Source organism: Paraburkholderia sp. BR13444, from assembly GCF_040948755.1.
GTDB lineage: Bacteria > Pseudomonadota > Gammaproteobacteria > Burkholderiales > Burkholderiaceae > Paraburkholderia > Paraburkholderia youngii.
On the sequence record NZ_JBFPKM010000015.1, the window covers coordinates 1 to 55816 of the forward strand.

The 55816-nt window shown below is 64.1% G+C and carries 55 protein-coding genes and 1 tRNA gene (1 of these 56 cut by a window edge); 34 read left to right on the forward strand and 22 right to left on the reverse strand.

Translation table 11 applies throughout. The features are described 5' to 3' along the window. A partial coding sequence (locus tag AB3X95_RS30565) for a hypothetical protein (RefSeq protein ID WP_368623304.1) occupies positions 1-337 on the forward strand: 337 nt, incomplete at its 5' end. A gap of 130 nt (positions 338-467) precedes the next feature. Here the strand turns inward: AB3X95_RS30565 and AB3X95_RS30570 are convergent. Next, positions 468-1244 (reverse strand): enoyl-CoA hydratase, encoded by a 777-nt coding sequence (locus tag AB3X95_RS30570; protein WP_176124331.1) that lies wholly within the window; start codon positions 1242-1244, stop codon positions 468-470. 135 nt (positions 1245-1379) lie between these two features. Here AB3X95_RS30570 and paaN point away from each other — a divergent pair, with 135 nt between their 5' ends. The 4 genes from paaN (at position 1380) to paaK (ending at position 5920) form a co-directional block, all read left to right on the forward strand. Beyond that, on the forward strand, positions 1380-3080 hold the full coding sequence (gene paaN / locus AB3X95_RS30575) for a phenylacetic acid degradation protein PaaN (RefSeq protein ID WP_368623305.1): 1701 nt from the start codon (positions 1380-1382) through the stop codon (positions 3078-3080). 168 nt (positions 3081-3248) lie between these two features. Next, positions 3249-4040, forward strand: a complete 792-nt coding sequence (paaG, locus tag AB3X95_RS30580; protein ID WP_368623306.1) for a 2-(1,2-epoxy-1,2-dihydrophenyl)acetyl-CoA isomerase PaaG — start codon at positions 3249-3251, stop codon at positions 4038-4040. 1 nt (position 4041) lies between these two features. Beyond that, the gene (paaI, locus tag AB3X95_RS30585) at positions 4042-4503 is read left to right on the forward strand and encodes a hydroxyphenylacetyl-CoA thioesterase PaaI (RefSeq protein ID WP_176124328.1); all 462 of its coding nucleotides are present in this window, start codon (positions 4042-4044) and stop codon (positions 4501-4503) included. Between the two features lie 112 nt (positions 4504-4615). Continuing rightward, the gene (gene paaK / locus AB3X95_RS30590; RefSeq protein WP_368623307.1) at positions 4616-5920 is read left to right on the forward strand and encodes a phenylacetate--CoA ligase PaaK; all 1305 of its coding nucleotides are present in this window, start codon (positions 4616-4618) and stop codon (positions 5918-5920) included. Positions 5921-6115: 195 nt separating this feature from the next. On the opposite strand, the gene AB3X95_RS30595 is transcribed toward paaK, so the two are convergent. Continuing rightward, entirely contained in the window at positions 6116-7234 is a 1119-nt protein-coding gene (locus tag AB3X95_RS30595) for a murein transglycosylase A (protein WP_368623308.1), read from the reverse strand. A 28-nt stretch (positions 7235-7262) separates the two neighbouring features. On the opposite strand from AB3X95_RS30595, the gene AB3X95_RS30600 reads away from it, so the two are divergent. After that, the gene (locus AB3X95_RS30600; RefSeq protein WP_176124326.1) at positions 7263-7424 is read left to right on the forward strand and encodes a hypothetical protein; all 162 of its coding nucleotides are present in this window, start codon (positions 7263-7265) and stop codon (positions 7422-7424) included. A 145-nt stretch (positions 7425-7569) separates the two neighbouring features. Here the strand turns inward: AB3X95_RS30600 and apaG are convergent, their stop codons facing one another. Then, positions 7570-7944: a Co2+/Mg2+ efflux protein ApaG gene (gene apaG / locus AB3X95_RS30605; protein WP_176110233.1), complete on the reverse strand. Its 375-nt coding sequence runs from the start codon at positions 7942-7944 to the stop codon at positions 7570-7572. A gap of 328 nt (positions 7945-8272) precedes the next feature. On the opposite strand from apaG, the gene rpe reads away from it, so the two are divergent. The 8 genes from rpe to AB3X95_RS30645 all read left to right on the forward strand — a co-directional run bounded on the left by rpe (position 8273) and on the right by AB3X95_RS30645 (position 15617). After that, the gene (gene rpe, locus AB3X95_RS30610; RefSeq protein WP_176124324.1) at positions 8273-8956 is read left to right on the forward strand and encodes a ribulose-phosphate 3-epimerase; all 684 of its coding nucleotides are present in this window, start codon (positions 8273-8275) and stop codon (positions 8954-8956) included. A 7-nt stretch (positions 8957-8963) separates the two neighbouring features. After that, positions 8964-9680, forward strand: a complete 717-nt coding sequence (locus AB3X95_RS30615; protein ID WP_176124323.1) for a phosphoglycolate phosphatase — start codon at positions 8964-8966, stop codon at positions 9678-9680. A 376-nt stretch (positions 9681-10056) separates the two neighbouring features. After that, on the forward strand, positions 10057-11550 hold the full coding sequence (trpE, locus tag AB3X95_RS30620) for an anthranilate synthase component I (protein WP_176124322.1): 1494 nt from the start codon (positions 10057-10059) through the stop codon (positions 11548-11550). A 13-nt stretch (positions 11551-11563) separates the two neighbouring features. Then, a complete protein-coding gene (locus AB3X95_RS30625; protein WP_176124321.1) occupies positions 11564-12181 on the forward strand; it encodes an aminodeoxychorismate/anthranilate synthase component II in 618 nt (205 codons plus the stop codon). A gap of 19 nt (positions 12182-12200) precedes the next feature. Beyond that, positions 12201-13232 (forward strand): anthranilate phosphoribosyltransferase, encoded by a 1032-nt coding sequence (trpD, locus tag AB3X95_RS30630; protein ID WP_368623309.1) that lies wholly within the window; start codon positions 12201-12203, stop codon positions 13230-13232. Between the two features lie 18 nt (positions 13233-13250). Continuing rightward, a complete protein-coding gene (gene trpC / locus AB3X95_RS30635) occupies positions 13251-14036 on the forward strand; it encodes an indole-3-glycerol phosphate synthase TrpC (RefSeq protein WP_176367424.1) in 786 nt (261 codons plus the stop codon). A gap of 32 nt (positions 14037-14068) precedes the next feature. Beyond that, on the forward strand, positions 14069-14695 hold the full coding sequence (locus AB3X95_RS30640; RefSeq protein WP_176367425.1) for a CYTH domain-containing protein: 627 nt from the start codon (positions 14069-14071) through the stop codon (positions 14693-14695). Between the two features lie 97 nt (positions 14696-14792). Continuing rightward, positions 14793-15617: a uracil-DNA glycosylase gene (locus AB3X95_RS30645; RefSeq protein WP_368623310.1), complete on the forward strand. Its 825-nt coding sequence runs from the start codon at positions 14793-14795 to the stop codon at positions 15615-15617. A 126-nt stretch (positions 15618-15743) separates the two neighbouring features. Here the strand turns inward: AB3X95_RS30645 and AB3X95_RS30650 are convergent, their stop codons facing one another. The 5 genes from AB3X95_RS30650 to AB3X95_RS30670 all read right to left on the reverse strand — a co-directional run bounded on the left by AB3X95_RS30650 (position 15744) and on the right by AB3X95_RS30670 (position 21048). Further along, a complete protein-coding gene (locus tag AB3X95_RS30650) occupies positions 15744-16340 on the reverse strand; it encodes an FMN-dependent NADH-azoreductase (protein WP_176124317.1) in 597 nt (198 codons plus the stop codon). Positions 16341-16531: 191 nt separating this feature from the next. Beyond that, entirely contained in the window at positions 16532-18322 is a 1791-nt protein-coding gene (locus AB3X95_RS30655) for a M61 family metallopeptidase (protein WP_368623311.1), read from the reverse strand. Between the two features lie 145 nt (positions 18323-18467). Beyond that, a complete protein-coding gene (locus tag AB3X95_RS30660) occupies positions 18468-19193 on the reverse strand; it encodes a DsbC family protein (protein WP_176124315.1) in 726 nt (241 codons plus the stop codon). A 235-nt stretch (positions 19194-19428) separates the two neighbouring features. Further along, complete coding sequence (locus tag AB3X95_RS30665; protein WP_176124314.1) at positions 19429-20601, reverse strand: UbiH/UbiF family hydroxylase; 1173 nt, start codon at positions 20599-20601, stop codon at positions 19429-19431. An 87-nt stretch (positions 20602-20688) separates the two neighbouring features. After that, a complete protein-coding gene (locus AB3X95_RS30670) occupies positions 20689-21048 on the reverse strand; it encodes a hypothetical protein (protein ID WP_176367474.1) in 360 nt (119 codons plus the stop codon). Positions 21049-21325: 277 nt separating this feature from the next. On the opposite strand from AB3X95_RS30670, the gene ychF reads away from it, so the two are divergent. From ychF to AB3X95_RS30705, 7 genes are all read left to right on the forward strand, one after another. Continuing rightward, positions 21326-22420: a redox-regulated ATPase YchF gene (gene ychF, locus AB3X95_RS30675; RefSeq protein WP_368598677.1), complete on the forward strand. Its 1095-nt coding sequence runs from the start codon at positions 21326-21328 to the stop codon at positions 22418-22420. 344 nt (positions 22421-22764) lie between these two features. Beyond that, positions 22765-24090 (forward strand): sn-glycerol-3-phosphate ABC transporter substrate-binding protein UgpB, encoded by a 1326-nt coding sequence (gene ugpB, locus AB3X95_RS30680; protein ID WP_368623312.1) that lies wholly within the window; start codon positions 22765-22767, stop codon positions 24088-24090. Between the two features lie 75 nt (positions 24091-24165). Continuing rightward, entirely contained in the window at positions 24166-25050 is an 885-nt protein-coding gene (gene ugpA, locus AB3X95_RS30685; RefSeq protein WP_018433769.1) for a sn-glycerol-3-phosphate ABC transporter permease UgpA, read from the forward strand. Continuing rightward, entirely contained in the window at positions 25047-25892 is an 846-nt protein-coding gene (gene ugpE / locus AB3X95_RS30690) for a sn-glycerol-3-phosphate ABC transporter permease UgpE (protein WP_176110202.1), read from the forward strand. Before ugpA ends, ugpE begins: the two co-directional genes overlap by 4 nt. A 50-nt stretch (positions 25893-25942) precedes the next feature. Then, positions 25943-27022, forward strand: coding sequence for a sn-glycerol-3-phosphate import ATP-binding protein UgpC (locus tag AB3X95_RS30695; RefSeq protein ID WP_176367430.1), 1080 nt, complete (start codon positions 25943-25945; stop codon positions 27020-27022). Between the two features lie 314 nt (positions 27023-27336). Next, positions 27337-29001: an energy-dependent translational throttle protein EttA gene (gene ettA, locus AB3X95_RS30700; protein ID WP_152853645.1), complete on the forward strand. Its 1665-nt coding sequence runs from the start codon at positions 27337-27339 to the stop codon at positions 28999-29001. Between the two features lie 163 nt (positions 29002-29164). Beyond that, positions 29165-30289 (forward strand): DUF748 domain-containing protein, encoded by a 1125-nt coding sequence (locus tag AB3X95_RS30705; RefSeq protein ID WP_368623313.1) that lies wholly within the window; start codon positions 29165-29167, stop codon positions 30287-30289. 14 nt (positions 30290-30303) lie between these two features. Here AB3X95_RS30705 and AB3X95_RS30710 read toward each other — a convergent pair whose 3' ends face one another. Genes AB3X95_RS30710 through AB3X95_RS30720 form a run of 3 tightly spaced genes read right to left on the reverse strand, consistent with a single transcriptional unit; the run spans position 30304 to position 33061 of the window. Next, positions 30304-30927, reverse strand: coding sequence for an HAD family hydrolase (locus tag AB3X95_RS30710; protein WP_176124308.1), 624 nt, complete (start codon positions 30925-30927; stop codon positions 30304-30306). A 34-nt stretch (positions 30928-30961) separates the two neighbouring features. Further along, positions 30962-32776, reverse strand: a complete 1815-nt coding sequence (locus tag AB3X95_RS30715) for an aminopeptidase P family protein (RefSeq protein WP_368623314.1) — start codon at positions 32774-32776, stop codon at positions 30962-30964. 18 nt (positions 32777-32794) lie between these two features. Further along, a complete protein-coding gene (locus tag AB3X95_RS30720; protein ID WP_176367435.1) occupies positions 32795-33061 on the reverse strand; it encodes a hypothetical protein in 267 nt (88 codons plus the stop codon). 228 nt (positions 33062-33289) lie between these two features. Between AB3X95_RS30720 and AB3X95_RS30725 the strand changes: the two genes are divergently transcribed. From AB3X95_RS30725 to AB3X95_RS30755, 7 genes are all read left to right on the forward strand, one after another. Then, positions 33290-34000 carry a response regulator transcription factor gene (locus tag AB3X95_RS30725; protein WP_176124305.1) on the forward strand — a complete coding sequence of 237 codons (711 nt, stop codon included), beginning with the start codon at positions 33290-33292 and terminating at the stop codon, positions 33998-34000. Positions 34001-34079: 79 nt separating this feature from the next. Next, on the forward strand, positions 34080-35366 hold the full coding sequence (hemA, locus tag AB3X95_RS30730) for a glutamyl-tRNA reductase (protein ID WP_176367436.1): 1287 nt from the start codon (positions 34080-34082) through the stop codon (positions 35364-35366). A 120-nt stretch (positions 35367-35486) separates the two neighbouring features. Beyond that, a complete protein-coding gene (gene prfA, locus AB3X95_RS30735) occupies positions 35487-36569 on the forward strand; it encodes a peptide chain release factor 1 (protein ID WP_176110186.1) in 1083 nt (360 codons plus the stop codon). Positions 36570-36579: 10 nt separating this feature from the next. Next, positions 36580-37467: a peptide chain release factor N(5)-glutamine methyltransferase gene (gene prmC / locus AB3X95_RS30740; protein ID WP_368623315.1), complete on the forward strand. Its 888-nt coding sequence runs from the start codon at positions 36580-36582 to the stop codon at positions 37465-37467. A gap of 112 nt (positions 37468-37579) precedes the next feature. After that, complete coding sequence (gene grxD / locus AB3X95_RS30745; protein WP_008918687.1) at positions 37580-37891, forward strand: Grx4 family monothiol glutaredoxin; 312 nt, start codon at positions 37580-37582, stop codon at positions 37889-37891. Between the two features lie 40 nt (positions 37892-37931). Further along, positions 37932-38534 carry a UbiX family flavin prenyltransferase gene (locus AB3X95_RS30750; protein WP_176110182.1) on the forward strand — a complete coding sequence of 201 codons (603 nt, stop codon included), beginning with the start codon at positions 37932-37934 and terminating at the stop codon, positions 38532-38534. Between the two features lie 134 nt (positions 38535-38668). Then, a complete protein-coding gene (locus AB3X95_RS30755; protein ID WP_176124301.1) occupies positions 38669-39460 on the forward strand; it encodes a class III extradiol ring-cleavage dioxygenase in 792 nt (263 codons plus the stop codon). Positions 39461-39583: 123 nt separating this feature from the next. On the opposite strand, the gene AB3X95_RS30760 is transcribed toward AB3X95_RS30755, so the two are convergent. Continuing rightward, entirely contained in the window at positions 39584-41179 is a 1596-nt protein-coding gene (locus AB3X95_RS30760; protein WP_176124300.1) for an APC family permease, read from the reverse strand. A gap of 429 nt (positions 41180-41608) precedes the next feature. Between AB3X95_RS30760 and AB3X95_RS30765 the strand changes: the two genes are divergently transcribed. Next, a complete protein-coding gene (locus tag AB3X95_RS30765; protein ID WP_013090665.1) occupies positions 41609-41812 on the forward strand; it encodes a cold-shock protein in 204 nt (67 codons plus the stop codon). A gap of 135 nt (positions 41813-41947) precedes the next feature. Here the strand turns inward: AB3X95_RS30765 and AB3X95_RS30770 are convergent, their stop codons facing one another. Further along, on the reverse strand, positions 41948-43198 hold the full coding sequence (locus AB3X95_RS30770) for an Hsp70 family protein (protein ID WP_368623316.1): 1251 nt from the start codon (positions 43196-43198) through the stop codon (positions 41948-41950). A 188-nt stretch (positions 43199-43386) separates the two neighbouring features. On the opposite strand from AB3X95_RS30770, the gene AB3X95_RS30775 reads away from it, so the two are divergent. Continuing rightward, positions 43387-44910, forward strand: a complete 1524-nt coding sequence (locus AB3X95_RS30775) for an MFS transporter (protein ID WP_176124298.1) — start codon at positions 43387-43389, stop codon at positions 44908-44910. Between the two features lie 42 nt (positions 44911-44952). Here AB3X95_RS30775 and AB3X95_RS30780 read toward each other — a convergent pair whose 3' ends face one another. Together AB3X95_RS30780 and AB3X95_RS30785 are read right to left on the reverse strand one after the other, a co-directional pair. Beyond that, positions 44953-45546, reverse strand: a complete 594-nt coding sequence (locus tag AB3X95_RS30780; protein ID WP_368623317.1) for a nitroreductase family protein — start codon at positions 45544-45546, stop codon at positions 44953-44955. Between the two features lie 191 nt (positions 45547-45737). Next, on the reverse strand, positions 45738-47021 hold the full coding sequence (locus tag AB3X95_RS30785) for an MFS transporter (RefSeq protein WP_176124296.1): 1284 nt from the start codon (positions 47019-47021) through the stop codon (positions 45738-45740). 153 nt (positions 47022-47174) lie between these two features. Here AB3X95_RS30785 and AB3X95_RS30790 point away from each other — a divergent pair, with 153 nt between their 5' ends. Both AB3X95_RS30790 and AB3X95_RS30795 read left to right on the forward strand, forming a co-directional pair. Next, positions 47175-47822, forward strand: coding sequence for a TetR/AcrR family transcriptional regulator (locus AB3X95_RS30790; RefSeq protein WP_176124295.1), 648 nt, complete (start codon positions 47175-47177; stop codon positions 47820-47822). Positions 47823-47880: 58 nt separating this feature from the next. Next, on the forward strand, positions 47881-48435 hold the full coding sequence (locus tag AB3X95_RS30795; RefSeq protein ID WP_176124294.1) for a DUF1415 domain-containing protein: 555 nt from the start codon (positions 47881-47883) through the stop codon (positions 48433-48435). A gap of 20 nt (positions 48436-48455) precedes the next feature. Here the strand turns inward: AB3X95_RS30795 and AB3X95_RS30800 are convergent, their stop codons facing one another. After that, entirely contained in the window at positions 48456-49298 is an 843-nt protein-coding gene (locus AB3X95_RS30800; RefSeq protein ID WP_368623318.1) for an SAM-dependent methyltransferase, read from the reverse strand. A 388-nt stretch (positions 49299-49686) separates the two neighbouring features. Here AB3X95_RS30800 and AB3X95_RS30805 point away from each other — a divergent pair, with 388 nt between their 5' ends. Beyond that, on the forward strand, positions 49687-50007 hold the full coding sequence (locus AB3X95_RS30805) for a hypothetical protein (RefSeq protein ID WP_013090673.1): 321 nt from the start codon (positions 49687-49689) through the stop codon (positions 50005-50007). 134 nt (positions 50008-50141) lie between these two features. Here AB3X95_RS30805 and AB3X95_RS30810 read toward each other — a convergent pair whose 3' ends face one another. After that, entirely contained in the window at positions 50142-50351 is a 210-nt protein-coding gene (locus tag AB3X95_RS30810; protein WP_176124292.1) for a DUF1059 domain-containing protein, read from the reverse strand. A gap of 209 nt (positions 50352-50560) precedes the next feature. Between AB3X95_RS30810 and AB3X95_RS30815 the strand changes: the two genes are divergently transcribed. After that, positions 50561-51832, forward strand: a complete 1272-nt coding sequence (locus tag AB3X95_RS30815) for a TIGR03862 family flavoprotein (RefSeq protein WP_368623319.1) — start codon at positions 50561-50563, stop codon at positions 51830-51832. A gap of 15 nt (positions 51833-51847) precedes the next feature. On the opposite strand, the gene AB3X95_RS30820 is transcribed toward AB3X95_RS30815, so the two are convergent. The 5 genes from AB3X95_RS30820 to AB3X95_RS30840 all read right to left on the reverse strand — a co-directional run. Further along, on the reverse strand, positions 51848-52972 hold the full coding sequence (locus AB3X95_RS30820) for a methyltransferase (RefSeq protein ID WP_368623320.1): 1125 nt from the start codon (positions 52970-52972) through the stop codon (positions 51848-51850). A 757-nt stretch (positions 52973-53729) separates the two neighbouring features. Further along, positions 53730-53805: transfer RNA gene (locus AB3X95_RS30825), tRNA-Thr, on the reverse strand. A 19-nt stretch (positions 53806-53824) separates the two neighbouring features. Continuing rightward, a complete protein-coding gene (locus tag AB3X95_RS30830; RefSeq protein WP_176124289.1) occupies positions 53825-54322 on the reverse strand; it encodes a ClpXP protease specificity-enhancing factor in 498 nt (165 codons plus the stop codon). A gap of 66 nt (positions 54323-54388) precedes the next feature. Next, on the reverse strand, positions 54389-55000 hold the full coding sequence (locus AB3X95_RS30835; RefSeq protein ID WP_006052302.1) for a glutathione S-transferase N-terminal domain-containing protein: 612 nt from the start codon (positions 54998-55000) through the stop codon (positions 54389-54391). 95 nt (positions 55001-55095) lie between these two features. Next, positions 55096-55816, reverse strand: partial view of a cytochrome c1 gene (locus tag AB3X95_RS30840; RefSeq protein WP_176367445.1) — the 3' portion only. Its footprint extends 35 nt past the window's final position; only the last 721 of its 756 coding nucleotides appear in the window; its start codon lies beyond the right edge, outside the window; it ends in the stop codon at positions 55096-55098.

The following is a 55816-nucleotide window of genomic DNA, read 5'->3' on the forward strand; positions in this document are numbered from 1 at the left end:
CTGTTTTCGGTTCCGCAGTTTCCTGCTTGCGAACCGGTCGCTCACTCAACGTACTGACGATGATCCATCCGTCTTCCGACAGATAAACCTTCCTCTAATACTGTGTGAGGCTTCTGATACTTTTGCCTTGCAGCAGATCCATACGGATCGGCCGCCGCATTCCGCATCAAGCGCCCACACTTATCGGCTGTTAGTTTTTAAAGATCGATCCGCCCCACCCGCAGCACCTGAACCACCACCCGGCACTGCTTCGTTTGCGTCGCTGCGTCTGCAGCAGAGAAACGAGATTATGGAGAACTTTCACCGGATCGTCAACAGGTTTTTATCACTTGCTTAACCTGCCCACGCCGCTGAAGCCCTCGCCAACAAAGGCTTCCCGCCTCTCCGCGCCCCGGCGTCCGGAGCACGAAAGAGCGGAATTCTAGTCGCCACCATCGCGACTTGCAAGCGATATTTTGACAAATGTATTAACGATGTTTGAAAACCGGTTTGCGCTTTTCTACGAACGCGGCCATGCCCTCCTTCTGGTCTTCGGTAGCGAAGAGCGAATGGAACAGGCGGCGCTCGAAATGCACGCCCTCCGCGAGCGTCGTTTCATAGGCTCGATTGACCGATTCCTTGACCATCAGCACCGCCGGCAGGGGGAATTCCGCAATGGTGGCAGCCGCGCCAACCGCTTCGTCAAGCAACGATGCAGCCGGGATCACGCGCGAAACGAGTCCGGCGCGCTCGGCTTCGGCGGCATCCATAAAACGGGCGGTCAAACAAAGGTCCATCGCCTTTGATTTTGACACCGCCCGCGGCAAGCGCTGCGTGCCGCCCGCGCCCGGCATGATCCCGAGCTTGATTTCCGGCTGACCGAACTTCGCCGTGTCGGCGGCGAAAATGATGTCGCACATCATCGCCAGTTCGCAGCCGCCGCCGAGCGCGAAGCCCGCCACCGCGGCAATGATCGGCTTACGGATCGAGCGAACCGTTTCCCAGTTGCGCGTGATGTAGTCACCCTTGTAGACATCCATATAGGTGTAAGACGCCATCATGCCGATATCCGCGCCGGCCGCGAACGCCTTCTCGCTGCCCGTTACGACGATTGCGCCAATCGACTCGTCGCCGTCGAATTCGCGCAACGCAGCGCCCAGTTCGTCCATCAGCGCGTCGTTCAGTGCATTTAGAGCCTTCGGACGATTGAGAGTAATCAGTCCGACCCGCCCCCGCGTCTCAACCAGAATGTTTTCGTAAGCCATGCCACCTCCATAAGGGTTAATCGCACGCGAAAAACGCTTCGCGCATCGTTCGTAGTGATGCTACCATTCCCCAACCAACCGGTCGGTCAATTATTTGACAGGTCTTCTCCCAACGTACAGCCGAGCCCCTTTGCCATGACACATCCGCTATTCACCAAGCACGAAGACACGCTGCACAAAGCGCTCGCCGCGCTCGAAACGCGCGGCTACTGGAGCCCGTTCGCCGAGATGCCCAGTCCGAAAGTGTACGGGGAAACAGCCAACGCGGACGGCGAAGCCGCGTTCAAGGCGCACCTAGACAAGACGTTCGACCTGGACCAACCGTCGACGGGAGAGACCGTCGGCGCGGAAGTTTCGCCGTTCGGCTTCCCGCTCGGCGTGCGTTACCCGAAAGCCGATCCGAACGCGCTTATCGCCGCATCCACGACGGCGCAACGCGAGTGGCGCGCGGCCGGCCCGCAAACATGGATCGGCGTGAGCCTGGAAATCCTCGCCCGTCTGAATCGAGCCAGCTTCGAACTCGGCTACAGCGTGATGCACACGACCGGCCAGGCGTTCATGATGGCCTTCCAGGCGGGCGGTCCGCACGCACAGGATCGCGCGCTCGAAGCGGTCGCGTATGCCTGGGATCAACTGCGCCGGATTCCCGCCGACGCGCATTGGGAAAAACCGCAAGGCAAAAACCCTCCGCTCGCGATGCACAAGCGCTACACCGTCGTGCCGCGCGGCATCGGCCTCGTTCTAGGCTGCTGCACATTCCCGACGTGGAACGGCTATCCGGGCCTGTTCGCCGATCTGGCCACCGGCAACACGGTAATCGTCAAGCCGCATCCGGGCGCAATCCTGCCGCTCGCGCTGACCGTGCGCATCGCGCGTGACGTGCTGCGCGAGGCGGGTTTCGATCCGAATGTCGTCACGCTGCTGGCCACCGAGCCGAACGACGGCGCCCTCGTCCAGCAACTGGCACAGCGCCCGGAGATCAAGCTGATCGACTTCACGGGCAGCACCCAGAACGGCACCTGGCTCGAGCGCAACGCGCACCAGGCGCAGGTCTACACCGAGAAAGCCGGGGTCAACCAGATCGTTATCGACTCGGTCGACGACATCAAGGCGGCCGCCCGCAACATCGCGTTCTCACTGGCGCTGTACTCGGGCCAGATGTGCACCGCGCCGCAAAATATCTATGTGCCGCGCGGCGGCATTCGCACCGCAGACGGCACGCTCAGCTTCGACGAGGTCGCCCAGTCGCTTGCCGGTGCGGTGCAAAAGCTCGTCGCCGATCCGGCCCGCGCAGTCGAACTGCTCGGCGCGATCCAGAACGAAGGTGTCGTGCAGCGCATCGACGAAGCCGCCAAACTTGGCCGCGTTCTCGTCGCGAGCCAAACGCTCGAGCATCCGGCGTTTGCGGGCGCTCGAGTGCGCACGCCGCTCGTACTGCAACTCGACGCCGCGACCGATCATGCCCAGTTCACGAAAGAATGGTTCGGGCCGATCTCGTTCGTCATCGCGACGGACTCGAGCGCGCAGTCGCTCGACCTCGCTGGCGAGATTGCCGCCGAGCACGGCGCGCTGACGCTGGCGGTCTACAGCACGGACGACGCGGTGCTCGAAGCCGCGCACGAAGCGTCGATTCGCGGCGGTGTGGCGCTTTCGATCAACCTGACCGGCGGTGTGTTCGTCAACCAGTCCGCGGCTTTTTCGGACTTTCACGGCACGGGCGCCAACCCGGCCGCCAATGCCGCGCTGGCCGACGCCGCTTTCGTCGCGAACCGCTTCCGTGTCGTTCAAAGCCGCGTTCATGTTGAACCGAAGACGGCGCCGACGGTAGCTGGCTGAACGGCATAAGACACGGCTTCAACGCTACGCACGACTTCGTCCTATGCCGTTCGGCGGATGGACCGGGTCGTGCGCTCCGACTAGCATCAGACATCGGGTCGGCATCACGCGCCGACGCTAGCCGAGCCACCGTGCCCATCGGCCAAAGAGAGTTTGAGGAGACACCCCATGTCATATGAAGCGATCCGGCTGGACATCGACTCATCGAGCCACGTCGCCACCATCACGCTGAACCGCCCGGACAAGCTCAACAGCTTCACGCGCGCGATGCATCAGGAACTCGGCGCGGCGCTCGACCAGGTCGAAAACTCCGGTGCCCGTGCGCTTGTGTTCACCGGCGCAGGCCGCGGCTTCTGCGCGGGCCAGGATCTCGCCGACCTCGATTTCACGCCCGACGCGATGACCGACCTCGGCGCCGTGATCGATGAATTCTTCAATCCGCTGATCCGCCGTCTGCAGGCGCTGCCGTTTCCGGTGATCGCGGCGGTCAACGGCACGGCCGCCGGCGCGGGCGCCAATCTGGCGTTCGCGTGCGACCTGGTGCTCGCGGCTCGCTCCGCGAGTTTTATCCAGGCATTCGTGAAGATCGGTCTCGTGCCGGATTCGGGCGGCACGTGGTTCTTGCCGCAGCGCGTTGGCATGGCCCGCGCGCTCGGCCTCGCAATCACCGGCGACAAGCTCAGCGCCGAAAAAGCTGAAAGCTGGGGCTTGATCTGGCAAGTGCTCGACGACGCCGAACTGGCGCCGGCAGCGGCAAAACTCGCCGCCCAGCTCGCCCAGCAACCGACGCGCGCGATCGCCGCGATCAAGCAGGCGATGCGTGCCGGCACGACACAAACGCTCGACCAGCAACTCGATCTCGAGCGCGATCTGCAGCGCGAACTAGGCGCCTCGCATGATTATGCGGAAGGCGTGCAGGCATTTATCGAAAAACGCGCGCCGCGCTTCGAGGGACGTTGAGATGCCCACACAAACCACCCGGCCCGACCAAATGACGGCGGACGAACTCGCCCGCGCGACGGCCGCCGCGATGTACGAAAACGACGCCTGCAGTCGCGCGCTCGGGCTCGAGATTCTCGAAGTGCGCCCCGGCTATGCGCGGCTGCGCATGGCGGTGCGCGACGACTTCCTGAACGGGCATCAGATCTGCCACGGCGGGCTGATCTTCACACTCGCCGATTCGACCTTCGCGTTCGCCTGCAACACCTACAACGTCAATACAGTCGCCGCCGGCTGCTCGATAGAGTATCTGCGGCCGGTCCACGGCGGCGACGTGCTGAGCGCCGAAGCGGTCGAACAAACATTGAGCGGGCGCACTGGAATCTACGATATTCGCGTGACGAATCGCGCCGGCGAGACTGTCGCAATGTTTCGCGGCAAGTCGGCGCAAATCAAGGGTAACCTGATTCCCACCGGCGACTAACGATTGGCGGCGGCCAGCCAGAACCGCCCACGCGGGCAATTGTCCGCGTGGCGCTCTGGCGCCAATGCGTCACATATCAGACCCAGATACTGAGGCAGCAAGGAGACATTCGATGAGCACCGCTCTTCCGCTCGATCCGATCGAGACCGCCAGCCGCGACGAGCTCGCCGCGCTCCAACTTGAACGGCTCAAATGGTCGCTCACCCATGCGTATGAAAATTCGTCGGTGTATCGGCGCAAGTTCGACGAGGTCGGCGTTCATCCGGGCGACGTTAGGTCGCTCGCGGACATCGCTCGGTTTCCGTTCACGACGAAAAAGGATTTGCGCGACAACTACCCGTTCGGAATGTTCGCCGTGCCCCAAGAGCAGATTTCGCGAATCCATGCGTCGTCTGGAACGACCGGCAAGCCGACTGTCGTCGGCTATACGGCGCGCGACATCGACACGTGGGCGAATCTCGTCGCCCGTTCGGTACGCGCCGCCGGCGCGAAGCGCGGCGACAAGGTGCACGTGAGCTACGGCTACGGCCTCTTCACGGGCGGCCTCGGCGCGCATTACGGCGCCGAGCGCGCGGGGCTCACCGTGATTCCGTTCGGCGGTGGCCAGACCGAAAAGCAGGTGCAGCTGATCCAGGATTTCCGGCCGGACATCATCATGGTGACGCCGAGCTACATGCTGTCGATCGCCGACGAATTCGAACGCCAGGGTATCCACCCGGCCAGCTGCTCATTGCGCATCGGCATCTTCGGCGCTGAGCCGTGGACCAACGACATGCGCGAGGCGATCGAAAAACGTATGGGCATCGACGCGGTCGACATCTACGGTCTTTCCGAAGTGATGGGCCCGGGCGTCGCCTCGGAGTGCGTCGAAACCAAAGACGGTCCGACGATCTGGGAGGACCATTTCTATCCCGAGATCATCGACCCCGAAACGGGCGAGGTACTGCCCGATGGCGAACTCGGCGAGCTCGTGTTCACGTCGCTGACGAAAGAAGCGCTGCCGATCATCCGCTACCGCACGCGCGATCTCACGCGCCTGCTGCCGGGCACCGCCCGCACGATGCGGCGTATGGAAAAGATCACGGGCCGCTCGGACGACATGATGATCGTGCGCGGTGTCAACGTGTTCCCGACCCAGATCGAAGAACTATTGCTCAAGCAGCGCGCGCTGGCGCCGCACTATCAGATCGTGCTGACGAAGGAAGGGCCGCTCGATGTGTTGACGCTGAACATCGAACCGTGCCCCGAAAGCGCGCCGGATACCGCGGCGCTAACCACCGCGAAAAACGCGCTGGCTTACGACATCAAGGCGCTGATTGGCGTGAGCGCGGTGGTGAACGTGCTGCCGGTGAATGGAATCGAGCGCTCGGTGGGCAAGGCGCGGCGCGTGATAGACAAGCGCAAGTCGGGCCTCTAAGTCGGGCAAGATGCAACGGGCAACGACGCGCAGCGTACGAGCCCAACGAAAAACGGCGTCACGCACGGATTCTGATCCACACGTGACGCCGATTTCAACGACATCTATTTGAGGCTCCGCGGTAGCCTCAAACCCGCCTTGCGAAAACTGCTGCTAGTCAAACGGCAGTCACGCTTCCGTCTCCGCCCCACCGCCTCACGAATTCGGCAGCAGCAACCACATCCTGCCGCCCTGCTTCATCTTGCCAGCCAGATCGCCGGCATCGTCGCCGAGGCCCCAGAAGTAGTCGGCGCGCACGCCGCCTTTGATCGCGGTACCAGTATCCTGCGCGAACACGAGACGGTTCATTGGCGAATTCGTCAGCGGCCGCGTGGTCTGCAGGAACACCGGCGTGCCGAGCGGAATCGCGCTCGGATCGACCGCAATCGAGCGCTCCGGCGTCAACGGCACACCGAGCGCGCCGATTGGACCGTCCGCGCCGCCGCTCGGCACACTTTCGGCCGACGGCATCTCGCGGAAAAACACGAAGCGCGGATTGGTGTCGAGCAGGCCATCGACGCGCGTCGGATTCGCGCGGGCCCATGCCTTGATGCCCTGCATCGTCGCCTGCGCCGGCGTGATCTCGCCATGATCGAGGAGCCAGCGCCCGATCGACTTGTACGGCTGATTGTTGGTCCCGCCAAAGCCGACGCGCATCACGCTGCTGTCTTCCATCACGATGCGCCCGGAGCCTTGCACCTGCAGAAAGAACGCTTCGATCGGATCGTCGACCCACACGAGTTCGTTGCCGCTGAGCGCGCCCGAGCGTTCGAGCTGGGCGCGAGCCGGCAACGGCGCCCCCGCGCGATAGCCGGCGGGCCAGCGGTACAGCGCGGTCTGATACACGCCGTGCCGCGTGCGCGAGCCCCGCAGCAGGGGCTCGTAGTAACCGGTGACCAGACCGTCGAGCGTGCCGTCGCTATTCGCGAGTTGGAACGGCGTGAAGTAGGCTTCGAAGAAGGCGCGCGCGCTGGTGACGTCGAGATCGTCGATTTGCGCGGCCGCCGCGCACGCACGCGACCAGTTCGGCTGACGCGCGAGCCTCGTGCAGTTTTGCCGCAATGCGGCGGTCGCGCCGATCAGCGAGTCGTCCTGCCAGCCCGGCACCTGTTGCCATGCAACCGCGGTCAGGCGCGCCGACGCGATCTGGCCGGGGATGATCGCCGCACCGCTCGGCGGTGAAGGCCGGATCGCGCCGCCGCCACCGCAGGAGGCAAGCAACACTGCAACCGACAACGCTCCAAGCCACGCGCCGGCCCTGCGGATAAAACACATACAATGTTCGTTCTTGATGGAAACCGCCATGTCTGATCTGTTCGACGAATACCCGATGCTCATCTTCGCGCTGGAATCGCTGGTCGCGCTATTCCTGCTCGTCTTTATCGTTGTGTGGACGTCGTCCGGCAAGAAAAAAGCGCGACGTGCCAGCTCGGCGGAACGGTCCCAACAGCAAAAGCCGCATTGACCTTGACCTGCGGGCTGCACGCAGCACCGCGCAACCCCTCGTGCATCGAGTGCTCGCCCGAGCGCTCATCCAACCTGCCACTCAACTGCCCGCTGCTTCGCGCGCCCACAAGAACTCATTAATGACCGCGCAGGACCGCGCCGGTTCAATGCAACGTTCGCGGCATGCGCAATACGAACTCCGGCACCGGCGCCTCGAAGCGCTCGCCATCCTCCGCCACGCAGAAATAATCGCCGCGCATCGTGCCGACCGGCGTCGCGATCACTGCCCAACTCGTGTATTCGAAATGCTCGCCCGGTTTGAGCAGCGGCTGATGACCGACCACGCCCAGGCCTTTGACTTCCTGCACGGTGTTTTCGCTGTCGGTGATGATCCAGTGACGCGCGATCAACTGTGCAGGCACCTGGCCGGTGTTACGGATGGTCAGCGTGTAGGCAAAGGCGTACTGGCGACGCTCCGGGTCCGATTCTTCGGGCAGGTATTGCACCTGCGCCGACACGCTGAATTCGTACTGGCTCATCCTGATTCCGATCTGATCAAACGGGCTGTGAAAAATCGTGGGAGGCCCCGAACGCCAATGGTCTGCCGGTGCAGCGGCGATGCGGCGCTCATGGAGTGGCATTCTGCTTGATGCGCGGCATGGCCGCAACCAGACACGTCTTCCGACCAGGAGTGTCTAAGACGTTGGGACACGGCTGCTTGCCGCGTCGCCTTTCGATGCCATTGTTGCGCCGGCAGTTTGCGACGTTTCATCGCGCGATTCCGCCACGCCAACCGCGGCCTGCACGCCGGTCCGCACGCGCAAAACCGGTAAAATGGCGCTTTCCCGCTTGCATCCGCCTCCCGTCATGACGCAATTTCGCATCGCCCCCAGCATTCTCTCCGCCGATTTCGCCCGTCTGGGTGAAGAGGTCCGCAACGTCGTCGCTGCCGGCGCCGACTGGATCCACTTCGACGTGATGGACAACCACTACGTGCCGAACCTGACCATCGGCCCGCTCGTTTGCGAAGCGATCCGCCCGCACGTCGACGTGCCGATCGACGTGCACCTGATGGTGCGCCCGGTCGACCGCATCGTGCCGGACTTCGCGAAAGCCGGCGCGAACCTGATCAGTTTTCACCCGGAAGCGTCGGATCACATCGACCGCACGCTGTCGCTGATCCGCGATCACGGCTGCAAGGCCGGCCTCGTGTTCAATCCGGCGACGTCGCTGAACTATCTCGATCATGTGATGGACAAGGTCGACCTCGTGCTGATCATGTCGGTGAATCCGGGCTTTGGCGGCCAGTCGTTCATCCCCGAGGCGCTCAACAAGCTGCGCGAAGCGCGCAAGCGCATCGACGCGTACAGCGAGCGCACCGGCCGAGAGATCCATCTCGAAGTGGACGGCGGCGTGAAGGTCGACAACATCGCGGAAATCGCGGCGGCCGGCGCGGACACGTTCGTGGCCGGCTCGGCGATCTTCGGCCAGCCCGATCACAAGGTCGTGATCGACAAGATGCGCGCCGCCCTCGCCACCGTCCAGCGCTGACCTGACGATGACTGCTCCGTACCCCGCCCCGTCCTTTGCCGGCCCGCGCCTCGAAGCCGCGATCATCGACCTCGACGGCACGATGATCGACACCGCCGACGACTTCACCGCCGGCCTGAACGGCATGCTTGCTCAGCTCGACGCGGAGGAAACGACGCGCGAGGAAGTGGTCGGCTATGTCGGCAAGGGTTCGGAGCATCTGATCCGCAGCGTGCTCGCCCCGCGCTTCGAAACCGAACACGCGCAAGAGCGCTTCGACGAAGCGCTCGCGATCTATCAGGCAGAGTATGCGAAGATCAACGGCGTGCACACGCGGCTTTATCCGGACGTCGAAGCCGGTCTGCGCGCGCTGCGCGACGCGGGCCTGAAGCTCGCCTGCGTGACCAACAAGCCGCACCGCTTCGCGCTCGAATTGCTGCAGCAATACGGACTCGCGCAGTATTTCAGCGTCGTGCTCGGCGGCGACAGTCTCGCGAAAAAGAAACCGGACCCGCTGCCGATGCTGACCGCCGCCGCTCAACTCGGCGTCGAACCGAGCGCCACGGTCGCCATCGGCGACTCGGAAAACGACGCGCTGGCGGGCCGCGCGGCCGGCATGGCGACGCTGACCGTGCCCTACGGCTACAACCACGGCCAAGCTATACAAACAATAAAATCCGATGGTATAGTTGCCTCGCTGCTCGACGCCGCCAAGGCGATCGCAGCGCACCAATCCACGACTTAACAGTCCTTCATCTTCATGTTTCTGAATAAAAAACGGAGTCTGATTAGCATCGACCGGGGAGCCTGGCCCTGGCGTCGCTGGTCGCGCTAACCTCGCCTGAGGTACGCTGAAGCTCGTCTTCGGCAACCGTTTTTTACTTCGCTGCGCTTACGCGCTTCTTCCATCGTCTTATATTTGCGCTGCTGCTTCGGCTGATTGAGCCTGCGCGTACCCGCAAGGTACCGTTGCTCACCCGCACCGCTCGCACGCGCCGATGGAAGACCCGCGCCGGTCGGTATTATCGTGTCGAGAATGTCGACCCATGCCCTGACCGGAGGCGCCTTGCCCCGCTTTGCCCGACGCTTGCTGCCGCCGGACCACCGTACAGGATCGGAACATGACCGAACTCGAATTCCAGTCCCTCGCCAACGAGGGTTTCAACCGCATTCCGCTGATCGCCGAAGCGCTCGCCGACCTCGAAACGCCGCTGTCGCTGTACCTGAAGCTCGCGCAGACCGAGCGCAACGGCGCAAACTCGTTCCTGCTTGAATCGGTGGTCGGCGGCGAACGCTTCGGGCGTTATTCGTTCATCGGGCTGCCGGCGCGCACTCTCGTGCGCACGCGCAACGGCGTGTCGGAAGTGGTGCGCGACGGCAAGGTCGTCGAAACGCACGACGGCGATCCGCTCGCCTTCATCCAGCAGTTCCAGGCGCGCTTCAAGGTCGCGCAACGCCCGGGGCTGCCGCGCTTCACGGGCGGTCTCGCCGGCTACTTCGGCTATGACGCGGTGCGCTACATCGAGAAGAAGCTCGCGCACAGCGCGCCGAAAGACGATCTGAACCTGCCCGACATTCAGTTGCTGCTGACCGAGGAAGTCGCCGTCATCGACAACCTCGCGGGCAAGCTGTATCTGGTGGTCTACGCGGACCCGACCCAGGCCGAGGCCTATACGAAAGCGAAGCACCGTCTGCGCGAACTGCGCCAGCGGCTGCGCGTCACCGTCGAGCCGCCCGTCGTGTCGGCTAGTGTGCGCACCGAGATCTACCGCGAGTTCGCGAAAGACGATTACCTGGCCGCCGTGCGCAAGGCCAAGGAATACATCGCCGCCGGCGAACTGATGCAGGTGCAGGTCGGCCAGCGCCTGACCAAGCCGTACCGCGACAATCCACTGTCGCTGTATCGCGCGCTGCGCTCGCTGAATCCGTCGCCGTATATGTATTACTACAACTTCGGCGACTTCCACGTGGTCGGCGCGTCGCCGGAAATCCTGGTGCGCCAGGAAAAGCGCGGCGAGGACCGTATCGTCACGATCCGCCCGCTCGCTGGCACGCGTCCGCGCGGCAACACGCCCGAGCGCGACGCCGCGCTCGCGACCGAACTGCTGAACGACCCGAAGGAAATCGCCGAACACGTGATGCTGATTGACCTGGCGCGCAACGACGTCGGCCGCATCGCGCAGATCGGCTCGGTCGTCGTGACCGACAAGATGGTGATCGAAAAATACTCGCACGTGCAGCACATCGTCAGCTCGGTCGAAGGCAAGCTCAAGAGCGACATGACCAATTTCGACGTGCTGCGCGCCACCTTCCCGGCCGGCACGCTGTCGGGCGCGCCGAAGGTCCGCGCGATGGAGCTGATCGACGAGCTCGAACCCATCAAGCGCGGCCTCTACGGCGGAGCGGTCGGTTATCTGTCGTTCACCGGCGAGATGGATCTGGCCATCACGATCCGCACCGGCGTGATCGCGAACGGCAATCTGTATGTGCAGGCGGCCGCGGGCGTGGTCGCCGATTCAGTGCCGGAATCCGAATGGCAAGAGACCGAGAACAAGGCGCGCGCGGTGCTGCGCGCTGCCGAGCAGGTCCAGGACGGCCTCGATAGCGACTTCTGACCGGAGACACACCATGCTGCTCATGATCGACAACTACGACTCGTTCACCTACAACCTGGTGCAGTACTTCGGCGAACTCGGCGAAGACGTGCGCACCTACCGCAACGACGAAATCACACTCGATGAAATCGCCAGGCTGAACCCCGAGCGCATCTGCCTGTCGCCGGGTCCGAGCAATCCGCAACACGCGGGCATCACGCTCGACGTGCTGCGCGAATTCTCCGGCAAGACGCCGATTCTCGGCGTGTGCCTGGGCCACCAGGCGATCGGCGAGGCATTCGGCGGCCGCGTCGTGCGCGCGCAAACCATCATGCACGGCAAGGTCAGTACGATCGAAACCGACTGCAAGGGCGTGTTCGCGGACCTGCCGAAGCATTTCACGGTGACGCGCTATCACTCGCTCGCGATCGAACGCGAATCGCTGCCCGACTGCCTCGAAGTATCGGCATGGACCGAAGACGGCGAAATCATGGGCGTGCGCCACAAGGAACTCGCCGTCGAAGGCGTGCAGTTCCACCCGGAATCGATCCTGTCCGAACACGGCCACGCGCTGCTCGAAAACTTCGTCAAGCAGTCGAAGCTGACCGTCGGCGGCAAGGCTGCGCATCATCCGGCTTCCCGCAATGCCTGACCAGAAGAGAGACGAGATCATGTCCATTACGCCCCAGGAAGCCCTGCAGCGGACCATCGAACACCGCGAGATTTTCCACGACGAAATGCTGCACCTGATGCGCCTCATCATGCGCGGTGAGCTGTCACCGGTGATGTCGGCAGCGATCATCACCGGCCTGCGCGTCAAAAAAGAGACCATCGGCGAAATCACCGCGGCCGCCACGGTGATGCGTGAATTTGCCCGGCACGTCGACGTGCAGGACAACTCGAACTTCGTCGACATCGTCGGCACCGGCGGCGACGGCGCGCACACGTTCAACATTTCCACGGCGACGATGTTCGTATCGGCCGCGGCTGGCGCGAAGGTCGCGAAGCACGGCAATCGCGGCGTATCGAGCAAGTCGGGCAGCGCGGACGTGCTCGAAGCGCTCGGCGTCAACATCGATCTGCAACCGGAACAGGTCGCGGCATCGATCGCTGAAACGGGCATGGGCTTCATGTTCGCGCCGAACCATCATCCGGCGATGAAAAACGTCGCGCCGGTACGCCGCGAGCTCGGCATCCGCACGATCTTCAACATCCTTGGGCCGCTCACCAATCCGGCCGGCGCGCCGAATCAGCTGATGGGCGTGTTCCACCCCGACCTCGTCGGCATTCAGGTACGCGTGATGCAGCGCCTCGGCGCCAGGCACGTGCTCGTCGTGTACGGGATGGACGGCATGGACGAAGTGTCGCTCGGCGGCGCCACGCTGGTCGGCGAGTTGCGCGACGGCCAAATCCGCGAGTACGAAATCCATCCGGAGGACTTCGGCATGCAGATGGTGTCGAATCGCACGCTGAAGGTGGCCGACGCGAACGAGTCGAAGGTCATGCTGCTCGACGCGCTCGACAACAAGCCCGGCGTCGCGCGCGAGATCGTCACGCTGAACGCCGGCACCGCGCTCTATTCGGCGAACGTCGCGGCCACGATCGCGGACGGCATCGTGCTCGCGCGCGAAGCGATCGCGAGCGGCAAGGCGCGCGCGAAGGTCGACGAACTGGTGCGCTTCACCCAGCAATTCAAGCAGTAATCACGTAGCGAGACATTTATGAGCGACATTCTCGACCGCATCATCGCGGTCAAACGCGAAGAAATCCGGGCGGCCGAGCAGAGCGTGCCGCTCGAAGCATTGCGGCTCGAAGCGTCGTCGCGCGATCTGCGCGACTTCGTCGGCGCAATCCGCGCGAAGCACGCGGCCGGTCTCGCCGCGGTCATCTCCGAAGTGAAGAAGGCGAGCCCGTCGAAGGGCGTGCTGCGCGAGCACTTCGTGCCGGCCGACATCGCGCGTTCGTATGAAAAGCACGGCGCGGCGTGTCTGTCCGTGCTGACCGACGTGCAGTTCTTCCAGGGCAGCGTCGCCTATCTGCAGCAAGCGCGCGCCGCGTGCCAGTTGCCGGTGATCCGCAAGGACTTCATCGTCGATCCGTATCAGGTCGTCGAAGCGCGCGCGATGGGCGCCGACGCGATCCTGCTGATCGCCGCCGCGCTCGAAACCGCCGAGATGCAGGACCTCGAGGCGCTCGCGCATTCGCTCGGTCTCGCGGTGCTCGTCGAAGTGCACGACAGCGATGAACTCAAGGAAGCGCTGACGCTGAAGACGCCGCTGATCGGCATCAACAACCGCAATCTGCGCACCTTCGAAACTTCGCTCGACACGACGCTCGGCATGCTCGACGCGATTCCCGACGACCGCATCGTCGTGACCGAATCGGGCATCCTGTCGCGCGACGACGTCGAGCGCATGCGCGCGCGCAACGTGCATACGTTCCTCGTCGGGGAAGCGTTCATGCGCGCGGACGAGCCGGGCGTGGAGCTTGCGCGGATGTTTTTCTGAGCACGGCGCTCGCATAAGCCAAGACACGTACCATGAGCATGGAACGCGAAATCAAGCTGGCACTGCCGGCTTCGCAGGTGCAGGCGGCGACGCAGTGGTTCGCCGCGCGCGCCGGCAAGAAAGGACGCGCGATCAAGCTCGTGAACATTTACTTCGACACGCCGCAGTTGACGCTCGCGTCATCGAAGAGCGCGCTGCGTCTGCGTCAGACGCCGGACGGCTGGCTGCAGACCTTCAAGACGGTCGGCACGGCAACCAACGGCCTGCATAGCCGGCACGAATGGGAAATGCCGGTCGCCGGCGCGAAACTCGAAATCGATTCGTTGCTGAACGCTTGCGACGAACCCGCCGCCGCGGACGCTCTGAGACAGGCCGCGCCTGCGCTGATCGAGCTGTTCCACACCAATTTCACCCGCACGCTCTGGCTGCTCGACACCGACGGCGCTCAGATCGAGGCAGCGATCGATCAGGGCGACGTGCTCGCCGAAGTCGACGATGAAGCGCGTCGCGCGCCAATCTCGGAGATCGAGCTCGAACTGAAGTCGGGCGACGAAGCGGCGCTTCACACGCTGGCCGCCGAACTCGGCAAACGGATTGCCGGCCTCGCACCGGATGACATCAGCAAGGCGCAGCGTGGCTATCGGTTGCGCGCGGGGTAAGCGCGGAATGGGTGTGGGTTGCCGAAACCCGCGGCGCCTCATGCGCTCGCTCGCCGCAACTTGAGCTAGCCAGCGTTTGCTGCGACACTTCCCCGCCATGACCTCCGCTACCCGTACCCGCTCCAGTTCGCCGCAGGCGTCGTTGTTCGACGATGCCGCGCCAGCTCCCGCCGCAGCCTCGGCCGACGCCACCACCGCCGCCCCGCCCACGCTCGAAGCCCAATTCGCCGCGCTGCCGGCGGCTTGGCGTGCGCATTTGAAACCCTTCATCGACAGCGACACCTACGCGCCGCTGTGCCGCTTCGTCGACGGCGAGCGCGCTGCCGGCAAAACCATCTATCCGGCCGACGTGTTCCGCGCGCTGCGCCTGACGAGTCCCGACGAAGTGAAAGTCGTGATCCTCGGCCAGGACCCGTACCACGGCGAAGACCGCGGCACACCGCAGGCGCACGGTCTCGCGTTTTCGGTCGCGCCGCACGTGCGGCCGCCGCCGTCGTTGCGCAACATCTTCAAGGAAATCGGCGCGAGTCTCGGTCACGCAACGCCGCAGCACGGGTGCCTCGACAGCTGGGCCAGACAGGGCGTGTTGCTGCTGAACACGGTGCTGACCGTCGAGCGCGACAGCGCCGCGAGCCACGCGAAACGCGGCTGGGAAAAATGCACGGACACGCTGATCCACGAACTGGCTACGCGGCATCAGAATCTCGTGTTCATGCTGTGGGGCGCGCATGCGCAGGCCAAGCGCGCGCTGCTCGGCGGCAAATCGCACTATGTGCTGGAGGCGCCGCATCCGTCGCCGTTGTCCGCGCATCGCGGCTTTCTCGGTTGCGGTCATTTCGCGAAGGCGAACGAATATCTAATGCAGCACGGCCGCGAGCCGATCGACTGGCGTCTGCCGGACGACGCGCAAATGCTTGCGTGACGGCGTCGCCGTCGGAAGATGTCGATACCAAGCGAAAACGCCACGGAGGGTGAACCCATCCGTGGCGTTTTTTATTTCACCGCTTGCGCCGCATCGAAGCGGCGCAATGCGATACGACGAAGCCGCTTAGACCGCGGCGATCGCTTCGCGTGCCGAGCTCAGCGCGGCGGTCGCGGCGTCCGGGCCCATGTTCAGGCCTTCGGCGTAGATGAAGTTCACGTCGGTCATGCCGAGGAAGCCGAGGAAGCTCTTCAGATACGGCGTCTGGCTATCGTTCGGCGTGCCCAGATACTTGCCGCCGCGCGCCGACACGACGTAGACCTTCTTGCCCGTCACGAGGCCTTCCGGGCCGTTCGCGGTGTAGCGGAACGTGATGCCCGCACGCGCGATGAAGTCGAAGTACGTCTTCAGTTGCGACGAGATGCCAAAGTTGTACATCGGCGCGCCGATCACGATAACGTCGGCGGCTTGCAGTTCAGCGATCAGCGCTTCGCTGCGCGCGGCGATGGCGGCTTGTTCCGGCGTGCGCTGCTCGGCCGGCGTGAAAAACGCGCCGAGCACGGCGTCGTCAAGGTGCGGCAGCGGTTCGGCTTGCAGGTTACGGACGACGACTTGCGCGCCCGGATGCGACTGTTGCAGCTTTTCGGTCAGTTCGTTGACGAGAAGTGTCGAGTTCGCGCCTTGCGAACGGGCTGCCGAGTTGATTTGCAGGATCGTGGTCATGGTTGACTCCAGTAGGGGCGCGCAGTGTTGCGCGAGTGGAGCCATTGTGTTTTTTTATCGAGCGGCGAAAAAGCCGTCCGGCGGCGACGGATTGTTGCATGGGTAGAACAATCCACCGCCCTCCTCCGCCGATTGGCGACGAGACGAGCGACGATCGATGGACCGCCCGGTGCGGCCCATCGCCACGCCGTTCACTTCGTCAGCCAGCGCTCGAGGGCTTTGCGCGCGGCGGGACGGTGATCGCTGACCGTGAGCTTGTAGCGCGCCACTTCGGGACCGTCGAGCTTCACCTGCGTGACCCGCAGCTCATCGCGGCGGAACGCGTGCACCTCGACTTTCGCGCCCGGCTGGTAGCGCGCCAGCAGCGCATCGATATTCCCGCCGGTCACGCGCAGGCCATCGAGCGCGATCAGCACGTCGCCAGCGGAAAGGCCGGCTTTCTGCGCGGCACTGCCCTCATGCACCGTCGCGAGCGCGCAGTCCGCGCCGCCGCGCAGCCGCACGCCGAGCGACGGCTTGCCGTTCTTGTCGACGTCCGGCGCGAGCGTCACGCCAAACGGCGCGAGCAACGCGTCGAGCGGCAGATCGCGCGTGCCGCGCACGCCCTCGGCGAACAGTTCGGCGAGTTCCGCGCCGCTCGCTTCCGCAAAAATCGCCTCGATCTCGCTTTCGTCGACGCCGACCGGCTTGCCGCGATAAAAATCACGGCCAAAGCGCTTCCAGAGCAGACGCATCACGTCGTCGAGCGATTTCTGATTGCCGGTTTGCGCGCGGATCGTCAGATCGAACGCGAGCGCGATCAGCGAGCCCTTCGTGTAATAGCTGACGATCGCGTTCGGCGCGTTCTCGTCCTGCCGGTAGTACTTGACCCATGCGTCGAACGAGCTTTCGGCGACGCTCTGCTTCAGGCGCCCGCTGCCGCGCTGCACGCCGCCGATCACCTTGCCGAGAAGGCCGAAATAGTCGTCCTGCGAGATCACGCCGCTGCGCACGAGAATCAGGTCGTCGTAATACGACGTGAAGCCCTCGAACAGCCACAGCAGCGACGTGTAGTTTTCGACGCCGAGGTCATACGGCGCGAACACGGCCGGCTTGATCCGCTTCACGTTCCACGTGTGGAAATACTCGTGGCTGCACAGACCGAGATAAGTCCGGTAGCCCTCGCTCATCGCATCGCGGCCCTGCACCGGCAGATCGGTGCGATTGCAGATCAGCGCGGTCGATGCGCGATGCTCGAGACCGCCGTAACCGTCGGTGACGGCCTGCGTCATGAACACGTAGCGCTCGACCGGCGCCTTCTTCGATTTCGGTTCGAACAGTGCAATCTGCGCCTCGCAGATGCGCTTCAGGTCGCGGCACAACCGCTCCATGTCGAGCCCGATCACTCGGCCGCCGATCACGACGTCGTGCGGTACGCCGTGCGACTTGAACGTCGCGAGCGCGAACTCGCCGAGCGTCACCGGATGGTCGACCAGCTCGTCGTAGTTCTGCGCGCGGTACTCGCCGAAGCCGTAGCGCCGGGTGCCGCGCGCTTCCGGCAGCGCGGTCGCGACGCGCCAGTCGCGATACGCGGCGCCCTGCGGCTTCTGTATATCGACCACGCACTGCGCGTCTTCATGCCCGAGCGGCGACAGGAACACGCTCGTGCCGTTGAAAAAGCCGATGGTGTCGTCCAGATGCGCGGCGCGCACCGACATGTCCCATGCGTACACCTCGTAGCGCAGCGTCAACGCTCCCTTGACCGGCGCGGCCAGCCACGTGTGCTTATCGACCTTCTCGACGCGCACCTTGCGGCCCGCGTCGTTGACCGCGCGCAGCGTCACGATGTTGCGCGCGAACTCGCGCACCATGTAGCTGCCCGGAATCCACACCGGCAGCATGAAACGCTGGCCGGCCGGATCGGGATCGGCGACGGTCACGGTGACTTCGAACAGGTGGGCGGCGGGGTTACTCGGAACGATGGTGTAGCGTATCGGCTTCATCGGCGGCGTTTGGGAGTGTCAGGAGAGTGAGGCGAAGAAGTTCGGGGCTCGATGCGAAAGGAGGCGCTGCGTGCGCCTCCTTTCGTTTGAACGTTGCATCTGTTGCGCGCCCGGGGCGTGCTTGACGCTGCGTGCAGCGCACTGTTCAGTGCACGGCCGACAGTTCCTTGTCGAGCCGGTCTGCCGGCACCGCGCCGGGCAGGCGGCGGCCGTCGGCCAGGAACACCGTCGGCGTGCCCTCGACGTTCATCGAACGGCCGAGCGCGAGGTTCTTGTCGATCGCGGCGGTGTCGCAGGTGGCGGCGGCGGTCGGCGCCTGACGGTCCTGCATCCACGATTCCCACGCCTTCGCGCGATCGGCCGAGCACCAGATCGACTTCGACTTGGCCGTCGAATCCGGCGACAGCACCGGGTACAGGAAGGTGTAGACCGTCACGTTATCGATCGACTGCAGCGTTTTTTCGAGCTGCTTGCAGTACGGGCAGTTCGGATCGGAGAACACCGCGATCTTGCGTGCGCCGTTGCCGCGCACGACCTTCACCGCGTCGCCGAACGGCAGGCTGGCGAAGTCGATGCGGTTGGTTTCCGACAGGCGTGCTTCGGTCAGATTCTTGCGCGTCTTGGAGTCCACCATGTCGCCGAGCATCAGGTAGTCGCCGCTCGCATCGCTGTAAATGATCTGCGTGCCGAGGTTCACTTCGTACAGGCCCGCGATCGGCGTCTTCGACACGCCCTTGATCGTCACGTCGGACAGGCGATTTTGCAGGGTGGCTTTGAGCTTGTCGGTGGTCTGGTCGGCCTGCGCCGAGCAGCCGAGCGTGACGGCAGCGATCGCGAGGGCGGTGGCGGCGATGCGGAAAGTCTTTTTCATGCGGGAGTCCTGGAGGTCATTCGCGCACCTGCGCGTTCGTTACGTTCCGGCCGCGCGCTTTGGCCGCCTATCGGTTCGATCAGGCTCGATCACGTTCGATCAGGCTCGATCAGGTTCGATCGGGTTCGGATAAGGGCCGGATAGGGGCGGATCGCAGCGCGTCGATCCGGTCATGATACCTGTCCCGGGCGCCCGTGACCGGCCATCGGCTATCCGCGCGACGCCTCGTTGCGGTTTACCCCAGCGCCGCCGACACGAGCCAGCGCTTGATGAACGGCTGCGCGCCGACGAACGCCATGCCGGTATTGCGCACGGCGCGCGCGAGCGGACCGGGCACCGAAAACAGTTTCTGCAGGCCGTCGGTAGCGATCATCAGCGCGCGGATGTCTTCGCGGCGCGCGCGTTCGTAGCGACGCAGCAGCACCATGTCGCCGAGATCGCGAAACGACTCCTTGCCGCCGACCGTGCTCGCGAGCGCGGCGACGTCGCGCAAGCCGAGGTTCATGCCCTGCCCCGCCAGCGGGTGGATCAGATGCGCGGCATCACCGACCAGCGCGACACGCGGCGCGACCAGCCGGTCGACGGTTTGCAACGCGAGCGGGAAGCCCTGCGCGGGCGTGACACACTCGAGCGCGCCGAACTGTTCACCGCTCACGTGCTCGACTTCGGCGGCGAGCCGCTCGGGATCGAGCGCGAGCAACTGCTCGGCGTGTTCGGTGCGGGCCGACCAGACCAGCGACACGTGGCCGTCCGGCATCGGCAGCAACGCGATGATCTCGCCGTCGCGGAACCACTGATACGCGGTTTCGCCGTGCGGTTTCGCTGCCTTGAAATTGGCGACCACGCCGATCTGCCGGTAGTCGCGGCGCACCATCTTCGAGCCGATCTGGGCGCGCACCCACGAGTGCGCTCCGTCCGCGCCGACTACGAGGTCCGCTTCGAGCACGTTGCCGTTCGCGAGGCCGACGCTCGCGCTGACGACGGAGAAATCGAGCGCCTGCGCGCGCGTGTCGATCCATGTGAGGTTCGGCTGGAAACGCAGCGCGGCATCGAGCGCGCGCTCGATCACCGACGACTCGACGATCCACGCAAGCTGCGGCACCGATGCCTGAAACGCGGAGAAATGCAGTTCGGCGTGCGCGTCGCCGTAGACGCGCATGTCGTAGACGGGACCGAGCCGTGAGTGATCGAGCGCCTGCCAGACCCGCAGCCGTTCGAGCAAGTCCTGCGAACTCGACGACAACGCATAGACGCGCGAGTCGAAGGCAGCACCCGCCGGCAGCGCCGCGCAAGGCTGCGCGAGCAGTGCGACGCGCAGTCCGGCTTGCGTGAGCGCGAGCGCCGCGGTCTTGCCGACGAGCCCGCCGCCGATCACGGCGGCATCAAAGGTCTGGTGGTGTGCGTTCATGCGCGCATTATAGCCGCGGGGGGTGCGGGGGACGGATCGACGGGCGCGGGCATCTGGGCTCCATGCGCGGGCCCCTGATGGGTCGTGCTAACGCGTCGCGGCGCTCGCCGCGAGCGCCGCGTTCGCCTCGCGCATGCGCATGAAATCGCGATCGGACGAGAGGTTGCGCCATGCGGCCGCCTCGAGCTCGGCCTTGCGATCGCGCTGATCGCTGCGCACCGCGCAGTCGGGGAAGACGCGGTCGAACACGCTCCACAGCGAGTCGTAGTCGTTCTTGTCAGCGAACCGCGCGATGTCGGCGCGATCTTCGTGCGACAGGTGGGTCGACAAACAGTCGATCGTCTGACGGTCCGTGGTTGCCTGGGCTTCGTCGAAATCCGGCGCGACCCATGCCGCGACCACGCCCACCACGATCGCGGCGGCGACGCCAATTCCGACCCATCTCATGATTCGCACGCTGGTCCCCCGGAAATGGAGCTCTGCCGGCTTTGAACTGACGATTCTACAGTGGCGATGCGCAAATGCGCCGCCCGGTCCGCGCGGGCGAACGGGTTACAATTGCGCTTTCCGTGAAAACTCGCACTCAATCGTCGAGCCAACGCCCCGATTCGGTGACTTGTCCGCTCCGCTGAGCCTGCCGCGCCCCTCCTAACGCCAAGGCTTTCCGAATCCGCGCGCAGCGTCGAGCGCATCACGCAACCTACTGATTCACTGAAGGATTTCCATGAGCCTCCAATGCGGCATCGTCGGCCTGCCTAACGTCGGCAAGTCCACCCTGTTCAACGCACTCACGAAGGCGGGCATCTCCGCTGAGAACTATCCGTTCTGCACGATCGAGCCGAACGTCGGCATCGTCGAGGTGCCGGACACCCGTCTGAAGGCGCTTGCCGAAATCGTCAAGCCGGAGCGCATCCTGCCGGCGGTGGTCGAGTTCGTCGACATCGCGGGTCTGGTGGCCGGCGCGAGCAAGGGCGAAGGCCTCGGCAACCAGTTCCTCGCGAACATCCGCGAAACCGATGCGATCACACACGTCGTGCGCTGCTTCGAGGACGACAACGTGATTCACGTCGCGAACAAGGTCGATCCGCTGTCGGACATCGAGGTGATCAACACCGAACTCGCGCTTGCCGACCTCGGCACCGTCGAAAAGGCGCTCGCGCGCTACTCCAAGGCGGCCAAGTCTGGCAACGACAAGGAAGCCGTGAAGAACGTGGCGGTGCTGGAGAAGGTCCGCGCGCAACTCAACCAGGCGAAGCCGGTCCGCGCGCTCGATCTGAGCGATGAAGAAAAGGCCACGCTCAAGCCTTTCTGCCTGATCACCGCGAAGCCGACGATGTACGTCGCCAACGTGAAGGAAAACGGCTTCGAGAACAATCCGCACCTCGACGCGGTCACGAAGTTCGCGGCCGCGGAAGGCTCGCCGGTCGTGGCCGTGTGCGCGGCGGTCGAAGCGGACATCGCCGATCTCGACGAAGCCGACAAGGAAGTCTTCCTCGCCGACATGGGCATGGAGGAGCCGGGCCTGAACCGCGTGATCCGCGCGGGCTACAAGCTGCTCGGCCTGCACACCTACTTCACGGCCGGCGTGAAGGAAGTGCGCGCGTGGACGATCCACATCGGCGATACGGCGCCGAAGGCGGCCGGCGCGATCCACACGGACTTCGAGCGCGGCTTCATCCGCGCGCAGACGATCAGCTTCGCCGACTACATCACCTACAAGGGTGAACAAGGCGCGAAGGAAGCCGGCAAGATGCGCGCGGAAGGCAAGGAGTACGTCGTGCACGATGGCGACGTGATGAACTTCCTGTTCAACGTGTAAGCGCGAAGCGGCGCACACTGCGCTGCCCGAGTAAGGCCCGCGAACCCTCAGGGGTTGCGGGCTTTTTTGTTTGCGCGCTACGACTTGCGCAACGCGTCAAATTTCAAACAGGGTAATGGTCGCGGAACACACTATCCCGCACCTCGCCATGCTCTGCATGGCCCGGGATCTTCCCGAACCACCGCCCATTTATTTCCTTTCCATGACAGCCGATGCTAAATTTCGGCTTCCGGCGCGCCGCCACCCATGGTCCGCGCCACCCGGCCACCGACGCCGGAATGTCATCGAACACAAATAGAATCGCGCGATTCGCGTCCGCGCCCTTATGAACAGGAGATAAATCGATGAATTACAAGCCGCTGTTCCGCTCACTTTCCGTCGCCGCTGTATTGAGCATCGGCATCAGCCAGGCGGCTCACGCCGCGACCGAAATCCAGTTCTGGCATGCGATGGAAGCCGCACTGGGCGAACGTCTGAACGACATCGCGAACGACTTCAACAAATCGCAGAGCGACTACAAGATCGTGCCCGTGTTCAAGGGCACCTACGACCAGACCCTCGCCGCCGGCATCGCCGCCTATCGCAGCGGCAACGCGCCGGCGATCCTGCAGGTCTACGAAGTCGGCACCGCAACGATGATGCAGGCGAAGAAAGCCATCGTCCCGGTCACGCAGGTCTTCAAGGACGCGGGCGTGCCGCTCGATCAGAAGGCCTTCGTGCCGACCATCGCCAGCTATTACAGCGACTCGAAGACCGGTGAGCTGATCTCGATGCCGTTCAACAGTTCGACGCCGGTGCTGTACTACAACAAGGACGCGTTCAAGAAGGCCGGCCTCGATCCGAACCAGCCGCCGAAGACCTGGGCCGAGTTGCACGCCGATGCGCAGAAGCTGAAGGCCTCGGGCATGTCGTGCGGCTATTCGTCGGGCTGGCAGAGCTGGATTCAGCTCGAGAACTTCAGCGCGTGGCACGCGGCGCCGTTCGCGTCGCGTAACAACGGCTTCGACGGCATGGACGCCCAGCTGGAATTCAACAAGCCGCTGCAGGTCGCGCACATCCAGTTCCTGCAAAGCATGGCGAAGGACGGCACGTTCACCTATGTCGGCCGCAAGGACGAACCGGTGTCGAAGTTCTATAGCGGCGACTGCGGCATCATCACGAACTCGTCGGGCTCGCTCGCGACGATCAAGAAATACGCGAAGTTCAGCTTCGCCACCGGCATGATGCCGTACGACGACAGCGTGAAGGGCGCGCCGCAGAACGCGATCATCGGCGGAGCGAGCCTGTGGGTGCTGTCGGGCAAGGACCCGGCCGTCTACAAGGGCGTCGCAAAGTTCCTCGCGTATCTGGCCACGCCGCCGGTCGCCGCGAAGTGGCATCAGGACACCGGCTATCTGCCGATCACGACCGCCGCATATGATCTGACGCGCCAGCAGGGGTTCTACGACAAGAACCCGGGCAGCGACACCGCGATCCGCCAGATGCTGAACAAACCGCCGCTGCCGTACACGAAGGGTCTGCGTCTGGGCAACATGCCGCAGATTCGCACCGTGATCGACGAAGAACTCGAGCAGGTGTGGGCGGAGAAGAAGACGCCGCAACAGGCGCTCGATTCGTCCGTCTCGCGCGGCGACGAACTGCTGCGCCGCTTCGAAAAGGCCGGTAGCTAAGCATCGCCGGCTGGCAGGGTTCCGGCGCTCTTGCACCGGAACCCGAAGTCGTTGCAACACATCTCGAGAATCCCGATGGATAAGCGCTCTTACTTCGGCACCAGCGCGCTGCCCTACCTGCTCGTCGCGCCGCAGCTGATCATCACGCTGGTGTTCTTCCTGTGGCCGGCCGGCGTCGCGCTCTGGCAATCGACGCAAACTCAGGACGCGTTCGGCACGTCGAGCGAGTTCGTCGGACTCGCGAACTTCAAGCAGCTGTTCGCCGATCCTTTATATCTCGCGTCGTTCAACACGACGATCGTGTTCTGCACGCTCGTCACCGTGTCGGGCCTCGTCATCTCGCTGTTGCTGGCGGTCTGTGCGGACCGCGTGACGCGCGGCGCGAAGGCCTATCAAACGCTGCTGATCTGGCCGTACGCGGTCGCGCCCGCGATCGCCGCGGTGCTGTGGTCGTTCCTGTTCAACCCGAGCATCGGCCTCGTCACGTACGCGCTCGCGAAATACGGCGTCGTGTGGAATCACGCGCTGAACCCCGGTCAGGCGATGTTCCTCGTCGTGCTCGCGTCGGTCTGGCAGCAGATCAGCTATAACTTCCTGTTTTTCTACGCGGGGCTGCAGGCGATTCCGCGCTCGCTGATCGAGGCGGCCGCGATCGACGGCGCCGGTCCGGTGCGGCGCTTCTTCGGCATCGCGCTGCCGCTGCTGTCGCCTACCACGTTCTTTTTGCTGGTGATCAACATCACCTACGCGTTCTTCGACACCTTCCCCGTGATCGACGCGGCGACCGGCGGCGGACCAGGCCAGGCGACCCGCACGCTGATCTACAAGATCTTCGCCGAAGGCTTCCAGGGGCTCGACATCGGCAGCTCCGGCGCGCAGTCGGTCGTGCTGATGATCATCGTCGTCGCGCTGACCGTCGTGCAATTCCGCTTCATCGAACGCAGGGTTCAATACTCATGATCGAGAACCGACGCGGTTTCGACCTGTTCTGTCACGCGGTGCTGATCATCGGCGTCGCGCTGGTGGTGTTTCCGGTGTACGTCGCGTTCTGCGCGGCGACGATGAGCGATCACGAGGTGTTCACAGTGCCGCTGTCGCTCGTGCCCAGCACGCACCTGTTCGAGAACATCGTCACGATCTGGACGCAGGGCACCGGCAACGCGGCGGCGCCGTTCAATCGCATGCTGCTCAACAGCCTCGTGATGGCGCTCGTGATCGCGGTGGGCAAGATCGCCGTGTCGATGATCTCCGCGTACGCGATCGTCTACTTCCGCTTTCCGTTTCGCACGGCCGCGTTCTGGCTGATTTTCATCACGCTGATGCTGCCGGTCGAAGTGCGGATTTTTCCGACCGTGCAGGTGGTGTCGTCGATGCATCTGAGCAATACGTACACCGGTTTGACGCTGCCGCTGATCGCGTCGGCGACCGCGACGTTCCTGTTCCGCCAGTTCTTCAAGACGCTGCCCGACGAGCTGATGGAAGCTGCGCGCATCGACGGCGCGGGCGCGCTGCGCTTCTTCTGGGACGTCGTGCTGCCGCTGTCGCGGACCACGATGGCCGCCCTCTTCGTAATCACGTTCATCTACGGCTGGAACCAGTATCTGTGGCCGATCCTGATCACGAGCCAGCAGTCGCTGACCACCGCGGTGATCGGCATCAGGGGGATGATCGCCTCGGGCGATACCGCGACCGAATGGCATCTGGTGATGACGGCCACGCTGCTCGCGATGCTGCCGCCGCTCGCCGTGGTGCTGACGATGCAGCGCTGGTTCGTGCGCGGCCTCGTGGACTCGGAAAAGTAATCCGGTATGGCGGACTGCGACAAGCACTCAAAATCAAAGGCTAGAACCGCATGGCTGCACTGACTCTGCAAAACGTTAAGAAAACCTACGACGGCAAACAGTTCGTATTGCACGGCATCGACGTCGACATCGCCGCCGGCGAATTCGTCGTGATGGTCGGCCCGTCCGGCTGCGGCAAATCGACGTTGCTGCGGATGGTCGCCGGCCTCGAGCGCATCTCCGACGGCAGCATCTCGATCGCCGGCAAGGTCGTCAACGACTTGGAGCCGAAGGATCGCAACATCGCGATGGTGTTCCAGAACTACGCGCTGTATCCGCATATGAGCGTGGCCGAGAACATGGGTTACGCGCTGAAGATCGCGGGCGTCGATCGCGCGCAGATCGCGAAACGCGTCGAAGCCGCCGCGCAGATTCTCGAACTCGGCGCGCTGCTGCAGCGCAAGCCGCGCGAACTGTCGGGCGGACAGCGCCAGCGCGTCGCGATGGGCCGCGCGATCGTGCGCGAACCGGCGGTGTTTCTGTTCGACGAACCGCTGTCGAATCTCGACGCGCGTCTGCGCGTGCAGATGCGCCTCGAAATCCAGCGCCTGCATGCGCGCCTTAAGACCACGAGCCTGTACGTCACGCACGACCAGATCGAAGCGATGACGCTGGCGCAACGCGTGATCGTGATGAACAAGGGCCACGCCGAGCAGATCGGCGCGCCGACCGAAGTCTACGAGCGACCGGCGACGGTGTTCGTCGCGAGCTTCATCGGCTCGCCGGGGATGAACCTGCTCGAAGGCCGGGTTTCGGACGACGGCTCGACCTTCGACGTCGCCGGCAACGGCCCGAAGCTGCCGCTCGCGGGCGTGCCGTCGATCGGCCGCGAAGTCGCGACGGGCCGCGAATGGACGCTCGGCATTCGCCCCGAGCATCTGAGCCCCGGCACGGCCGATGCGACGCTCACCGTCGATTCCTGCGAGATTCTCGGCGCGGACAATCTCGCCCACGGCCGCTGGGGCAAGCACGACGTGACCGCGCGACTGCCGCACGCTCATCGTCCGGCGGCGGGCGAGACGCTGCAGCTCGCGCTGCCCGCACGACATCTGCACTTCTTCGATCCGGTGACGGGACGGCGCGCGAACTGACACCGATGCCGGACGCCGCCGCCTTCTCCCGTCGGCGGCGTCGCGCAATGGCTCCGAAGATCGGCGACACGGTGCGTGCAAATAGCGCACCACCCGGTGCGTGAAGCGGCCCGCCAGCGGTCCGCCCGCCGCCCGGCCCCCGCCGGGCGAAGTACAATGCCACCTGAACCACATGCCGCGCGTGGCAGCGTCGTCGAATCCGGCGCCGCGCCGGCCGGCGCCGGGTGTTCCGCCCGGCCCTCACACCGATTACCCATTCAACCCCGACTGCCCGCCCGCACGCGGCCGGCATCGTCAACGTCTACTGCAAGCAAATGGCCCAATACGTTTTCACCATGAACCGGGTCGGCAAAATCGTGCCGCCCAAGCGCCAGATCCTCAAAGACATTTCGCTATCGTTCTTCCCCGGCGCGAAGATCGGCCTGCTCGGTCTGAACGGCTCGGGCAAGTCGACGCTGATTCGCATCATGGCCGGTGTGGACACGGAGATCGAAGGCGAAGCCACGCCGATGCCGAATCTGAACATCGGCTATCTGCCGCAGGAGCCGCAACTCGATCCGCAGAAAACCGTGCGTGAAGCGGTCGAGGAAGGCCTCGGCGACGTGTTCAACGCACAGAAGAAGCTCGACGAAATCTACGCGGCCTACGCGGAGCCGGACGCCGACTTCGACGCTCTCGCGGCCGAGCAGGCGAAGTACGAAGCGATCCTCGCGACGACCGACGGCAGCGCCGAGCAGCAAATCGAAATCGCCGCCGACGCACTGCGCCTGCCGGCGTGGGACGCGAAGATCGAGCATCTGTCGGGCGGCGAAAAGCGCCGCGTCGCGCTGTGCAAGCTGCTGCTGCAAAAGCCCGACATGCTGCTGCTCGACGAGCCGACCAACCACCTCGACGCGGAATCGGTCGAATGGCTCGAGCAGTTCCTGACGCGCTTCCCGGGTACCGTGGTCGCCGTCACGCACGATCGCTACTTCCTCGACAACGCCGCCGAGTGGATTCTCGAGCTCGACCGCGGTCACGGCATTCCGTGGAAGGGCAACTACAGCAGCTGGCTCGATCAGAAGGAAGAGCGCCTGAAGCAGGAAGAAGCGTCGGAGTCGGCGCGCCAGAAGGCGATCAAGAAGGAGCTCGAGTGGGTGCGCCAGAACCCGAAGGGCCGTCAGGCGAAGTCGAAGGCGCGTATCGCCCGCTTCGAGGAACTGAACAGCCAGGACTACCAGAAGCGCAACGAAACGCAGGAAATCTTCATTCCGGTCGGCGACCGCCTCGGCAATGAAGTGATCGAGTTCAAGAACGTCAGCAAGTCGTACGGCGATCGTCTGCTGCTCGATAACGTCAGCTTCAAGATTCCGGCCGGCGCGATCGTCGGCATCATCGGTCCGAACGGCGCCGGCAAGTCGACGCTGTTCCGGATGCTGACCGGCCGCGAACAACCGGATTCGGGCGAGATCGTGCAGGGCCCGACCGTCAAGCTCGCTTACGTCGACCAGAGCCGCGAAGCGCTCGCAGCCAACAAGACGGTGTTCGAGGAAATCTCGGGCGGCGCCGACGTGCTGACGGTCGGCAAGTACGAAACGCCGTCGCGCGCGTATATCGGCCGCTTCAACTTCAAGGGCGGCGACCAGCAGAAGATCGTCGGCAATCTGTCCGGCGGCGAGCGCGGTCGTCTGCATCTGGCGAAGACGCTGATCGCGGGCGGCAACGTACTGCTGCTCGACGAACCGTCGAACGACCTCGACGTCGAAACGCTGCGCGCGCTCGAAGACGCGCTGCTCGAATTCGCGGGTTCGGTGCTCGTGATCTCGCACGATCGCTGGTTCCTCGACCGTATCGCGACGCATATCCTCGCGTTCGAAGGCGACTCGCAAGTCACGTTCTTCGACGGCAACTACCAGGAATACGAAGCGGACAAGCGCGCGCGTCTCGGCGAGGAAGGCGCGCGCCCGAAGCGTCTGCGCTACAAGCCGATCTCGCGTTAACAGGCGGGCACACCGGCCCGTCTGGCGCAATGCCGGACGGGCCCCGGGGCATGCGCGTTGCTATTCGTCACCTGATGGAGGCGCGCGTGACAGTCCCGCGCACACGACAGACGGTCAACACGGCGCCGCCCGACACGCAGCGCGTTGACGAGGAGACACAGGCATGGCGATGTCGAAGGGCAGGCGCTGGATCGTCGTCGTGGGCGGAACGCTATTGGCGTTGATTCTGATCGCGATCGGCGCAATGCAATTCGCGCAACAGGAAGTCAAGAATCGCGTCAGCGCGGCGCTCGGCCCGCTCGGCAGCGCCGACAGTATCGACGTCGGCCTCACTTCGGTACACCTGACCCATGTCGTGCTGAAAGCGCCGCCAGGCTGGCCGGCGGCCGAACCGCTACGCGCCGACGAAATCACGATCACCCCCGACGTGCGCGATCTGATCGCGCGGCGCATGCATATCCGCGAGGTCGTCGTGCGCGGCTTCGACATGGCCGTGTTACGCACGAAGGACGGCTCGCTGAATCTGCTGCCGAACCTGCGCGAATCGCTGAACCGAGGCGATCATTCGGGCGGCTCCGGCACGGCGGCGTCGATCCCACGCGAAAAACTGGTCGACCATATCCGCTTCGAACACGGCAACTTCCACTTCTACGACATGAGCGTCGGGCCGCCGCCGTTCAAGGTCACGGTCAGCAACGCGAACGCGAGCGTCGACAATCTGCATCTGCCGTCGCTTGCCGAGCCGACCAATGTCAGCGTTCGCGGCTCGCTGAAGGGTCCGGCGCATACCGGCACCGTGACGTTCGACGGTTGGATCAAGATCGCCAGCCGCGATTCGCAGACGACGACCACGCTGCATGGTGTCGATGTCGCGATGCTCGATCCCTATCTGCTGAAGAAGGCCGGCACGCGCGCGCAGGTGACGGGCGGTACGGTCGATCTGTCGATCGAATCGACAGTGCGCGACTATCATCTGCACGCGCCCGGCACGGTGACGGTCCACAATCTGCAACTCGCCGAAACCGACAATCCGCTCGAGACGTTCATGTCGATTCCGACCCGCGCCGCCGTCGCCGCGCTCAAGACGCATGACGGCAACATCACACTGCATTTCGTGCTCGACGGCGATCTGCGCGATCCGAAGTTCTCGGTACGCGAAGGGATCCTCAAGCGCATCGGCGAGGGGTTTGCAAAGGCGCTGGGGGTCAGCGTCGAAGGTGTCGCGAAGGGTGCGGGGGAGACCGTCAAAGGCCTCGGCAATGCGTTGAAGAATCTGCTGGGACAGTAGCGGTAGCGCTCAGCTCAAACCGGCAAGCCCAATTCGCGCAGCTTCGCTTCCGTTTGCGCGGCGCTCGTGTGATGCACGCCGTGCCAGCCGAGCGCCGTAGCAGCTTCGGCGTTTTTCGCGTTGTCGTCGATGAACACGAGTTCGGCCGGCTCGACGCCGGGCATCTGCAGCTCGATGCGCCGGCGCATCTCGGCGAAGATCGCCGGATCGGGCTTCACGAGCTTCACGCGCCCCGACACGACGATGTCGCGAAAGCGCCGCAGCACCGGATAGTGCTCCCACGCATACGGGAAGGTCTCGGCCGACCAGTTGGTGAGCCCGAAGAGCGGCACCTCGGCCGCTTCGAGCTTCTCCATCAGCGCGATGCCGTCGTCGAGCACGCCCGCCACCATTTGATGCCAGCGCTCGTAGAACGCGCGGATCAGCGGTTCGTGATCGGGAAACTGCGCGATCAGCTCGTCGGTGGCTTCGACGATCGGCTGGCCGCCGTCCTGGCGGATCACCCAGTCCATCGAGCAGACGTGCGTGAGGAACCAGCGGCGCTCCGATTCGTCGGGAATCAGCTCGCGGTACAGGTACTCGGGACTCCAATCGATCAGCACGCCGCCGAAATCGAACACCACTGCCTTGATCGCCATGCACCACGCTCCGTTTGCAAGGTCGCCGCTACGCTCAGATCGGTTGCGTGCGCAGTTCGAGCCACGCCTTGGCGTCGCCCGATACATGCGGCGTGAGGCGCGCGCGCACCGTCTCGTGATACGCGTTGAGCCACGCGCGCTCGTCGTCGCGCAGCAGCGCCAGCTCGATGCAGCGCGTGTCGATCGGGCACAGCGTCAGGGTCTCGAACTTCAGGAAGTCGCCGAATTCGGTTTTTTCCGCGGCCACGTTCAGCACGAGGTTTTCGATGCGCACGCCCCACTTCCCCGGCCGATACAGACCCGGCTCGTTCGACGTGATCATGCCCTCTTCCATCGCGGTCCACGGTTCGGCCGGCGCGTAGTGCGAAATCACCTGCGGGCCTTCGTGCACATTCAGGAAGTAGCCAACCCCGTGACCGGTGCCATGGCCATAGTCCGCGCCGGCCTGCCAGATCGGCGCGCGCGCGATCGCGTCGAGCATCGGTGAGCGGATACCGCGTGGGAATTGCGCGCGTGACAGCGCGATCATGCCCTTCAGCACGACCGTGAAATCGCGGCGCTGTTCGTTGCTCGGCGTGCCGATCGGGACGACGCGCGTGATGTCAGTCGTGCCGCTCAGGTACTGGCCGCCCGAATCGATCAGCAGCAGGCCGTTGCCTTCGATCACCGCATGCGACTCCTCGGTCGCGCGATAGTGCGGCATCGCGCCGTTCGCGTTGAAGCCCGCGATCGTCGCGAAGCTCAGCGACACGAAGCCGGGACGGCGCGCGCGAGCGGCAGTCAGACGCTCGTCGATCGTCAGTTCGGTGATGCGCTCGCGGCCCAGCGCGCTTTCGAACCAGGCGAAGAATTCCGCGAGGGCCGCGCCGTCCTGCTCCATCGTGTCCCGCACGTGCGCGGCATCGGCGGCGGTTTTGCACGACTTGAGGAACGTGGACGGATTGACCGCCTCGACCACCTTGACCGACGACGGCACCGCCTGCAGCGAGCCGTACGTGATGCGGCGCGGGTCGATCAGCAGCGTGCTGCCGGCTGGCAGCGCGGCGAGCGCGTCGGCGGCTTTCGCGTATGGCTCGACGCTGATGCCGTCGCGCGCGAGCACGTCGGCGAGCGCCGGCGACACTTTGCCGTCGGCGATAAAGAGGGACACGCGATCCACGCCGATCAGCGCGTGCGCGACGAACACCGGGTTGTAACTGACGTCGGCGCCGCGCAGGTTCAGCAGCCAGGCGAGGTCGTCGAGCGTCGAGATGAAGTGCCACTGCGCGCCTTTGTCGGCCATCGCGCGACGCACCTGCGCGAGCTTGTCCGCGCGCGCGACGCCCGCTTGCGGCGCAGCGTGCTCGAAGACTGCGTCGGCGGGCAGCGCCGGGCGCTGCGCCCAGATCGCCTCGAACAGGTCGATGTCGGGGCGCAGTTGCACGCCGCGCGCGTTCAGCGCCGTGCTCAACGCACGCGCGGCCGCGACGCCGAGCACCGCGCCATCCACCCCGACCGTGCCGCCGCTCACGACGTTCTGCGCGAGCCATTCGAAATGCGGCGTCGTGAGCTGGCCGCCGGTCATCTTCATCAGTTCGACACCGGTGCCGGCGAGCTGCGCGGTTGCCTGCTCCCAGTAGCGACTGTCGGTCCAGACGCCGGCGAAATCGGCGGTGACGATCAGCGTGCCGGCCGAGCCGGTGAAGCCCGACAGCCACTGGCGGCCTTGCCAGCGCCCTGGCAGATACTCGGACAGATGCGGATCGGCCGACGGCACGAGGTAAGCGGCGATGCCTTCGCGCGCCATCGCGGCGCGCAGGCTCGCGAGGCGCTCGGGAATGGAGGAGGTTTCGGGGAGTCGGGCGTTCATGGAGTTACCTGCAAGGATTCATCGACGGATTGACCGGCGCGAAAAAAGACCGACCGTCACGGCGACGGCGATCAGCGCGACGGCGGTGCATACCGGCCATTCGAGCATGTCGCCGTCATGGAAAAGACCCGTCACGTTGCCGGCCATGCGCGCGACGCTCGCGCCGAGCACGCCGGCCAACAGTGCGGCCCACCAGCGCGCGCGGCTCACCCTGCGCAGCGGGTGCAACCACCAGCCCGCGAGGCCGATCACGACGCCGAGAACGAGAATGCCTGGCCACCCCATCAGGCGTGGGCTCCGGATTGGGTGCCGGAACAGGGCAAGTTCAATTTCGGATTCGTCTCATAGGACGACGGAGCCGCCAAGGCTAGCATTTTGGCCTCTTTAACTATAGAAGTTCAGCACGGCGCTTTCCGCATAGCGGTTGAGTTTAGGGGTCGGAGTGTACTTAGGCAAGTTATAAGCCTGACGAAAAATCTCACGCTCCGCTCGTTGCCAGGCTGACGCCGCGCCATGCGTATCGCACTTATCGAACCCGACCTGCAACACGCCAAGCTGGTCGACCGGCTGATTTTCGCCGGCGGCCATGTATGCCTTCACTTCACCACCAGCGCCACCTTCCTGCAGCACGCCACCGATGAATTTTTCGATCTGCTGATCACCGAAAGCTGGGCCGGCGACCATTGCGCCGAAGACGTGATCCCGCGCGCGCGCTCAATTCTGCCAGGTCTGCCCATCATGATGCTGATTGCGGCACCGAGCGAATGCCAGATCGTCGCCGCGCTGCACGCGGGCGCCGACGACTGCCTCAGCAAACCGGTGCGCGGCCCCGAAATGCTTGCGCGAGTCGAGGCGCTGCAACGCCGCGCGGGCCTCCGGCGGCCACCCAAACGTCGGCGCGACGTGATCGGCGGCTATACCTTCGACGCGGCGAATTGCGCCGTGACCTTCCGTGAGATGACCGTCATCCTGACGCCAAAGGAATTCCGCCTCGCGCTGCTGCTGTTCAACAATCTGGCGCGACCGGTGTCGCGCGCGCATATTCTCGAAACCGTGTGGTCGCGCCGGCGCGACGTAAAGTCGCGCACCATCGACACTCACGCGTCGCGCGTGCGCGGCAAGCTGCAACTGCGTCCGGAACTTGGCTACGCGCTGACGCCGGTCTATGGTTACGGTTACCAGCTCGACGCGATTCCGCCAGAGACTCAGACAGGCGAGAGCTGACGCATGCTGGGTATTCGGCGTGCGGGATGTGAGAATCGTGAAAACGCTATAATATAAGGCTGAACGATAGCTCCCCCAAATGCAGCTTCTAACGATCGGAATCAACCATCACACTGCGCCTGTCGCCTTGCGCGAACGCGTGGCGTTTCCGCTCGAACAGATCAAGCCCGCTCTGGATACGTTCAAAGGCATCTGGCTGGGCCGCATGGCCCCCAATGCGCCGGAAGCGGCAATTCTTTCCACCTGCAACCGCACTGAACTCTACTGCGCGACCGACGACCTCGCAGCACGCGAAGCCTCGGTCCAGTGGCTGTCGAAGTACCACAATCTCCCCATCGATGAACTCGCGCCGCACGTCTACGCGCTGCCGCAGTCCGAAGCCGTGCGGCATGCGTTCCGCGTTGCGTCGGGGCTCGATTCGATGGTCCTCGGCGAGACGCAGATCGTCGGGCAAATGAAGGACGCGGTCCGCACCGCGTCCGAAGCCGGCGCACTCGGCACCTACCTGAATCAGTTGTTCCAGCGCACCTTCGCCGTCGCAAAGGAAGTGCGCAGCACCACTGAAATCGGCGCGCAGTCGGTATCGATGGCCGCCGCCGCAGTACGCCTCGCCCAACGCATTTTCGACAAGATCGCGAACCAGCGCGTGCTGTTCATCGGTGCGGGCGAAATGATCGAGCTCTGCGCGACGCATTTCGCCGCGCAACATCCGCGTGAACTCGTCGTCGCGAACCGCACCGCCGAGCGCGGCATGCGGCTCGCCGAGCGCTTCAACGGCCGCGCAATTCCGCTCTCCGAGTTGCCCTCCCGGATGCACGAGTTCGACATCATCGTGTCGTGCACGGCGTCCACGCTGCCGATCATCGGTCTCGGCGCGGTCGAGCGCGCGGTCAAGGCGCGCCGTCACCGGCCGATTTTCATGGTCGACCTCGCGGTGCCGCGCGACATCGAACCCGAAGCCGGCCAGCTCGAAGACGTGTTCCTGTACACCGTCGACGACCTCGGCGCGATCGTCCGCGAAGGCAATGCGTCGCGCCAGGCTGCGGTCGCGCAGGCCGAAGCGATCATCGAAACGCGCGTGCAGAACTTCATGCAGTGGCTCGACGCGCGCAGCATCGTGCCCGTGATCCGCCACATGCACACGCAGGCCGACACGCTGCGCCGCGCGGAAGTCGAACGCGCACAGAAAATGCTCGCGCGCGGCGACGACCCGGCTGCAGTGCTCGAAGCACTGTCGCAATCGCTCACCAACAAGCTGATCCATGGTCCTACTCACGCGTTGAACCGCGCGAGCAGCGACAACCGTGACAAGCTGATCGAGCTGATGAGCGGCTTCTACAAACACCCCGGCTCTTCCGAGCGTTAGCGCCGCAGTGCTCGCCGCACCCCGCGCGCCACCGCTGTGGCTCGCGAAGTGCTTCCGCCCCGGGCATTCGCCCGTTCCCCTGGCCGCATCCTTTCCGGAGTCCGCTCCGCTACCCGCCCGATGAAAACGAGCATGCAACGCAAGCTCGACCAGCTGACCACCCGGCTGGCCGAACTGAACGACCTGTTGAGCCGCGAGGACATCACCGCCAACCTCGACCAATACCGCAAGCTCACGCGCGAACACGCGGAGCTCGGCCCGGTCGTCGAGCATTACGGGCTGTGGCGCCAGGCGCAGAACGACGCAGCCACCGCGCAGGAATTGCTCGCCGACGTGTCGATGCGCGATTTCGCCGAAGAGGAAATCCGCGCGGCGCGCGATCGTATGGAAACGCTCGGCGTCGAACTGCAGAAAATGCTGCTGCCGAAGGACCCGAACGACGAGCGCAACATCTTCCTCGAAATCCGAGCCGGCACCGGCGGCGACGAATCCGCGCTGTTCGCTGGCGATCTGCTGCGCATGTATCTGCGCTATGCCGAGCGCAATCGTTGGCAGGTCGAGATGATGTCGGCGAGCGAATCGGATCTCGGCGGCTATCGCGAAGTCATCGTGCGAATTGCCGGCGATGCCGCGTATTCGAAGCTGAAATTCGAGTCCGGCGGGCATCGCGTGCAGCGCGTGCCGGCCACCGAAACGCAAGGCCGCATCCATACTTCGGCCTGCACGGTCGCGGTGATGCCGGAAGCGGACGAGATCGGCGAGGTCGAGATCAATCCGGCCGATCTGCGTATCGACACGTTCCGCGCGTCGGGCGCGGGCGGCCAGCACATCAACAAGACCGACTCGGCAGTGCGCGTCACGCACTTGCCGACCGGCATCGTCGTCGAATGTCAGGACGACCGTTCGCAGCACAAGAACAAGGACCGCGCGCTGAAGGTGCTCGCAGCGCGCATCAAGGATAAGCAAACGCACGAGCAGCAGACGAAGGAAGCGGCGACGCGCAAGAACCTGATCGGCTCGGGCGACCGCTCGGAGCGCATCCGCACCTACAACTTCCCGCAGGGGCGCCTCACCGATCACCGCATCAACCTGACGCTGTATCGCCTCGACGCGATCATGGACGGCGATCTCGAAGAACTGATCGCGGCGCTCGTCAGCGAGCATCAGGCCGAGCTGCTGGCCTCGCTCGGCGACGCGGACTGACGCCCCGCCAATGACCGACGCTTCCCCAATCCCGCTAGACCCCGCCGCTCCGCCCGCGACGGCCGACGTGCTATTGCGCGCATCGCCATTGCCGCCGCTCGAAGCGCGGATTCTGCTCACCCATGTGCTCGGCTGGCGGCGCACGCAGCTGATCACGCGCGGCGCGGAGCCGCTCGAGCGGGCGAGCGTCGAGCGTTATCGCGCGCTGGAGGCGCGGCGCATGGCCGGCGAGCCGGTCGCGCAACTCGTCGGCGCGCGCGAGTTCTTCGGGCTCGAATTCGAAGTCACGCCGCACGTGCTGATTCCGCGTCCCGAAACCGAGCTGCTGGTGGAGACCACGCTAGCGGCGATCGAAGCTCGGCCGCGTCCCCGCGTGCTCGACCTCGGCACTGGAACCGGCGCAATCGCGGTGGCGATTGCGTCGATGCGGCCCGACGCCCAGGTCTGGGCACTCGACCGCTCGGCCGACGCGCTCGCCGTCGCCGCGCGCAACGGCGCGCGCCTGCTCGATGCGAAGCGCCCCGGCGGCGCCGTGACGTTCCTGCACAGCGACTGGTACGCCTCGCTCGACGCCGCGCTGCGCTTCGACGCGATCGTCAGCAACCCACCGTATATCGCGAGCGGCGACCCGCATCTAGCCGAAGGCGATTTGCGCTTCGAGCCGCGCGGCGCGCTCACCGACGAGGCCGACGGCCTCAGCGCGATCCGCGCGATCGTCGCCGGTGCCCCCGAGCGTCTCGCCGCCGATGGCGCGCTTTGGATCGAACATGGCTACGACCAGGCGGAAGCCGTGCGCGCGTTGCTGAGCGCGGGCGGTTTTGCCGAGGTCCGCTCGGAGCGCGATCTCGCCGGTATCGAGCGCATCAGCGGGGGCGTGTTGCGCGCCGCGGCGGCCTGAGGGCGGTCGCCGAGGCTAAAACCCCAGGCGCGACGCGGCTGCGGCCGCCCGTAGCGAAATCCGCTATCATTTCAGCCTATTCCCATCCTTTATCGGAACCGCAAGGTCAGTCATGGATACGCAACAACGCATCAAGCAAATCGTCGACGGCAACAACGTCGTTCTCTTCATGAAGGGCACGGCCCAGTTCCCGATGTGCGGTTTTTCCGGCCGCGCCATCCAGATCCTGAAAGCGTGCGGCGTCGGTGAAATCAAGACCGTCAACGTGCTCGAAGACGACGAAATCCGTCAGGGCATCAAGGTGTTCTCGAACTGGCCGACCATTCCGCAGTTGTACGTGAAGGGCGAATTCATCGGCGGCTCGGACATCATGATGGAGATGTACGAATCGGGCGAACTGCAGCAGCTGTTCGCCGCGGCCTGAGCGCTCTGCGCTCCGTTCGCTTTATCAGGCGCCCCAAGCCATGCAGCAAGCACGCACCGCGGCCCCCCGCCGGCTGATCGTCGCGATCACCGGCGCCACCGGCGCCATCTACGGCATCCGGCTGCTCGAGACGCTGCGGCGGCTCGGCGGCGTCGAGAGCCACCTGCTGATTTCGAGCGCGGGTTGGCTCAACATCCAGCATGAACTCCAGTTGGGCAAAGAAGACGTGCATCCGCTCGCGGATGTCGTCCATTCGGTGCGCGACGTCGGCGCGAGCATCGCGTCCGGCTCGTTCGCGACTGACGGCATGATCGTCGCGCCCTGCTCGATGAAAACGCTCGCGAGTATCGCGCACGGTTTCGCCGACAACCTGATCACCCGCGCCGCCGATGTGACACTGAAGGAGCGTCGCCGCCTCGTGCTGCTGGTGCGCGAAACGCCGTTGAACCTCGCGCATCTGCGCAATATGACTGCCGTCACCGAGATGGGCGGCGTGATCTTCCCACCTCTGCCCGCGTTCTATAACCAGCCTGCTTCGATCGACGAGATGGTCGACCATACGGTCGCACGCGTGCTCGATCTGTTTGCGCTGGGACCGGCGTTGTCGCCGGCATGGCAAGGACTGCGGGACGCGCAGGATTAGCAGCGGCAACGCGAATTAACAACAATCGCGACACAATCAATTCCCCGCAAGCCCATTTATCAAGCTGCCGTGCGGACCTATATTGGTAGCAACCCAATTTCTCAGTGCCGTGCTGTCACGGCCGCGTTGCTGTCATGAACCGCTTACCTTCGCTTTTCCTGTCCCACGGCTCGCCCACGTTGCCGATCGATCCTTCGATGCCGTCCGCCGAGTTCGGCGCGCTCGGCACGCAATTGCCGCGTCCCGAGGCGATTCTGATGTTGTCGGCGCACTGGGGCACCGCCCAGCCACTCGCCAGCATCGCGACGGCGCCTGAAACCATCCACGATTTTTATGGCTTTCCGCGTCAGCTCTACGAAATCCAATACCCGGCACCGGGCGCACCCGATGTCGCGCGCAGCGCCGCCGCGCTGCTCGGCGCGAGCGGCATCGTCGCGGACGTGCAGCCGCACGGGCTCGACCACGGCGCATGGGTGCCGATGCTGCTGATGTTCCCGCAAGCGGACGTGCCGGTCGCGCAACTGTCGATCCAGCCGCACAAGGACGCCGCGCATCATTTCCGCGTCGGCCGGGCGCTGCGCGCGCTGAAAGACGAAGGCGTGATGGTGGTCGGCTCCGGTCAGATCACCCATAACCTGCGCGCCGCCGATTTCTCCGCTCGCCCGGAAGACGCCGATCCGCGCGTGAGCGAGTTCACCGACTGGTTTGAAGACAAGCTCGTCGCGCGCGATATCGACGCGCTGCTCGACTATCGCCGCCAGGCGCCGCACGCGGTGCTGATGCATCCGACCGACGAGCATCTGTTGCCGGTGTTCGCCGCCCTCGGCGCCGCCGACGACGACTATTCGCTTGCGATCCAGTCGCTCGGCACCTACCAGCGTTCGCTCGCAATGACCAACTACGTGTTCGGCACCGCCACCGCCTGATCCGCCGCGGAACCCGCCAGCCGCAACGACCAACGAAAAAGCCCGCCTGATCATCGATCAGGCGGGCTTTTTATCTACCGCGAAGGATCCGCTTCGAGCGGCCCCTTCGGTTGCGGCGAACGCTCAGTGCGCGCCGATACCTTCGAGCACTTCGTCGTGCACGAGCCGCTCGTCCAGATACTCCGAACGGTAGCCGCTGTTCACGCCCCAGAAGTAGAACACCAACGAGAAGGCGATCACGACGAGCATGTCCCAGCCGTACGGCAGGATGCCGAAGCCGCCGAACTCCTTGCTGCCGATAAGCGACAGGATCGCCATGATCGGAAGATACGCGACCAGCCACCAGGCTGCCTTCAGGTCACGCCCCCAGCCCTCGAAGCCCTGCTGGGCCTGGAAATAAAAGTACACCGGCAGCGCGACGACCATCAGCAGAATGATTTCGCCGGTCAGCGGCCACTTCGCCCAGTACAGGATCAGCGACGCGCAGACGAACGCGAACGGCGCAATCACCTTCATGCCGGCGATGTGCAGCGGACGCTCGAGATCGGTTGCCGCGCGACGCAGCGCCATCAGGCTGATCGGGCCGGTCAGGTACGAGATCACCGTCGCGACCGAGATCACCGCCGCGAGCGAACTCCAGCCGCGGAAGAAGAACAGGAAGATGAACGACACGAACAGGTTGAACCACATCGCCTGACGCGGCACGCCGTAGAACGGATGCACCTGGCCGAAAATTTTCGGCATCGTGTTGTTGCGCTCCATCGCGTAGATCATCCGCGTCGTGGTCGCCATATAGGTCGTACCGGTGCCGCTCGGGCTCACGAACGCGTCGACGTACAGCAGGAACGCAAGCCAGTTCAGGTTCAGCGCAATCGCCAGTTCCGCGAACGGCGAAGCGAAGTTGAAGTGGCTCCAGCCCTTCACCACGTCGGCCGGATTAACGGCGCCGATGTACGCGATCTGCAGCAGCACGTAGATCACGAGCGCGAGCAGGATCGAGCCGATCACCGCGAACGGCACGCTCCTGGCCGGATTGCGCGCTTCACCGGCCAGGTTGACCGGGCTCTGGAAACCGTTGAACGCGAACACGATCCCGCTCGTCGCGACCGCAGTCAGCACCGCCGACCAGCCGTACGGCGCGAACGTGCCCGTCTGGCCGAAGTTCTCGGTGTGGACGCCGGTCATCATCAGACCGACGATCGTCGCGCCCGGAATCAGGAACTTGAAGATGGTGATCGCCGAATTGGCGCGCGCGAACAGCTTGACGCCCCAGTAGTTGAGCAGGAAGTAGATGATCACGAGGCCGGCGGACAACAACAGACCGTTGGTGGTCAATGATCCGTCGACGAAGAGCGCATGCGCCCAAGGATAGGGCCACGTACTCATGTATTGGATCGATGCTTCGGCTTCGATCGGGATCACCGACACGATCGCGATCCAGTTGGCCCACGCGCTGATGAAACCGACCAGCGCGCCGTGCGAGTAGCGCGCATAGCGCACCATCCCGCCGGATTCCGGAAACATCGCGCCGAGTTCCGCGTAGGTCAGTGCAATCGCGAGAATCACGACCGCGCCGATGATCCATGCGCAAATTGCAGCGGGACCGGCAATCTTTGCAGCCTTCCACGCGCCGAACAGCCAGCCGGACCCGATGATCGAGCCGAGACCGGTCAGCATCAGCGCGAATGGCCCGATGTTCCGTTGTATAGAACTTTTCACGTCTTCTCCTAAATCAGAACCATGTCGGCACCGCGTCACATCGCTTGTGGCGGTGGCAACGGGTGACGCGCATGCAAGCGCGTCCAGATGCGGAACAGGTGCAACCGACGCGCGGCGCGTAGTTTAACGGTTGCACCGGGTTGCTGCAGTGAAACCGCCGGCCGACTAAGGGTTCTCCCTAGCAAAAAACCAGCCCGATACGCAAGCTTTGTAAGACCTCTTTGTAATAATCCACCAAAGTTTCGTGCAGACTGTTGACCTTCGCCCGAATTCGCCGTATAACGTTCCAGCAGGATTTCAAGTGGCGAGTGAAGTGGTTCTTTCGTAGTTCGCCCATCAACGGTACTCCGGTTGGTCCCATTACCCCCTTCCTTGATTTTCATGCACCCCGGGCTTCGGCCTTATTCACCATTTTTAGGAAAAAGTAATATGGAAACCGGTACCGTCAAGTGGTTCAACGACGCTAAGGGCTTTGGCTTCATCACTCCGGACGGCGGCGGTGAAGATCTGTTCGCGCATTTCTCGGAAATTCGCGTCGACGGCTTCAAGACGCTGCAAGAAAACCAGAAGGTCACGTTTGAAGTGAAGACGGGCCCGAAGGGCAAGCAAGCAGCTAACATCAAGCCGGTGTAAGCTTCTAGCTTCCTTCTGGACGCAAAAAACCCCGCCTTGGCGGGGTTTTTTATTTATCGGCGGCGAATCGAAATTAATGGATTAAATTTGCCGCATTCGCAATTCGCGGCGGATTATTTTTCCGATTATTCGCGATTATCCGAACACGCGTCGGGCATGAATTCCGAGGCCGGTCGCCACGCTCGCGAGACGGTCGCCGAACACCGCTTTCGCGTCCGGAAACGCCGCCGCCAGCGCGCCCGACAGAAACGCGAGGCCGGTCGAGCCGCCGGTGAAATAAATCGCGTTGAGCTCGCGCGGTGCGACACCCGCCGCCTGCACCGTATCGCGCGCAGCCTGCACGATGCGTCGCGTTTCATCCTCGCCGGCTTTGACGAGTTGCGCTTCGTCGAAGGCGAGGCGCAGATCCTCTTCCACTTGCTCGAGATCGATCACGGTCTCGCCGCCCGCTGCAACGCCGATCTTCGCCTCCTCCGCGTGCGCCGCGAGCGCGTGCCCAAAACGCTGCTCGACCACGCGCATCAGCCGGTCGTGGTGCTTCGTCTCGGTGAAAAGGTGCCGCATCAGCGCGAGGTCGCTGACGCGCTTCGGCGTGTAGACGGTATTGATCAGATGCCAGGTCGCGAGATCGAAATAGATCCGGTTCGGGATTTCGCGCCCTTGCGGATCGAGCGATTGGTAACCGAGTTCGCGCAGGATCGTCACGAGTTCGACCCGGCGGTCGAAGTCCGTACCCGCGACGTGCACACCGTGATGCGCGAGCACGTCGTCCTTGCGCTCGACGCGCTTCATCCGCTCCGGCCCCACTCGCACGAGCGAAAAGTCCGACGTACCGCCGCCGATGTCCGCCACAAGCACGAGTCCTTCGGCGCTCAGGTGCGATTCATAATCGAACGCAGCCGCGATCGGTTCATACTGAAAGTGGATGTCGCGCAAGCCGACCGTGCGCGCAGCGGCTTCGAGCTGTTGCTGCGCCATCTGGTCGGCGCGCGGATCGTCGTCGACGAAGAACACCGGGCGGCCCAGCACCGCGCGGTCGATCGCGCCGCCGGCGCTCGCTTCGGCCGCGCGCTTCAGATGGGTCAGGAACGTCGCGATCACGTCGGTGTACTTGATCGCACTGCCATCGCCGAGATCGGTCGTATTTTCGGCGAGTGGCGAGCCGAGAATGCTTTTCATCGAGCGCATCAGCCGGCCGTCGAAACCGTCGATGTAGGCGGCAAGCGCCGCGCGCCCGAATTCGGTGGTGTTTTCGTCGGTATTGAAGAAGACCGCGGTGGGCAGCGTCGTGTACGCGCCTTCGACCGGCGCCAGCTTTAGCTGCGGGCCGCTCGGAATCGCAACGGCCGAATTGGAAGTACCGAAGTCAATCGCGCAATAGTTCATGGCAGGAATGGCCGCTCACGGCTGGCGCGCACAGAAAGGGGAGCGGCTTTGTATCACGAAAACTCCGGCAGCATCAACTGAAGCTGACGGGACCGCGGCAAGATCGCGTGAAATCGTGGCGCGGAACGGATCTTGCTGCGTCCGACCGGATACGCCGCCCCATTTCGCCATCGAGGAGACTTCGCGTCATGAGCGTGCCGCCCACCGCCGCCGTCGATGACCACCACGCCATGCTGATCGAAACCGACCTGCCGTCGCGGCTAGACCGCCTGCCGTGGGGCCGCTTTCACACGCTGATCGTAGTCGCGCTCGGCGTGACGTGGTTGCTCGACGGGCTCGAAGTGACGCTTGCCGGCGCGGTCGCGAGCGCGCTGAAAACCAGCCCGGCGCTCAGCTTTTCGAATGCCGACGTCGGCCTCGCCGGCAGCGCGTACATTGCAGGCGCGGTGCTCGGCGCGCTCGGTTTCGGCTGGCTGACCGACCGACTCGGCCGCCGCAAGCTCTTTTTCATCACGCTGACGCTTTATCTGGCCGCGACCGCGGCGACCGCGCTGTCGTGGAATCTGATGAGCTTCATGCTGTTCCGTTTCCTGACCGGTGCGGGTATCGGCGGCGAATACACGGCAATCAACTCGACGATCCAGGAATTCACGCCGGCACGCGTGCGCGGCTGGACCGACCTCGGTATCAACGGCACTTTCTGGGTTGGCGCGGGGCTCGGCGCCGCGGGCTCGCTGGTGCTGCTCGACCCGCATCTGCTGCCTTCCGACTGGGGCTGGCGCGCGTGCTTTTTCATCGGCGCGGTGCTCGCGCTCGGGATTCTGCCGATGCGCATCTGGATACCTGAAAGCCCGCGCTGGCTGCTCACGCACGGTGACGAGCGCGATGCACGGACGATCGTCGAGGGCATCGAAACGCGTTTTCGCGACGACGGCCACACGCTCGCCGACGACGCCCTCACGCGGCTGCGCCTGCGCGCTCGCGACCACACGCCGTTGCGCGAGGTGTTCCATACGCTGTTCAACTTGCACCGGCGCCGCTCGCTGGTCGGTCTCACGTTGATGACCGCGCAGGCATTCTTTTACAACGCGATCTTTTTCACCTACGCGCTGGTCCTCACCGACTTTTATCACGTGCCGGGCGGCGACATCGGCTGGTATCTGCTGCCTTTCGCGCTCGGCAATTTCCTGGGGCCGCTCGTGCTCGGGCGGCTATTCGACGTGATCGGCCGACGCAAGATGATCGCCGCGACGTACGCGATGTCGGCGATCCTGCTGACGCTGTCGGGTTATCTGTTCGAGCAGCAACTGCTGACCGTCGTCACGCAGACGGTCGCCTGGATGGTGATTTTCTTCTTCGCGTCGGCGGCCGCGAGTTCCGCGTATCTGACCGTCAGCGAATCGTTTCCGCTCGAAATCCGCGCGCTCGCGATTGCCGTTTTCTATGCGTTCGGCACCGCGCTCGGCGGCATCATCGGGCCGGCGTTTTTCGGTCGGCTGATCGACACGCATCAGCGCAGCGAAGTGTTTTCGGGCTATCTGGTGGGCTCGGGGTTGATGCTCGCGGCGGCGCTCGTCGCGGCGATCTGGGGTGTCGACGCTGAGCGCAAGTCGCTCGAGCATGTCGCGGCGCCGCTGTCGAGCGTGACGGATGAAGAGTACGGCGTGCAGCGCGCCGATGAAAAACGCGCGGACCGTGCCGCGCGTACCTGACTGCCTGGCGAAGTCACGCGGCAAGCGCCGCGACTCCGTTGCTCAGAACGCCTTCTTCCAGCCGCCGCCGTACGCGATTTCCGCGAGCGCCGCGCGCTGACGCGGCGCCTTCTCGCGTTCGCGCAGGACCGGGTCCAGTTTGTCGACGTCGCCGTAATGGCCAAGCGAGATCATCGCGATCGGCTCGACGTCTTGCGGCAATTCGAAGGTGGTGCGGAACGCGTTCACGTCGAAGCCGCTCATCTGGTGCGCGGCAAGGCCGAGCGCGTGCGCCTGCAGCACCAGCGCCATCGCCGCCGCGCCCGCGTCATAGAGCGCGCAGCGATTGACGTCGCCCTTGTTGGACAAGGTGTGCGCGGTCACCGCGATCAGCACCGGCGCGGGCGCATTCCAGCCTTGGTTAAACGGCACCAGCGTGGCGAAAGCCTTCTGGAACGCGACTTCATCGACGCTGCGATCGAATACGACAAAACGCCAGGGCTGCGCGTTATACGAGGACGGCGCCCAGCGCGCCGCTTCGAGCACGGCGCGCAATTGATCGCGGCTCACCGGCTCGCTCGAATACGCGCGCGGGCTCCAGCGGCCTGCAATCAGCTCGTGAATGGCAACTTCGGTTGGGGCGGGTTTCTTGGCCATGCGTTTCTCTCGGTAGAAATTCATGATCGTCGGGCGGTTGCCCGAGGCCACATAGCATAACGGGCTTTCGATGCGCGTTCCAACTTGCAGCACGGCGCTATGCGCGCTGGCTGAAAAGCGCGCACGGCCCGTGATGGGGCCGTGCGCCGTTGCATTACTGACGGCGAATCTGCGCGGTCCGCGAAGGCGATTCAGATTGCCTGCGGCGCCGGCACTTTGGCCGGGCGGTTGATGCGCAGCACGATCACGGCGGCGATCAGGCACAAGCCGCCGGAAATCATCGAGGCGACCGTATAAGTGCCCAGGCTCGCGCGCAGCATGCCCGCGCCGAGCGCCGCGAACGCCGCGCCGAGCTGGTGGCCGGCGACCACCCAGCCGAACACGATCGGCGCCGATTCCTTGCCGTAGACGTCGGTGGCGAGACGCACGGTCGGCGGCACCGTGGCGATCCAGTCGAGACCGTAGAACACCGCGAACAGCGGCAACCCGAAAAAGTCGATGCCGAACGCGTGCGGCAGATACATCAGCGACAGGCCGCGCAGCCCGTAGTACCAGAACAGCAGCACGCGGCTATTGAAGCGATCCGACAGCCAGCCCGACAGCGTGGTGCCGAACAGGTCGAACACGCCCATCGCCGCGAGCAACGACGCGCCCTGCACTTCGGTCATGCCATAGTCGCCGCACATCGCGATCAGATGGGTGCCGACATAGCCATTGGTGCTCGCGCCGCAAATGAAGAAGCTGAAGAACAGCAGCCAGAAATCGCGCGTTTTGCTCGCCGACGCGAGCGTGCCGAACGCGATCGCGAGCGGGTTCTGCCTGGTGATGCTCGTGGTAATCGGCGCGTCGTGTGGTTCGCCGTATGGGCGCAGTTGCATGTCGGCCGGATGCTCGGGCAGCAGGAACGCGACGAGCGGAATCACGATGCCCGCCGCGAGCGCGACCACCCACACGACTTGGCGCCAGCCGTAATGCTCGGCGACGGCCGCGAGCAGCGGCAGGAACACCAGTTGGCCGGTCGCCGAACTGGCGGTCAGGATACCCATCACGAGACCGCGGCGCGTAGTGAACCAGCGCGTCACGACGGTCGCCGACAGCGACAGCGCCGCGACCCCGGTCGATCCGCCGACCATCACACCCCAGATCAGCACCATCTGCCACGGATGCGCCATCAGCGACGACAGCGCGACGCCCGCGGCCATCGTACCGAGCGCCGCAAGCAGCGTCGGACGTACACCGAAGCGCTGCATCGCGGCGGCCGCGAACGGCCCCATCAGCCCGTACAGCGCGATGTTCACGGAGATCGCGAGCGAAATCGTCGCGCGGCTCCAGCCGAACTGGTGCTCGAGCGGCACCATCATCACGCTCGGCGTCGCGCGCGTACCCGCCGCCGCGAGCAACACCAGAAACACCACGGCGACGGTCAACCAGCCATAGTGGAAACGTCCGCCTATCAGTCGCGCAGCCCAGTTCATCGGTTCTCCAATCGACGCGGCCGGGGTGGCGGCATCGTTCGTATTGTTACGGCTTCGGTAAATGATTTGTGACAGATCAGTCACAATGGTGTTGCGATGTTAGTTACTGGTCGGTAACATGTCAAGGCGTCAATTTCATTCGGGTGACTTGCCATGTCCGACAGCGAAACTCTCAAGCCCGCCGCTACTCGCTCGCGGCGTGCGCGCGGCGCACAGACCGCGGGGCCGCAGGCGCAGCAGCATCTGCTGCGCGCGGCTAGCGAGTTGTTCTATCGCGAGGGCGTGCGCACCGTCGGCGTCGATGCGGTGGTCGAGCGCGCGGGTGTGAACAAAATGAGCCTGTACCGGCAGTTTTCGTCGAAGGACGAGCTGGTGATGGCGTATCTGGAACAGAAGGACGAGCAGTTCTTCGGCTACGTCGAGAAGAGTTTCGCCAAGCATCCGGGCGAGCCGGCGAAGCAGCTTCAGCAGTACTTCGACGACCTCGCGGTGCGCGCCTCGGTCGACCATTACCGCGGCTGCCCGTTCGTAAACGTGTCGGTGGAGTTTTCGGATACCGCGCATCCGGCGCGGCAATTCGTGTTCCGCAATAAGCAGCGCTTGATGGCGCGCCTCGTCGAACTGTCGACGGCGGCCGGCGCCGACGATCCGCAAGCGCTCGCCGATGGGCTCGGCCTGCTGATCGAGGGCGTGTACGCGGCGAGCCAGACTTACGGGCCGGGCTGCGGGCCGATCCTCGCCGCGCCGCGAGTCGCCGCGCAGTTGATTGCGGCCGCTTGCGCGAAGAAGCAGGCTCGCTGAGTCAGTCCGTCGACTGGGTCCTTTAGAATTGCGCGTTTCCCCGTCTCATCCTTCCGCCATGCCGTTGCCCGCCGAATCCCACGATGCCGTTATCGCCACGACCCGTCACTGGCTGACCGAGGTCGTGATCGGCTTGAACCTGTGTCCGTTCGCAAAGGCTGTGCATGTGAAGGAGCAGATTCGCTATGCGGTCAGCGAAGCGGACACGCTCGAAGCGGTACTCACCGACCTGGAAGCCGAACTGCAGACGCTCGTCGCCGCCGACCCCGTCGCTATCGACACGACGCTGCTGATCCTGCCGCGTGCGTTCGGCGACTTTCTCGACTTCAACGACTGCCTGTTCTTCGCCGACCGCCTGATCCAGCAACTGCGGCTCGAAGGCGTGATTCAGATCGCGAGCTTTCATCCGCACTACCAGTTCGAAGGCAGCGAGCCCGACGACATCGAAAACTACACGAACCGGGCGCCGTATCCGATCCTGCATCTGCTGCGTGAAGACAGCATCGAGCGAGCCGTGCAGGCCTTTCCCGACGCGGAAGAGATTTACGAGCGCAATCAGGAAACGCTGCGGCGCATTGGCCTCAAAGGCTGGGATGCGTTGATGAAACGCTAGGTGAAGCGCCAGGCTGCGCCTCAGGCCGGCACGAAAAAACGCTCCTTAAGCGCATCGAGTCCGAGCGTGTCCAGCACTTCGCCGAGCCGCTCAGCCGGCCGGCGCCGCGGCAAATCCTTGTACTGCGCGATGATCAGCTCGTTTTTCATCGAGTGTTCCCAGCCGACCAGCTCGGTCACACTGACCTGATAGCCATGCGCTTCGAGCTGCAGGCAGCGCAGCACGTTCGTAATCTGACTGCCGAATTCGCGCGTGTGCAGCGGATGCCGCCAGATTTCCGTGAGCGCGTTCTTCAGAGCCTTGCCTTTGTTCTGCCGCAGCACGCCGGCCACCTCGGCCTGGCAGCACGGCACGACGACGATGTACTTCGCGTGCTTTTGGAGCGCGAAACGGATTGCGTCGTCGGTCGCGGTATTGCACGCGTGCAGCGCGGTCACGATGTCGATTTCGGCGGGCAGCCGCGTCGAGGTGATCGACTCCGCCACCGACAAATTCAAAAACGACATCCCCTTGAAGCCGAGCCGCGCCGCCAGTTCTTCGGACTTCGTCACCAGTTCCTCGCGCGTTTCGATGCCATAAATGTGCGAAGCCCCACCAGCGGCGTCCTGAAACTCCTTGAAAAACAGGTCGTACAGGATAAAACCGAGGTATGACTTGCCCGCGCCGTGATCGACGAGCGTCAGCGAACCCTGCTGGTCCTTCAGGTCCTTGAGCAGCGGCTCGATGAACTGGAACAGGTGGTAGACCTGCTTTAGCTTGCGACGACTGTCCTGATTCATCTTGCCGTCGCGCGTGAGGATGTGAAGTTCTTTGAGCAGTTCGACGGACTGGTTGGGACGGATTTCGTGGGTTTTGCCGGACATCGTGTGGGTCGCCATCAATTGCAGCGCGAACGTGCGACAGATGACGGAAAAAGAGAAAAGTTACTGCCAGTTTACCCAAACTGCGGCATTCCCAGCGAGCACGCCGCGCGGACCACGCGACATAGGTGCTCTGCTGGGAACACTTCCTGCTCGACAGGCGCTGCGCGGAAGTGTCTCGAGAATGGCTGAAAACAGCTTGCGCGCCGGCGGAGCCCGCGGGTGCAAGCCGTGTCGCCGAAAACAGGAGGCTGTCCGGTCGTGCGACCGGACACGCGAACCGGATGCATGTGGGGAGAGCGGTCCCGCAACGCGGGCCGAACGTTACGTAACCAGCAGCGGCCGGCTTTGCTACCGGTCGCGCGCTCGGAAGATCACCGAAGAGGCGGCAATGGATACGGTACCCAACGGAAATGTCGAACAGAAGTTTCAGGAAATGCTTGCGAAGCTCACCACCGCGCCGGCATGGTCGGAGAAACAGCAACTCGAACTGGAGATGGCTCGCGATATCTCCACGGAAATGCTGCGGCTCGCCGAGGTCATGCGAGACGGCAACGTCGACCTCGAAACTTGCCTCACGATGCTCAAGTACGCCAAAGTGCTCGACTTCGTGATGACGACGCTCGCGTCGCGACGCGACATCAAGCCGCAGACGTTGCGGGTGATCTTCAAGCTCGCCGGGCTGAAGGTCGATGAGGCGTATCCGGGTTAGCGCGTCGGCATGTTGGTTAGGATGGCTTGGTATCGCGTTTCGCGTGTGACCAAAAGACTGCTGCAACACGACCGCGCGCGGGCGGCTAGATGCCGCTCGCGACGCGGGCTTCCACACTCCCCTTGGCGGGTATCTCAAGCGCGCGGCGCCTCGGCGGGCGGCGTTCCCTCATGAAATAGCGTCTTCAGCTGCGCGCGCAGCTCCGGCGAATCCGCGTGCTTGTGAACGCTGACGGCATGCTGGACCGCGGCTTCGAGCAGTTCGCTGTCGCTGTCGGCGGACATCGCGACGGTGCAGTTCATTTCGCTCGGAAATTCGCGGCAGTCGATGTATTTGCGGGTCATGACAATCTCCTTGAACCAGACGATCGAGGAAGATGTGTGAAAAGTATAGGTCGCGCGCAGCGCGAGCCAAGCGGTGAAAGCAGTTCGACCGCGTCGACGGCGTTTGCCGCGCGCCGCGCGCGGTGTGACAATAACGCCCTTCGCGCCGCCCGTCCGTTCGGTTGCTGGCGGCGAAGCGCCCTTGTTCCCCCGCAGATCCGCCGAACCGCATGCCCTCCTCGCTCGATTCCGCCCGCGTCGCCGTAATCGGCGGCGGCCCCGCCGGCCTGATGGCCGCCGAGACGCTTGCCCGGCGCGGCGTGCAAGTCCACGTACATGACGCGATGCCGTCGGTCGGCCGCAAATTCCTGATGGCGGGCAAAGGCGGCATGAACATCACGCATTCGGAAGCGCTCGAGCCGTTTCTCGACCGCTACGGCACGCGCCGCGAGCGCATCGCGCCGCTGCTCGACGCGTTCGGTCCCGACGCGCTGCGCGCCTGGTTGCGCGAATTGGGTGTCGAGACGTTCGTCGGCAGTTCGGGGCGCGTGTTTCCGTCCGACATGAAGGCCGCGCCGATGCTGCGCGCGTGGCTGCATCGACTGCGCGAAGCGGGCGTGCGGTTCCACATGCGTCACAAATGGAACGGCTGGGTCTCAGTGTCCGAAGACAACGCTGCGCACGCGCTGCGCTTCGCCACGCCCGATGGTGAGCAGACGGCGAGCTACGACGCGGTCGTGTTCGCGCTCGGCGGCGGCAGTTGGCCGCGGCTCGGCTCCGACGCCGCGTGGGTGCCGCTGATGATGTCGCGCGACGTCCCGGTGATGCCGTTGCGCCCTGCGAATTGCGGCTTCGACGCGGACTGGAGCCCGTATCTGCGCGAGCGTTTCGCTGGTCAGCCGATCAAGACGATCGCGATTTCCTTCACCGATGTAGACGGAAAAGTCCACAATCGACAAGGTGAAATACTTCTGACCGAAACAGGCCTCGAAGGGAGTCTGATTTACGCGCTGTCGGCGCCGATCCGCGAGCGGATTCTGGCCGACGGCGAGCTCACCATCGCGCTGGATCTCGCGCCAGGCTTGCCGCTCGAGCGGGTCATCGAGGAAGTGACGCGGCCGCGCGGCTCACGCTCGATTGCGAGTCATCTGCATGGGCGGATTGGCATCGGCGGGGTCAAGCTGGCGCTGTTGCACGAGATTCTGTCGAAAGAAGCATTCGCCGATGCGCGCGGTCTCGCCCACGCGATCAAGGCGCTGCCGTTGCGACTGCTGCGCGCGCGACCGATCGACGAAGCGATCAGCACGGCGGGCGGCATCCCGTTCGAGGCGCTGGACGCACATTTGATGATCGACCGGATGCCCGGCGCATTCTGTGCGGGCGAAATGCTCGACTGGGAAGCACCGACCGGCGGTTATCTGCTGACGGCCTGTTTTGCCAGCGGGCTCGTGGCCGGCCGGGGCGCATGCGCGTATCTCGAAGCGCGCCGCGCATCGGCGTGACGCACGCACTCGCCGTCACCGCACCTTGAGCCGCCACAACGACGTGATCTCGGCCGCTCGCGCAACATACAGCGGATCGTTCTGATCACTGGCCTTCGGATGCCGTGGACGAATATCCTCGCGTCCCACCACACTGAGCCCCGCGTGCTCGATCGCCGCCAGCAGCCATGCGCGCGTGCGCAACCCGAGATGCTCGGCGAAATCCGAAATGATCAGCCAGCCTTCGCCGCCCGGCGTCAGATGATCGGCGAGGCCGTTCAGGAAGCCGAGCAGCATGCGGCTGTCAGGATCATAGACCGCGTATTCGAGCGGCGACGCGGGCCGCGCCGGCACCCACGGCGGATTGCAGACGACGAGCGGCGCCCGACCGTCCGGAAACAGATCGGCCTGCACGATCTCGACCTGCCCGGCGTAGCCCAGGCGTGCGAGATTTTCACGCGCACACACCAGCGCGCGCTCATCCTGATCCGTTGCGACGATCTTGCGCACGCCGCGTTTGGCCAGCAGCGCGGCCAGCACGCCGGTGCCGGTGCCGATATCGAACGCGAGATCCAGCGACGGCAGCGCGGCGCGCGCGACCAGATCGACGTACTCGCCACGCACCGGTGAGAACACGCCGTAGTGCGGATGAATGCGCTCGCCGAGCGCCGCGATCTCGACACCCTTCTTGCGCCATTCGTGCGCGCCGATCAAACCGAGCAACTCGCGCAACGACACCACCGACGCCTCGCCGGTCGCCGGTCCGTACGCTTCGGTGCAGGCCTGCCGCACGTCGGGCGCGCGGCGCAGGGAAATGCCGTAGTCGGCATCGAGCGGAATCAGAATCATGCCGAGCGTGCGGGCGCGCTGCGACTGCGCCTGCCGATGCAGGTTGAACGCGTCGAGCGGTGTCGCTCCCTGCTTGCGCGCCTTGCGTTCGAGTCGGCGCGTGACCGCCTGCAACAGTTGGCGCGCGTTCTGGAAGTCGCCGTGCCACAACAGCGCGGTGCCTTCGCAGGCGAGGCGGTAGGCCGAATCGGCGGTGGAGCGGTCGTCGGCGACGACGACGCGCTTCGGCGGCGGCACGGCCGCTTCGGAGCGCCAGCGTGCGGTGCGCGGGCCGTCGGCTTCGGGCCAGGTGAGAGTTGCGGGGTTGGTCATGGTGCAATTGAGTCGATCTGACGTCGCCGGCGACGTGGACCGCGGCAGCGGACCGGAACGTCTGGCGGCTGCCCGCCATCCCGGGCGACGCCCGAATAGTACAGTACCGCCGCCGTGCGGCTTCGCGGCGCCGCATGGATCGGTGACGATGATCAGGTAAGTTTAGACGCGCCAAATGTAGACAATAAAGTCCATGATCGACAAGGTGAAAGAGTTAGCGTGATTTTTGAGCCGTCAGGCGGCGCACCCCAAGGCATGGGCGCACTTTAGCGGGTCGATTGCAGACCAAAAAGTCTACAATCGACAAGGTGAAAGAGATATTGTGATTTTTTGAGCCATTCAGTGACTCACCTCAAACGGCGGTGCAGCCGAAGTTCAGCGACTAAATACTAAAGAGTCCACGATCGACAAGGTGAAGGAGATTGCGTGATGTTTGAGCCATCGAACGGCGCACCTTGGCCCGCACTGCATTTAGGCCCGCCGATTACAGATTAAAAAGTCTACTGTGGACAAGGTGAAAGAGATATCGTGATTTCTGAGCTACCCAGCGGCTCACCTCACACCGCATCCAACGTGGCTTTCGTCATATCGCCGGCAGCACGCAGCACGCTGGACAGGCTCGACGCTGCGGATGGACGGCGGCGAGGTCAAATCGGTCTAGCTCGGCGACTCGACTGCCGAAAAAAGAAAAACCCCGCCGAAGCGTGTGCTTCGACGGGGTTTTCAAGCATTTCCAGTTACTGCTGATAAAACAATCTGGTGCCGGCTGCAGGACTCGAACCCGCCACCTCATGATTACAAGTCAAGCGCTCTACCTGATGAGCTAAGCCGGCATGAGGCCGTGATTCTACTTCATTTCACGATCTTAAGGCGAGCCCTTCCGCCACCTTTCGAGCCATCGTCGTCGGGTTGCGGTTTGTCGTCGGCGTCGCTGGCCGCAGCCGGGTCGGCCGGCGCGGTTTCGACGGCGCGCGGCGCCGCCGGCGTGTCCGCTTCGTCCGCGGCATCCGCGCCCGAATCCTGAGCCTCGCCGCCCGCCGATTCGACCGGGAACGCCATACCTTGGCCGTTCTCGCGCGCGTAGATCGCCAGAATATTGGCGACCGGCACTTCGATCTTGTGCGACTTGCCGGAAAAGCGCGCGTTGAACTCGATCCAGTCGTTGCCCATCTGCAACTGGCTGGTCGCCTCGAAGCTGATGTTCAACACGATCTCGTTGTCTCGCACGAACTGACGCGGCACGCGCGTCTGATTGTCGACGCGGACCGCGATGTGCGGTGTGTAGCCGTTATCCGTGCACCACTCGTAGAGCGCGCGCAGCAGATAAGGCTTCGTGGAAATCTCTTGCATCAACAGTCCTCTTGCGGGCGCGGGCGCGCATCGAAGCAATGCGGCGCCCGCACACCAAAGCCAAACTCAACGACGCATCACCTTTTCCGACGGCGTCAGCGCTTCGATATAAGCCGGGCGGCTGAAAATGCGCTCGGCGTACTTCATCAGCGGCGCGGCGTTCTTCGACAGCTCGATACCGTAGTGGTCGAGGCGCCACAAGAGCGGTGCGATCGCGACGTCGAGCATCGAGAACTCTTCGCCGAGCATGTACTTGTTCTTCAGGAAGATCGGCGCGAGCTGCGTCAGGCGATCGCGGATCGCGAGGCGCGCCTTCTCGTGATTCTTCTCCGCTGCCTTGCCCTTCTCGTTTTCGAGTGTGCCGACGTGGACAAACAGCTCTTTCTCGAAGTTGAGCAGGAACAGGCGTGCCCGCGCGCGTTGCACCGGATCGGCCGGCATCAGCTGCGGGTGCGGGAAGCGCTCGTCGATGTACTCGTTGATGATGTTCGATTCGTACAGAATCAGGTCCCGTTCGACGAGAATCGGCACCTGACCATACGGATTCATCACGGCGATGTCTTCCGGCTTGTTGAACAGGTCGACGTCGCGGATCTCGAAGTCCATGCCCTTTTCGAACAACACCAGCCGGCAACGCTGGGAGAACGGGCAAGTAGTGCCGGAATACAGAACCATCATGTTTACGTTTCCTCAAAAAGCTGAAGGGCCAGCGCACGGAAAAACCGTTCAGCAGGTCTTTCCTGGCGCCGGCCCCACGCCGTGTAGCGGCGTGATTATTTGATATGTTTCCAGTACGCGGCGTTCAGTCGCCAAGCGAAAAAGCTCAGGATACCGAGGAACAACACCACCCACACGCCAAGTTGCTTGCGGGTTTGCTGCGTCGGTTCGGACATCCATGACAGGTACGACACGAGGTCGGCCACAGCAGAATCATAATCTACCGGCGACATCGTCCCCGGAGTGAGTTGCTGGAAACCGAGGAATTTGTGTACCTTTTCGCCGGTTTTTTCGTCGGTTTCATCACCGAATTTCGCCGCCCGCTGCCCCTGAAGCTGCCACAGCACGTGAGGCATGCTCACGTTTTCGTACACCAGATTGTTCCAGCCAGTCGGCCGCGTATCGTCGCGGTAAAAACTACGCAGATAGGTGTACAGCCAGTCCGTGCCGCGCGCCCGCGCCTCCACCGACAAATCCGGCGGCGTCGCCCCGAACCACGATTTCGCGTCGTCCGGGCGCATCGCCACGGTCATCGTGTTGCCGACCTTGTCGGTGGTGAATAGCAGATTCGCCTGGACTTCGTTCGGCGTGATGCCGAGATCGGTCAGACGGTTGTAGCGCATCAGGTTCGCGCTGTGGCAATTCAGGCAGTAGTTTACAAACAATTGCGCGCCGCGCTGCAAAGAAGCGAAATTGTTCGTGTTGTCCGGCGCGCGATTGAGCGGGAAATTCTCGTCCGCGTGGACTGGAGCCGCCAACATCGCAAGCACGGTCGCG

Excerpts from the sequence above, each read along its gene's own strand:
- AB3X95_RS30835 (WP_006052302.1), bottom strand. The coding sequence starts at position 55,000 with ATGATGGTTCTGTATTCCGGCACTACTTGCCCGTTCTCCCAGCGTTGC.
- AB3X95_RS30715 (WP_368623314.1), bottom strand. The coding sequence starts at position 32,776 with ATGAACGCCCGACTCCCCGAAACCTCCTCCATTCCCGAGCGCCTCGCG.
- trpE (WP_176124322.1), top strand. The coding sequence starts at position 10,057 with ATGACCGAACTCGAATTCCAGTCCCTCGCCAACGAGGGTTTCAACCGC.
- AB3X95_RS30665 (WP_176124314.1), bottom strand. The coding sequence starts at position 20,601 with ATGAACGCACACCACCAGACCTTTGATGCCGCCGTGATCGGCGGCGGG.
- AB3X95_RS30770 (WP_368623316.1), bottom strand. The coding sequence starts at position 43,198 with ATGAACTATTGCGCGATTGACTTCGGTACTTCCAATTCGGCCGTTGCG.
- AB3X95_RS30750 (WP_176110182.1), top strand. The coding sequence starts at position 37,932 with ATGCAGCAAGCACGCACCGCGGCCCCCCGCCGGCTGATCGTCGCGATC.
- prfA (WP_176110186.1), top strand. The coding sequence starts at position 35,487 with ATGAAAACGAGCATGCAACGCAAGCTCGACCAGCTGACCACCCGGCTG.
- AB3X95_RS30595 (WP_368623308.1), bottom strand. The coding sequence starts at position 7,234 with ATGTGTTTTATCCGCAGGGCCGGCGCGTGGCTTGGAGCGTTGTCGGTT.
- AB3X95_RS30725 (WP_176124305.1), top strand. The coding sequence starts at position 33,290 with ATGCGTATCGCACTTATCGAACCCGACCTGCAACACGCCAAGCTGGTC.
- AB3X95_RS30570 (WP_176124331.1), bottom strand. The coding sequence starts at position 1,244 with ATGGCTTACGAAAACATTCTGGTTGAGACGCGGGGGCGGGTCGGACTG.
- AB3X95_RS30815 (WP_368623319.1), top strand. The coding sequence starts at position 50,561 with ATGCCCTCCTCGCTCGATTCCGCCCGCGTCGCCGTAATCGGCGGCGGC.
- AB3X95_RS30795 (WP_176124294.1), top strand. The coding sequence starts at position 47,881 with ATGCCGTTGCCCGCCGAATCCCACGATGCCGTTATCGCCACGACCCGT.
- AB3X95_RS30765 (WP_013090665.1), top strand. The coding sequence starts at position 41,609 with ATGGAAACCGGTACCGTCAAGTGGTTCAACGACGCTAAGGGCTTTGGC.
- trpC (WP_176367424.1), top strand. The coding sequence starts at position 13,251 with ATGAGCGACATTCTCGACCGCATCATCGCGGTCAAACGCGAAGAAATC.
- AB3X95_RS30600 (WP_176124326.1), top strand. The coding sequence starts at position 7,263 with ATGTCTGATCTGTTCGACGAATACCCGATGCTCATCTTCGCGCTGGAA.
- AB3X95_RS30695 (WP_176367430.1), top strand. The coding sequence starts at position 25,943 with ATGGCTGCACTGACTCTGCAAAACGTTAAGAAAACCTACGACGGCAAA.
- ugpA (WP_018433769.1), top strand. The coding sequence starts at position 24,166 with ATGGATAAGCGCTCTTACTTCGGCACCAGCGCGCTGCCCTACCTGCTC.
- paaK (WP_368623307.1), top strand. The coding sequence starts at position 4,616 with ATGAGCACCGCTCTTCCGCTCGATCCGATCGAGACCGCCAGCCGCGAC.
- paaN (WP_368623305.1), top strand. The coding sequence starts at position 1,380 with ATGACACATCCGCTATTCACCAAGCACGAAGACACGCTGCACAAAGCG.
- AB3X95_RS30755 (WP_176124301.1), top strand. The coding sequence starts at position 38,669 with ATGAACCGCTTACCTTCGCTTTTCCTGTCCCACGGCTCGCCCACGTTG.
- trpD (WP_368623309.1), top strand. The coding sequence starts at position 12,201 with ATGTCCATTACGCCCCAGGAAGCCCTGCAGCGGACCATCGAACACCGC.
- AB3X95_RS30645 (WP_368623310.1), top strand. The coding sequence starts at position 14,793 with ATGACCTCCGCTACCCGTACCCGCTCCAGTTCGCCGCAGGCGTCGTTG.
- AB3X95_RS30670 (WP_176367474.1), bottom strand. The coding sequence starts at position 21,048 with ATGAGATGGGTCGGAATTGGCGTCGCCGCCGCGATCGTGGTGGGCGTG.
- AB3X95_RS30830 (WP_176124289.1), bottom strand. The coding sequence starts at position 54,322 with ATGCAAGAGATTTCCACGAAGCCTTATCTGCTGCGCGCGCTCTACGAG.
- AB3X95_RS30785 (WP_176124296.1), bottom strand. The coding sequence starts at position 47,021 with ATGAACTGGGCTGCGCGACTGATAGGCGGACGTTTCCACTATGGCTGG.
- AB3X95_RS30810 (WP_176124292.1), bottom strand. The coding sequence starts at position 50,351 with ATGACCCGCAAATACATCGACTGCCGCGAATTTCCGAGCGAAATGAAC.
- paaG (WP_368623306.1), top strand. The coding sequence starts at position 3,249 with ATGTCATATGAAGCGATCCGGCTGGACATCGACTCATCGAGCCACGTC.
- AB3X95_RS30805 (WP_013090673.1), top strand. The coding sequence starts at position 49,687 with ATGGATACGGTACCCAACGGAAATGTCGAACAGAAGTTTCAGGAAATG.
- AB3X95_RS30655 (WP_368623311.1), bottom strand. The coding sequence starts at position 18,322 with ATGAAGCCGATACGCTACACCATCGTTCCGAGTAACCCCGCCGCCCAC.
- ettA (WP_152853645.1), top strand. The coding sequence starts at position 27,337 with ATGGCCCAATACGTTTTCACCATGAACCGGGTCGGCAAAATCGTGCCG.
- prmC (WP_368623315.1), top strand. The coding sequence starts at position 36,580 with ATGACCGACGCTTCCCCAATCCCGCTAGACCCCGCCGCTCCGCCCGCG.
- apaG (WP_176110233.1), bottom strand. The coding sequence starts at position 7,944 with ATGAGCCAGTACGAATTCAGCGTGTCGGCGCAGGTGCAATACCTGCCC.
- AB3X95_RS30640 (WP_176367425.1), top strand. The coding sequence starts at position 14,069 with ATGAGCATGGAACGCGAAATCAAGCTGGCACTGCCGGCTTCGCAGGTG.
- ychF (WP_368598677.1), top strand. The coding sequence starts at position 21,326 with ATGAGCCTCCAATGCGGCATCGTCGGCCTGCCTAACGTCGGCAAGTCC.
- hemA (WP_176367436.1), top strand. The coding sequence starts at position 34,080 with ATGCAGCTTCTAACGATCGGAATCAACCATCACACTGCGCCTGTCGCC.
- paaI (WP_176124328.1), top strand. The coding sequence starts at position 4,042 with ATGCCCACACAAACCACCCGGCCCGACCAAATGACGGCGGACGAACTC.
- AB3X95_RS30650 (WP_176124317.1), bottom strand. The coding sequence starts at position 16,340 with ATGACCACGATCCTGCAAATCAACTCGGCAGCCCGTTCGCAAGGCGCG.
- grxD (WP_008918687.1), top strand. The coding sequence starts at position 37,580 with ATGGATACGCAACAACGCATCAAGCAAATCGTCGACGGCAACAACGTC.
- rpe (WP_176124324.1), top strand. The coding sequence starts at position 8,273 with ATGACGCAATTTCGCATCGCCCCCAGCATTCTCTCCGCCGATTTCGCC.
- AB3X95_RS30775 (WP_176124298.1), top strand. The coding sequence starts at position 43,387 with ATGAGCGTGCCGCCCACCGCCGCCGTCGATGACCACCACGCCATGCTG.
- AB3X95_RS30625 (WP_176124321.1), top strand. The coding sequence starts at position 11,564 with ATGCTGCTCATGATCGACAACTACGACTCGTTCACCTACAACCTGGTG.
- ugpE (WP_176110202.1), top strand. The coding sequence starts at position 25,047 with ATGATCGAGAACCGACGCGGTTTCGACCTGTTCTGTCACGCGGTGCTG.
- AB3X95_RS30615 (WP_176124323.1), top strand. The coding sequence starts at position 8,964 with ATGACTGCTCCGTACCCCGCCCCGTCCTTTGCCGGCCCGCGCCTCGAA.
- AB3X95_RS30710 (WP_176124308.1), bottom strand. The coding sequence starts at position 30,927 with ATGGCGATCAAGGCAGTGGTGTTCGATTTCGGCGGCGTGCTGATCGAT.
- AB3X95_RS30820 (WP_368623320.1), bottom strand. The coding sequence starts at position 52,972 with ATGACCAACCCCGCAACTCTCACCTGGCCCGAAGCCGACGGCCCGCGC.
- AB3X95_RS30660 (WP_176124315.1), bottom strand. The coding sequence starts at position 19,193 with ATGAAAAAGACTTTCCGCATCGCCGCCACCGCCCTCGCGATCGCTGCC.
- AB3X95_RS30720 (WP_176367435.1), bottom strand. The coding sequence starts at position 33,061 with ATGGGGTGGCCAGGCATTCTCGTTCTCGGCGTCGTGATCGGCCTCGCG.
- AB3X95_RS30800 (WP_368623318.1), bottom strand. The coding sequence starts at position 49,298 with ATGTCCGGCAAAACCCACGAAATCCGTCCCAACCAGTCCGTCGAACTG.
- AB3X95_RS30790 (WP_176124295.1), top strand. The coding sequence starts at position 47,175 with ATGTCCGACAGCGAAACTCTCAAGCCCGCCGCTACTCGCTCGCGGCGT.
- AB3X95_RS30705 (WP_368623313.1), top strand. The coding sequence starts at position 29,165 with ATGGCGATGTCGAAGGGCAGGCGCTGGATCGTCGTCGTGGGCGGAACG.
- AB3X95_RS30780 (WP_368623317.1), bottom strand. The coding sequence starts at position 45,546 with ATGGCCAAGAAACCCGCCCCAACCGAAGTTGCCATTCACGAGCTGATT.
- ugpB (WP_368623312.1), top strand. The coding sequence starts at position 22,765 with ATGAATTACAAGCCGCTGTTCCGCTCACTTTCCGTCGCCGCTGTATTG.